We start from the raw sequence: 57671 nt of genomic DNA, 5'->3' as shown, positions 1-57671 counted from the left end.
CAACGATTCCTCAATCTATCACCTGTTCGTCGAGCAGGCCATAAAGTTAGAGCCGCGTTACATTAGCATGGTCATTCCATCTCGCTGGATGGCGGGCGGGCGGGGTATGGATGAATTCCGTAAGACCATGCTTGGGAATCGGCACTTGAGCAGCCTAGTCGATTATCCGAACTCGGCGCAGGTGTTTCCCGGTGTGGATCTAAAAAGTGGCGTTTGCTACTTCTTGTGGGATCGCGAACACGACGGGGACTGTGCAGTTACGCTAGTCCGCAATCAGGATGTGGTCGGTCCGAGTACCCGTACGCTGAACGAGTACGATGTTTTCATTAGAGATGAGCGTGCCGCGAGGATCCTCAAAAAGGTTCTTGAAAAGGACGAGCCAAGCTTCGAGAACCTCCTCACTGGTGACACGCCATTCGGGTTGGCCACGAACTTCAAGGCGTTCAGGGTTGGCGAGCCCGGTGAAGACGAAGTCAAAGTTTATGCAAGCTCGAATGCTGGCAGACGGAGCGGCGCAATCATGCGCTCACTCATAGCGAAGAATACGCATCTCATTGATGCGTGGAAAGTGCTGGCGCCACAGGCCGGTCCAGGGAACAGCGGCGGACATATTCTGCCCGACATGGTTCTAGGTAAGCCTAGCATTGCTGAGCCAAACACGGTCTGCACGCAGACCTGGATCGTAGCCGGGCCACTAGAATCTCAAACGCAGGCAGAAACCGTCGCACGCTATCTGCAGACCTCATTTGTTAGATTTCTGGTGTCTTTGCGGAAGATAAGCCAACATGCGATGAAGGGCGTCTATCGCTGGGTTCCGCAGCAAGACTGGAATCAAGCCTGCACTGATGAAGAGCTCTACAAAAGATACAGTCTGACGGAGGAAGAGATTGCGTTCATCAACACCATGATCCGCCCGATGGAGCCGGATGGTGAATAAACCCACCATCGAGGAAATTCTCACTCCGAAGCCGGAAGCGCGGCCGCGCATCTATGCCTATACCATTGCTGATACGGCGCACGAAGGGTTGCTCAAGGTCGGTCAGACGACGCGTGACGTGAGGCAGCGCGTGGCCGAACAGCTTAAAACCGCAGCGATTAGCAATTACACCATCGAGCTCGACGAGCCGGCCGAGCTTGAAAATGGCATCGTCATCACCGACCACGCCGTGCGCAATGCTCTTAAGCGTCGGGGTTTCGACAATCCAGTGCTCGAATGGGTGCGATGTACAGTTAATGACGTGAAAAGCGTGCTGACCGAGCTACGCACGGGTCAAGAATTGACGGGCACGCGTCACGAGACCTTTCCCCCGCGCGATGAACAAGCGGCGGCCGTGGAACAGACCTACACGTATTTTCAATCGCGGTGGGAGCAAGACGCGAAGGCCGTTCCGCGTTTTCTCTGGAACGCAAAGATGCGTTTCGGCAAGACTTTCACTACCTATCAGCTTGCCAAGAAGCTGAACTCGAAGCGGGTGCTGGTGCTGACTTTCAAACCCGCTGTAGAGGATGCTTGGCAGACCGACCTAGAATCACACGTTGACTTTGGCCACTGGCAATACCTTTCACGCAAGTCCGGGCGCGACCCGAGTGAGATAGAGCGCGACAAGCCGGTGGTGTTTTTCGGGTCGTTCCAAGACATGCTCGGCCGCGACAGAGCGGGCAACATCAAGGCCCGTCACGAATGGGTCCACACGACAGCTTGGGATTTGGTCGTGTTTGATGAGTATCATTTCGGAGCGTGGCGCGAGACGGCGAAGGAGCTTTTCGAAGGCGAGGATGCCGACGTCGCCAGGAAAGAGGCTAGCATCGAATATGCTACCGACCTCATGGACGTCAATGAGGACTTGGGAATTCTATCTGAAAGCGAGGCGGGGTTTCTGCCCATCACCACACGAGCCTATCTTTATCTGTCCGGCACCCCCTTCAAAGCGCTCGCCGCGGGGGAGTTCATCGAGGAGCAGATATTCAATTGGACCTACACCGACGAACAGCGAGCTAAGGCTGAGTTTCCGTTAAAGAATCCCGGCAAGCGCAATCCTTATAGGGCGCTGCCGCAAATGCGGCTTCTCACCTACCAGATGCCGCCGGAAATTACTCATATCGCGAGCGGCGGGGAGTTCGACGAGTTTGATCTCAACGAATTCTTCGCAGCCAACGGGACAGGCGTGTTCGCGCAGTTCAAGCACAAGGATGAGGTCCAGAAGTGGCTAAATGTAATTCGCAATTCGCCCGACGCGCCACGATCACTCGACAGCCTCAAGGCGGGTATCATCCCGCCTTGGCCATACTCAGATACGCGACTCCTGCCCCACTTGCAGCACAGTTTCTGGTTCCTGCCTAACGTCGCCGCCTGCCACGCGATGGCGAACTTGCTGGCGGAGCGCCACAATACTTTCTGGCACGATTACAAGGTGATCGTTGCTGCCGGAGCATCGGCCGGGATCGGATTGGACGCCTTGCCTCCGGTTCGCCAGGCCGTCGGCAGTGGCTTCGATACCAAGACGATCACACTCTCCTGCGGAAAGCTGACCACGGGCGTAACAGTGGCGCAGTGGTCCTCGATTCTGATGTTGCGCAATCTGAAATCTCCGGAGACTTACTTCCAGGCAGCGTTCCGAGTGCAGTCGCCCTGGTCAATCAAGAACCCTAACGGCGACGACCCAAATGACGAGGAAATCCTCAAGCCCGTCTGCTTCGTGTTCGACTTCGCGCCTATGCGCGCACTGCGGCAGTTGTCGGAATATGGCATAGGTCTCTCTCCGGGTGAATCGAACCCGGAAAATGCCGTTCGGGAACTTGTCTCCTTCCTGCCCGTGCTAGCCTATGACGGCGCGAACATGATGCAGGTCGACGCCGGCGGAATTCTCGACATTGCGATGGCAGGCACCTCCGCCACACTGCTTGCCCGCAAATGGGAATCGGCATTGCTGGTGAATGTGGACAACGCAACTCTTGGTCGCGTTCTTAAGGATCCCGATGCGATGGACGCCGTCAAGCGTATTGAGGGATGGCGAGCGCTTGGTGACAACATCATCGAAACCATCATAAACAAGAGCGACAAGGTCAAGGAGCTCAAGCATAAGGCAAAGGAAGGCGAACTGACCGCGAAAGAGCAAAAGGAATTAAGCGACGACGAGAAGGAGTATAAATCCAAGCGCAAGCTCGTGCAGGAGAAACTTATCAAGTTCGCAACGCGAATTCCGGCCTTCATGTATCTGACGGATTTCCGCGAGAACACTCTTCAGGACGTGATCACCAAAATCGAGCCGGACTTGTTCCTGACCGTGACCGGTTTGACGGTCACCGACTTTCACCTTTTGGTTAGTCTTAGAGTCTTCAACACCGAGCGAATGAACGAGGCTGTCTTCGCTTTTCGTAGATATGAAGATGCTTCGTTGCGCTACACCGGCATAGAGAGCCATCAAGAATTGAGGCATTACGGTCTCTACGACACTGTCGTAGCTATCGACCGAGGCGCAACGCTTGAGGAAATTGAGGAGGAGTATCGAAGAAGCTGGGGTGAGCTCTCGGTCGGCCCAGTATGTCTTGATATCATCAGCTTTCTGAAAACCCAGCCGGTTCACCAATCTCAGTTCTTCAGCTTCAAATCTCTATCTCGTGCAGCAGGTAGAGATGCCGTCGACATGGATGTCCTTGCTGCTTTGAACCTGCTAACCGGATCCAGACGCCCATTGCTGCAAGTGCATGCGATGTTGATCGACGAAGACGGTACCGAGCATGAGTTATCGTTAGAGGAGCTCGCGGGGGCGCGACGGACCGGAACGCTCTATCATCCCGTGACCAGGGAACCAATTTCAGATTTCGAATCCCGTGTGGTTCCACTCTTCTCACCAACTGAGGTTTTGCAACGTGAGCTCGCAGATGGCTGATCTCGAGGACTCTATAGCATCCATCAAGGCCTCGCAAAGCCATTCGACACCCGTTCAGATAATGCTCGACATGATACTGGCGACCTCCCATGATCAGCGGGCGGCACAGGTCGAGCGGGCCGTGGATTGGGTTTCTCAGGAGTTCGTGAAGACCAGTCACATACGGCAGACGATGGGGGAGGACTTACTGACTATCGAAATAATTACGTCAATGAAGGCGATGGGCTTCGATGCGGCGCACGACACGCAGTACGGAGGCCACTGCGACATCGTTGTCGAGGCCCGAGACGATTTCCTTTGGATCGCCGAGGCGAAGATTCACAAGGGCTACGACTGGCTGCTCGCTGGGTTCGAGCAGCTAGACCGCAGATACAGCACCGGTCTCGCAGGTCAAGATACGGGGGAGATGATCATCTACTGCTTCGTAGAGAGGGCCGATCTTGTACTGTCCGAATACCAGTCACGACTCACTGGATCGCGTGAAGATGTCAAGTTCGACCAGGATATAACACAGGGGTTGTTCCGGCGATCGGTCCACACGCACGTCAACACGGGACGAGACTTCCGGGTTCGGCACTCCATCGTGCCGCTCTACTTCAGTCCTGTGAGGTGAAATGGCATCGATTGCCGCTCGCTCGGACGGCTTTGAGCGCCATTGCACAAGTGGACCAAGTTCGTCCGCCTCACTCGACGGTCAGGTCACTACACGCTGGGGGAGCGTGGAGATGCGATCGAGGAGAGGGCGCAATGCCATTGCCTTGCCTTGAAGCATATTTCATCGTCGGTGCTTTCGAAAGTATGACGCGATCGTCAGCGTGCCTTCAACCTCGACTCAAGTTCTGCGATCTTGCGCAGCGCTACGTTTAGCTCCCTAGCGGCTCCGTCCAGATCCTTGTCTGCCGCTTCCAACAGTTCCTTTAGTTCGCCGATTTTTGCCTGCTCCGAAGATTTTCGAGGTAATCTTTGCTGAGGACCTTTTTTTATTTCGATTAGTTTGCCGCGCAGGATTTTCTTGTGCCCTCGCCTCAGAATCCCGCCAACTCGCTCGATCTGTTTTTGAAGATCTTTCAGCAAGTCGGAATTTGCAGGAAGCTGCAGCGTGCTGTTGCCGATCTTGTTTCGGCGTCGAAAGCCATCGATCGAAAACTCAACCCCGCGTTCAAGCGCATGTGAAACCGCCACGACCGTCGTGACAGATTTCAGCTCCAGAAGTCCAAATTCGAACGTCGCCCGAGGCGATTTCTCAGACGGTGCAGTGGCCTGGACCGCAGGTCGTTTTTTAACCAGACGTAACATCGATTACCTCACCCACATCCGCCTGGCCAACGTCGCTGCAGCCTCGGCCGCTTCGGCAAGCTGCCGTGGGGCCCTCGGCTTAGCGGCCACGCGTTCGTGGCGTTCGACAGCATGCTCCCAGAACCCTGCGAATTTCTCATCCGTCCAAAAACAAGCACAGCCCTGGCACTCCTCAGGCGTCTTCCACGTATCCGGCCGGCTGACGTGGGCTCCGCGAGCGGCGCCGCGAGCGCATCTCGCCTTCAGTCCTGCGGCGACGTCCCAGATACAATAGCCCCATGGCATGCCATGGACCTCCGCACCCTTGTGATCAATCCTTCTATCGAAGAACATATCAATGTCCTCTTCAGACTGGGTTCTGATCGACATCCTCTCGAGTACTCGCACCAGGCGATGTCCCGCCGCACCTCTAACGTCTTCGAGACCTTTGAAAACCGCCGACTTTAGAACTTTATGGGTCAGACGCCTCTGTTCAGTGAGAAACGCTTTGCCGGATGTCGCTGACCTTCCATATCGGATGGTGGTGCCTATCCAGGCGTGGCCAAGTAATCGGCGGCAGGACTCATATTGGCCGCCGTACTCAAAGTAGTGATTCCACATGGTGACAAAGAACCGCCGGAGTTGATGAGGAGCGATCTCCCAACTGCCACCATCGACTATAGCAGCCACTCCCGTCCGCTCGCTGAAGTCCTTCATTCTTTTCAGGAACGTGTGATACGTCGGAACGCGATACTTGCCGCGGTATTGTGAGAAGAAAAGCTTTTTTGACCCGTGCTTCTCGCGCGCTTCCCGTCCCATGCCGATTGCTAGGTTGATCGCGCTTACGACAACCGGCGGGCACGGCTTCAGGTGTACCGATCCCCCTTCCGGGTCGTTTTCCTTAAACAATCTTGTTCTGAGATAAAATCCGTCCGCTCCCTCTACCAAACAATCGACGTCAGTTGCGAGGATTTCGTCTATTCTGCCCGCATCAAAAGCAGCAATCAAGATTATGATTGCAGTAAGCAGATCGTGTTCGGCGGCCTCGATTGTGTAAGAACCACCTTTCGTGTGCGCGACGTGGGTGATCGGCCAGGGCGCATACCCCGCGCCGGGCTGCCCGCTATATGGCAGACCAAGTTCGGCTTGCACCACGTGTGTCTTCCTATATTTCGCGGGGGCGGCTGCCTGCTTGGTTGCGGCGAGCTGTAGAGTCGTTCTTGCCTCTACCTTCTCTTCGGGATCGTCCGAGAGCAGAAATCGGTTTGCGTGTTTACATAGGATCGGGTCGAGACTGCAGGGCCGGAGGTTGAGTTCTCTACCGATCCTAGAGAAGTTGACGTTGCCTCGGAAAAGCTCGTATCCGCTATTTCCGTCTATGATGGAGAGCAGGTGTGCCGCGAGCTGCCGTTTACGTTCGCCTTGACCGGCCTTTGCATAGACGCGGGGAGCATTCGCGATAGCCTTCGCTTGCGCGCTTAGAGCAATGATTCCCTTCGCATGGATCGCAATATATTCGATCGCCGCATCAATATGCGCGAAGGCTACCTCGGGCGGGATGTCCGCCGTCAACCCGGTTTCCGTTCCCTTGCTGACCATTGTTGCCGCTTCGGTTTCGGTGAAAAGCGGAAACGGAAATCCGTCATTCAATCCTATGTACCCATCGTCGCCAGGTGTGACGAATAGTTCGTGGAGCTCCCTCCATGATTTGAGTATCTCCCTAATTCGATTACTCGATATTGGCGTGCTACGCCTGTCGTCAAAACCGAAGGGAACCCTCGCCTTGATCTTCGCGAATTCGGCCGGCCCGAACTCTTCGAGCGCATCGCAACCCGTCGACATGACCACGTCGGCTATTGCTAAAACAATTCCAACGCGGTCTGTAATCGAATTGAAAGCAAGTCGTTGACTGGAACGTGAATATCCGTCTCGCAGCAAGACAAAATAGCGCTGCGCCATTTCCAAGAGCTTCGAGTTTCTTGGATGCAGCAATGGAAACCCATTCGCCATCATACGTGTCCAGCCGATACTATGACGACCGTTCGCTCGTGCCGACGGAAACGACCACCGGCCGGGCGTCGAAATGGCCAGAAGATCATCAGGTTCGCGAAAGGGCCGTAAGGACGGCGTTGCCGAAGTGGACGTCAGCAATGCTGTGTTTAAGATCATCTGTTGAACCCCTTGTATTCCAGTTCATATTCGGCAGCCAACTTCGACCCCTTATTTCGGGTGTCAGCTCTCATTTCGCCGAGTGCGGCGTTCATCAGCAGGATCATTGGCGCCCAGGTCCCGCTCCAATCTTTGGTCTCTCTCAAAACATGGGCGTTATCGACTAGGTGATTTCGAAATGCGTAGAGCTCCGCGGCGACCTCGACTGTTTCGATGAACACCTTTTCCCCGTTGATCAGCCAACGTTCGAACTCGGAAAGCCGATCCTGTTCGCAGTCGAGGTCCCAATCCATGAAACCCAAAGAGGCGGCACTTACGGTAAGGCGCTTTGCCACCGCGGCATCCAAACCAAGTTCCTGATGAAGTTGCTGTCTTGTTGGCGTGGCCTTCATCAGCAGGAAGTCCTGTACCTGACGCGCATCTCTCGCTGCGACGAATTCACTTGTGTTCAAGTTGACGTAGATCTGGCTCGTCTCCAACCAAGCGTGGCGCGCCAGCTTGTGGACCTCGATCACGTCACCGCCGGTTTGTAAAAATTTATGATAGAGGTGGCTGGACCTTAGGTGCATCGGAAGAATTTTGTAGACGCAAAGAAACGGGTGGCTATCCAGAGAGCGTCTCCAGCCCTTTATCAGTGCGTCGTCTGAAATCACGCCTATCGTTTCTCGGGTGCTCGAAAGAGTCTTCACGAGAAACAGCGATTTTCTTTCTTCCTCGACTGCATATGGTCTCAAGGGGGCGCTCATCGCCAGCAAGCACGATTGTGCTTGCGGGACCGTCATTTCGCCGTTTGCCCCTTCAATGTAGCAGTGCTCGGAAAACGTCTCGCCGCTCCGTCCCTTGTCCCAGTAGACGGTTTGAAGACCGGGAGCGTCTGTGCTCGCAGATGAATCTTCGGTCATCGTCTTAGCGGAGCTTGGATTCAACGCCAGCTCGTCTGCATTCAGGATAAGACCGTAGAAAGGTACAATGGAATCGACGGTCGAATGAAGAATGGGGCTGATCCGTCTCACGGCGCCGATCTCGCGGATGTAGTCGCCCAACTGCAACCCTTCTTCACCGCGTGCGGGGATGATCCCACCGTATCGGCGTTTCAACAGTTTGATTAGCAGCGCGTCCGATGAAAGTTGATCCCTCCAGGATCCGTGGAACGAAACCCCGCCATCAGGTGAATATTCAGCCAGGAAGCGGTCGACATCAAAGTTTGCAGCGTTATCTGCCAAGCGGTTTCCGTCGACAAACTTGGTCCAGACCGCTCGTGCTTGCTCCGTCCAATGTTCTCGCAGGATGTCCCGCATCCTGCTGATTTTTTCCTGCATTTTTATTGGGTCACGGACGTCTGCGAGAGACTCCAATTCGTTGACTGCCGACCTCGCGGCTAGCGAAAGGAGCTCAAGCCTTTTACTGTCGACCGGAAGGTGAGAGATCGGTGGGACTTTCCCTGCGTTTGTCACTTTCACAGGTTCGCTGAATTCGAATGGTGGTAGCACGCCTGCGTCCTGCAGGTGCTTCAGAAAAGCAGCGGCGCCGCAGCAAAGGTCCTTCTTCGACCTGTCCTTGATATTTCGACGCCTTACAATTCGAGAAAATTGTTGTTCAAGCGCTTTCCAGCGATCCGCTTCCCAGGTCGAGATCTTGCCGACGTCCGGTTGGACCAGCACAGTTTCTCGCAGGAATGCCTGTAGCTGCGCAAACCGGGCCCGGCCGCCACCTAACTTGAGAGGCTCTGTAAAATTGAGGAATTCTTTAGCGAACACATTTGCGAGTTCGCCCATAGGTTCAGCAAAGGTAAAGTCGTAGTAGACGTGCTTCCTAACGGTACTGTGATGAGGCGACAAGACACGCAACGGAAAGCCGGATTTGGGGGCGATCTCGTATGCGATAGGAGTATCCGTGTAGAGATCGACAGCTTTCGAACGCCTCGCCATCATGAACGCTTCCGACGCTCAAAGCGATCTGCCTGTAACGCGGCAAGTCGCGCGCCTGATCGGCGCTCAAGATCCTTCTCGGCGCCCTTCCACTCCTTCGACCTTTTCCGAACGTCTGCTTCCGCGAGGTGCATATAGTGCCTCGCCATACCGAGGCTGCTGACGGCGGCCTGATCCATGACTGTAAGCATCGCCTGATCAGCCGTCATGCCCTCTGCGAGCAGGCCGGCTGCAAAGTCGGTGATCGCACGGTGCCTAAGATGGTGCGGGTGCGCGAGGCGAATGGCATCTGCGAGTTCTGGATTCTGGTCCGCAGCTCTGTGAGCGGCGGACTTGTAAGCATTGGTTATCGTTCCTGGGCACAACGCACGGCCGCCGCGATTGTAGGCGCAGAAAAGGATTCCCTCATCTTTCCCGCTGGAGCCCAGGAGCTTCGGCCGGTCGAATTCGATGAAGTCGCGGATCGCGACGAGCGTCGAGACCGGGAAATCCACATAACGCTCTCCTGCGCCTTTCGCGCGCATGACGACAAGTGATTTGACCACGGCGCCGCCCGCTGCGAGCCGTGAAAGTTCACCCCTTGTGGGGATTGTGTCGACACGAAGGGCTGCAACCTCCGACCGGCGAAATGTGAGTATTCGGCAGCAGGTCATCGCCAAGTGGTTACGTCTTACAAGCGCCGGCTTGACTACGCCCTCGGCCAAGCTGGCCTCTACTAGATCGAGCACCTCATTCGGTGGAAGTCGTGTCTTCTTTTTGCGTCGCCTGCCTTTCATGAGCTGGTGCCAAACGTTACCCTTGACGAGCCTGATAGAGATAGCAAACCGCCTCTCGCCCCTACCTGGCTGGACCCCGACATGATGTTTGGACCACCCATTTTCCTGAGCCCACAGCAGGAACCTGAGATAAATTTTTAGACGCCTAACGAAAACCGTCTTGCTGATCTTGCGCCTCGTAATACATTCAAGGTGCCATCGGCTGAGGAAGTCGTCATCGGTTTGAGTCCAGGATAGTCCTGCTCCCTGTTTTGCTACGGCGAGAAGACGGAAAGGCTCGAGCAGCATGGAGCCGTATTCCAGGATCGTGGTGCTCTCCAGAGTTTCGGACAGCTCATCAAGAAATAGGGTTGGCGCGATTATTCTGGTGCGGTCAGCGTTGCAGATCACGACCCGACCATCCGGACGCTTGCGCAGGAAAGGAAGCATTGTTGTCTTTAACCTCGTTAGGTGCATTTCAGACGGAGGTTCGATGGCCGCACGAAGCCACGAGCCCACAACGTTGTGTGGGACCTTCGGTCCTCATCAGGAATGGTAGGAGCAGTAGCTAGTTTTTACTGGTGTCTGCTGTGGCAGTTCGGCTCGTCTCGAGCGGACCGCAGCCTGAGCGGACTTGTCGGGGGTCTTTCGGTGCCGCTCCGCCGCCGTAGTCCCCTCGCGGGCCCTAGAACGCGTGTGACAATTTCAGGTCGATTTTGGCGGTCCAGTGGGTCTGCCGAGTTGCAATTGCCTGCGACGGGTTCCCGTAAACTGGAATCGAGTTGCGGTGAGGTACAGGCTTGGACATGGAACACATTGGGTGGGATCATCTCTTTCCTCATCCTCACTTACTGTCGCGAGGCGAGGGTGCATGAAGTAGCCGAATGCCGCTGAGATCATCATTTCCTGTCCTCAGTTCACGAGAAGTAGACGAAGGGTTGACGATGATATTTCGCAAAGTCAACCGTATTTTCGGACGCATCACGGGATTTTATTAGCCGGCTTATATTTAGCTATTCCGTTGTAATTGTTGACAATTGTTAGAACTTGTAACGAGGAAAAACTCGGAAACTTGCTTCTTGGGTATCAAGGCGCCCGCGATCCTCGAATCCTTGCCCAACGTTGAAATCACGGCTCTTTTGTATGAAGGACGATGTCACCTGATCACGTGAATCCTTGGTCGCCCTCAGGCGTTCAGAGAACGGCCAGAGCGGCAAAATCGGCAGATCTCGCAGAAAGAAACGCGGAGGCTTAACGGGGCGGATTGATGAGAAATGGTCGCGAAAAATAGACGCACCCAAGTCCCGGATGCGCTTGTTTCAATCGAAGAGCTTGATAGTTCGTTGCAGGCAGAAGTCTGATTCGCAGATAAGTCGCTCAGCAAGCTTGTTGCAGATCGCAACAATGCATTGCGATGGACTGCCCTTCCAGGACGGCGCGGAACACGCTCAGTGTTCGCTGGTGGCTAGGCCTTCAAACAAGGTCGGCGAAAAGCCCGCCGAAATCAAATTTATGATCTTTCGCATTGGCGTGGATCGAGTGAGAAATGTTGACCTAGATAGTGTGCTGAGAAAAAAACGGTTGACCACCAAGCTAAGACTGCCATTATAAACTGCAAGATATCAGTAAGTTAAGCGCGCCTTCACGCGCCACCGGTCGACCTGCAATATTCCAAAATCAACGACAGCAAGGGACACGCCGCCGGCGACGCGCTGCTTTGCCAGGTGTCGGAGCGGCTGCGTCAACTGGCGGAGGAGGGTGATCTTGTCGCCCGTCTTGGCGGCGACGAATTCGCCGTCGTGCTGGAGCTCGACGAGCCGGAGCGGGCCGTGCGTTTTGCGCAGCGGCTGCTCAAGGCGCTGAGCCGTGCCTTCGATCTCGACGGCGTCCGGGAGCACGTCACCTGCAGTATCGGCATCGCCTTGGCGCCCGATCATGCCGGCGACGCGGATGTGCTGATGCGGCACGCGGATCTTGCACTCTATGCCGCCAAGGAGAGCGGACGCTCGACCTATCGTTTCTACGAGACGGAAATGCGGCTTGCCGCCGAGCGCCGGCACGTGATGACCGCCGAGCTGTGGGAAGCGCTGGAGAAGCGCCAGTTCGAGCTGCACTACCAGCCGATCGTGCGGCTCGACAATGACGGCATCGGCGGCTTCGAGGCGCTGATCCGCTGGCGCCACCCCAAGCGCGGGCTGGTGGCGCCGATGGAATTCATTCCGCTTGCCGAGGAGACCGGCCTCATCGTGCCGATCGGCGACTGGGTGATCGGGGAAGCCTGCCGCGCGGCTGCCGGTTGGCCCGTTCATCTGAGGATCGCCGTCAATCTCTCCGTCAGCCAGTTTCGGCATGCGAGCCTGCTTTCGACCGTGGTGGCGGCGCTCGACGAGACGGGCCTCAATGCCGACCGGCTTGAAATCGAGATCACCGAGTCCGTATTCCTGACCGATGCCGACCAAAGCCTGCCGCTGCTGCGGGCATTGAAGGCGCTCGGCGTCCGCATCGCCATCGACGATTTCGGCACCGGCTATTCGTCGCTGAGCTATCTGAGGTCCTTCCCCTTCGACAAGATCAAGCTAGACCGCAGCTTCGTTTCGGGTATCGAGACGGATGCGGGCAATCTCGCCATCGTGCGCGCCGTCGTCGGCATCGGCTCCGGCTTCAATGCGACGACCCTGGCCGAAGGGATCGAGACGGAGGAGCAGTTGCAGAAGCTGCGCGCCGAAGGTTTCAGCGAGGTGCAGGGCTATCTGCTCGGCCGGCCTATGCCGCAGCACGAGGCGGAGGCGCTGATCCACGGCGGCGCTCTCAAGGCCGCTTCGTCACGCAGATAGAAGCGCTTGCTCTGTAGCGGGGATCAGCCGTCCGGCGCATGCCCCCTGGCGCTATCAAGCATTCGTCATTTTGAGAAAGGCGGCAGAAGCGGCATAATTGTCGTGGGCTGGAAAGGAGGATGTCTATGAAACGCTATTCATTCTCGATGATCGGACTGGCGCTCGTGACCGCCATTATCGCCAATCCGGGCATCGCATTCGCCTGCAACAAGCTGATCGGCACTTGAGCCGCACCCCCGCTTCCAAGGCGCGGCTTCGGCTGCGCCTTTCTTTGTACGGGAATGCGAAACGCTCAGGCGCCGAACGCCGCCCCTTGCGTCCAGGGACAATCCTTTCTATATCGGTGCCTCATCGAGAGACGGCGGCCGATCCCGCCGGAGATCAGCAATCCGCCGCAATTGCAGCGCAATGGCGGATCGTGACCCAAGCAGAATGGCACCATCGTTGAACACACTGGATTTTGACAAGAAGCCGGAAGAGACCCGTGTCGTCGTCGCCATGTCGGGCGGCGTCGATTCATCCGTCGTCGCCGGCCTTCTCAAACAGCAGGGTTACGATGTACTCGGCATTACGCTGCAGCTTTACGATCATGGCGCCGCCGTTCACCGCGCCGGTTCCTGCTGCGCCGGCCAGGATATCGACGATGCGCGCCGCGTCTGTGAAACGCTCGGCATCCCGCATTATGTGCTCGATTACGAAAAGCGCTTCCGCGAGACGGTGATCAATCCCTTCGCCGAGAGCTATGTGGCGGGCGAAACGCCGATCCCTTGCGTTTCCTGCAACCAGACCGTCAAATTCGCCGATCTGCTGGCGACCGCCAAGGAGCTTGGCGCCGATGCGCTGGCGACCGGTCACTATATCCGCTCGGGACTGAACCCTTCGCCAGACAATCCCGGCCGCCGCGCGCTTTTCCGCCCGGCCGATGCCGACCGCGACCAAAGCTATTTCCTCTTCGCCACGACGCAGGAACAGATCGATTATCTCCGCTTTCCCCTGGGCGGTCTGCCGAAGGCCGAGACCCGCAGGCTTGCTGAAGAGATGGGCCTCGTCGTTGCCAAGAAGGCCGACAGCCAGGACATCTGTTTCGTGCCGCAGGGCAAATATTCCGACGTCATCACCAAGCTGAAGCCGAATGCGGCGCTCGCCGGCGATATCGTCCATCTCGATGGCCGCGTGCTCGGTAGCCATGAGGGTATCCTGCATTTCACGATCGGCCAGCGCCGCGGCATCGGCATCGCTACCGGCGAACCGCTCTACGTCGTCTTTCTCGACGCCCGTTCGCGCCGGGTCATCGTCGGACCGAAGGAGGCGCTGGAAACGCACCGCGTCTACCTGCGCGATATCAACTGGCTGGGCGACGAGACACTTCAGGAAGCCGCGTCCGGCAAGGGCTTTGCCTGTTACGCCAAGGTCCGCTCGACACGGGCGCCGGCGCCCGCCGTGCTGCATGTCGATGCAACAGGCACCTATGTCGACCTGACGGTCGGCGAGGCGGGCATCGCACCCGGCCAGGCCTGCGCGCTTTATTCGGCCCCCGGCGACAACGCCCGCGTCTTCGGCGGCGGTTTCATCGAGCGCTCCGAGCGCGAGCCTTCGGCGGAAGCCTGCCTGAAGGCGCTTTTGGCCAGCCCCGTCGCCGCCTGAAACCCATCGGAAACGGGAGGCGGCAAAGCCCACCGTTTTTCTCGATCATGCGCTTGACACCAAGCCGAAGCGCACCTTATAAGCCGCTCATCCCACGAACCGGCATCGCTTCGCGAGCGGGTATCGTTGACCAGTGGCGGAGTAGCTCAGTAGGTCAGAGCAGAGGAATCATAATCCTTGTGTCGGGGGTTCAAATCCCTCCTCCGCTACCATCTCCTCATCGCAGAATTAGCGGTTTTTTGCAGCTCGATTTTGGGCCAGCTCCGACGGCCGTGGTAGCATACTGGTCGCAGCGCCAAACGTGGTGGCGAGGGAACCAATCCCGTTGCGCCCTGAGCTGCAGCATTTCCGCCAACGCTGAGGACAGGCCTATTTGTAGAGCGTCAGAAGCAATAGAGGCATCTTTGTCGCCCAAAGGTGAGATGCGACAGCGATAATAATAGCCCATACGGCAAGCGAGAACATGACCGCCGCTAACCTGATCCCGACTGGCTGCATCATTTCCTCCATCCCAGCATAACGGTGCCTCCTCGCACGATCCTATGCTAGCAAGACGCAGGCCCGTCAGCTATCGCAAGATTTTGGTATCAGATAGCTACAGCGGCGCGCGCTTGGCGAAGGTGCAAAGATTCCGGCGATACGATGCCCTTTCCCCCTTCGTCAAACGATGAAATGAAAATTGTCGTATTGCGCGCCGTAATAATCCGGGCCGCTCGTTTCGGTGATGACGGGCTCGGTGTCGAGGATGAGATAGTCGATTTCGCCGTAGGCGCTGAGATCGATCACTTGCGGGTCATGAATGCTGTCGGCGGTGACGTTGACCGTAACCAAGAATACGGTATCGCCGTTTAGACGGCCTTCGATCGTCAGAACGTTGTCATAGTCCGATGTGCCGTTTGCGACACTGAATTGCTCGATCTGAAAGTGGCCGCCGTCGGCGGCTTGGATGGGTGTCCAGAACACGCCTCCTCCCAGATAGTGGTTGCCATCCGCTTCCTCCAGCACAGTCGCGTCGTCACCATCGTGCCAGGCACCCCAATCAAAGCCTTTGTAGCCCGTCGGGAAGTCGTGGTTGCCGACATCCTCGAAATTCACGAAGATGTTGCCGTGTTCCGGCAAGTCGACCGCGATATTGAGCAGGCCGAAGTCGGTGGCGCCTTTGCCATCCGAGATCTTGAAATTGAACTGGTCGACGAGTTGGTCTCCCGGGCCGAGCGCTGATACCACCGGGTTGGTATGATCGAGCTCGTATGTGTAATTGCCGTTGGAATAGACGGTCAGAGTGCCATATTTTCCCTCAACTGTGGTGGTCGTGGCAGGCCCGTTCGGATCGGCCGGTTGCGGAATTCGCTGTCCATTGACGAAGTTGAGACGCACCTGGTCTCCGTCGGCATCCGTGGAACTGGTATTGTCCAGAATGTTGCCGTCGATCGGGTTGTCGACGTTGAAAATAGGCTGGTATACGTCACCTGCGACCGGCTTGTGGTTTGCCATTTCTACCTCCCGTGTGATTTTCTGTTCGACTATGCAACCCTATCGGGTATCTGGCAACCGAAATAGATGGAGCGTCAGAGCAATTCCGCCCGTCAGCGCCACAAATTCCGGTCGATTACAGCTCAACTATTCAAGTAAAGGGAGCGGCATAAACTCGATCCTCTTTATGAACGAGGATTTACGCCTTGTCTTACGTTGATGCCGCTTGATCGATCATGGTGTTTCTCGCCCTTTCAGGCGATCCGTCAATTCGGCCAGCGGAAAACTTTCAGGCAGGATAATCATGACGGGTCAATCATGACGTCGTGATGACGATATACTGCATGGATTGCTCGGCGGGTTCAGCGCAATCTTGAAGGCGAAAGGGGGCAATCAGCAGAGCCGGAGCTTTTGCCGATCATTCCCATCAATGCAGGCCGCCGACCCCGAGCAGGCTCTCGACAGCCTCGTGATCCCTGGCGAGATTTTCCGGCGTTCCGGTCCATGCCAGTCTGCCGCGTTCGAGAATGACGACCTGATCGGCGAAATCGAGCGCGCTCTGGATGCGCTGCTCGACCAGCAGGATGGTCATGTCTCCCGCCTTGGCAAGGTCGGCGAAGGCCGCCATCAGTTCCTCGCAGATAACGGGCGCAAGGCCCTCCAGCGGTTCGTCAAGCAGCAGGACGGAGGGGCGACCGAGAATGGTGCGAGCCGTGGAGAGCATCTGCTGCTCGCCGCCAGAAAGCTGGCTGCCGAGGTTGCGGCGGCGCTCCTTCAGGCGCGGGAACATCGCATAGGCTTCCTCCAGCGCCCCTTTCGGCCGCGCCTTCAAGCCGACGAAAAGGTTTTCTTCGACTGTCAGCGTCGGGAAGACACAGCGCGCCTGGGGCACATATCCGAGGCCTTTGTGCGCGCGTGTAGCACTCGGTGCCGTCGTGACATCCAAATCGCCGAGACGGATGCTGCCCTCGTATCGCCTTGTCTGCCCTGCTAGCGTTGCCAAGAGCGTGGTCTTGCCCATGCCGTTGCGGCCGAGCACGGCAAGCCGGGCACCTGCCGGCACGGAGAAGGAAATGCCTTCGAGCACTCTCGTCGGCCCATATCCGGCCGACAGGTTGTCGACCTCAAGCGACAGGGCTGGCATTGGCATAGCTCCCGAGATAGGCCTCGCGCACGCGCGCATCCTTGGTGACGTCTTCCGGCAGGCCATCGAAGATGATCGCGCCTGATGCAAGCACGATGACGCGTCTGGCAAAACGGAAGACGAGATCCATGTCATGTTCGATCATCAGCACGGCGAGATCGGCGGGCAGATCGGCCAGCGCCTGCTCGATGCGGCCGGTATCGCTTTGCGGCACGCCGGCTGCGGGTTCGTCGAGCAACAGCACTTTCGGCTTCAGCGCCAGCGCCACGGCGATCTCGAGAAGCCGCTGCTGGCCATAGGCGATTTCGCTGACCTTGCGATGCATCAGGAAAGCCAGCCCGAGTTTTCCAAGGAGATCATCAACCTCGGCCATGACGTCGGGCATACGCAGGAAATTGCCGAACATGTGCCCGGTCTTTCCATCGCGTTGAAGGACGGCAAGTCCCACATGTTCGGCCGGCGTCATGTCCTGGAAGAGCCGCGTCACCTGAAAGGAGCGGACAAGACCGCGTCTGACCCTGCCGATTGCATCGAGCTTCGTCACCAACTCGCCACCCAGGCGAACCTCGCCGGAATCGGGAGAGAGATTACCGGTCACGAGGTTGACGAAGGTGGTCTTGCCGGCGCCGTTCGGGCCGATCAGCGCGATGCGATCGCCAGGTGACATCGTGATCGAGACATTATTGGTGACGGCAAGGCCGCCGAAGGCTTTCTTGAGATTGGCGACTTCGAAGACCGGGCTCATGAGCGTTGCTCCCTGCGGCGGCTAACGAAGGCTGCAGCCGTCCCGTAGAGACCTTTGGGCGCAAAGAGCACAACGGCGATCAGCAGCGCGCCGACCATGGTCAGCCAATGGAAGGGATTGGCGGCGGAGACATAGTCCTCGAAGAGCATGAAGATGACAGTGCCGGAAAGGGCCCCGAAGAGAGAACCGGTGCCGCCGAGCACCAGCATGACAAGCGCTTCGGCCGATTGCGTGAAAGACAGGCTGTCGAGACCGACGACCTGGGTCGAGATCGCATTCAAGGCGCCGCCGACACCGGCAACGGCGCCTGATATTGCGTACATCCTGATCAGAGCTGCCTTCGGCGAAGCGCCCATCGCGCGGATGCGTAGCGGATCCTGCTTGATGGCGCGACAGAGCATGCCGAAGGGCGAGCGAACCAGGACCCTCAGCAGCACGAAGACGATCAGCAGCAGCGCCATTCCGAAGAAGAAGGCGGTGTGACCGTAGAGATCGAATTCGAAGAGGCCGAAGACCGGGTCCGGCGCGATGCCGGAAAGTCCATCGCTGCCGCCTGTCCAGGACGAGGCCTTGTTGGCGAATTCATGGAAGAGGTTGATCAGCGCAATCGACAGCACCAGCTGCGGCAGCCCATGCGCACGCAGGATGATGGCCCCGCAGAGCAGCCCGGCAACCGCGCCGCCGGCAACGCCGGCAACCATCATCAGCAGCGGATCATTGATGCCGTAATGCGCCGACAGGATCCCGGCGGCATAGGCGCCAGAGCCGAAAAGTGCTGCATGGCCAAGAGTTGCGACGCCGCAATAACCGGTCACGAGATCGAGCGACAGGACGAGCAGCGCGATCGTGATCATCCGGGTCAGAAGGGCGAGATTATCGGGGAAGGCGAAATAGCCGATGGCGGCAATGGCTACGATGACCGCTATTCCGATAAGATCGCGGGTGATGAACCCGAGACGATGCTGAAGAGGCCCGTTTTCGTCATTCATGACAAGCGCCATCCTATTTCACCCTTCCGGCAAGGCCGCGGGGGAAGACGCAGATGATGGCGATCACGGCGAGATAGAAGAAGAATTCGCCGAATTCCGGCATCAGATACCGTCCTGTCGTATCGATCGCGCCCAGCAGCAGGCAGGCGATCAGGGCGCCCGGAATGGAACCCGCGCCGCCGACGGAGACGACGACCAGGAAGGTGACCATGTAACGCAGCGCATAATAGGGCTCGACGGGCAGGAGTTCGGCGCCGACCACGCCGCCGAAGGCCGCAAGCCCGACGGCGACGGCAAAGCTCACCGCGTAAATGATGTCGGTGCGCACGCCGAGTGCAGCAGCCATCGCCGCATCATCCACAGAGGCGCGCAGCTTGACGCCGAAGCTGGTCCTCTCGACCGCGAACCAGAGGGCGAGCGCCACGGCCAGGCCGCAGAGGATGACGAAAAGCCGGTGAACGGGAATGGTGCGAAAGCCGAGATCGGCCGATCCTTGCAGGTCAGCGGGCAGCGGTATGGTCTTCAGCGTCGGCCCCATCACATAATTGGCGATGCCGATGATGCAGAAGGTGAGGCCGATCGTCATCAGCACCTGGGTCAGTTCCGGCGCGCCATAGATCCGGCGGTAGAGAAAACGCTCGATCGGAACGGCGACGACGATCGTGATGACAACGGCAGCAATGACCGCTGCAGCATAACCGAGGCCGAGGTCGCGGGCGACATAGGAGGCGATGTAGCCGCCGATCATCGCGAAGGCGCCATGGGCGAGGTTGACGACACGCATCAGCCCCATGGTCACCGAAAGGCCGATCGATATCACGAAGAGCACCATGCCATAGGCAAAGGCGTCGACGGCTATGCTGAAGACTGTCTGCATTGACATACCTTGCTTCGATGCGGCGGGCTCGGCCTGATCGCAGGCCAAGCCCGTCACCTGTCTTGACGCTCGATGTTACTTGACGGCCGCCAGGCCCGGATCGCCCTGCTTCTCGAAGGTCCGGACCTCCTTGTTGATGTAGGTCCCGTCATCGGCCTTGACGACTTCGCGCAAATAGATGTTCTGCGTGATGTGGCGGCTTTCCGGATCGATCGAAACCGGGCCGCGCGGGCTCGTCCAGGCAAGACCCTTGACTGCATCGACGGCCTTCTCAGCATCCTGTTTGCCGCCTGTCGCCTCGATCATCTTGTAGATGACATACATGCCGTCATAGGCGCTGACTGAGGGGAAGGAGAGTTCGGCCTTGTTGCCGATTGCTTTGGTCGCCGCCTCGACGAAAGCCTTGTTCTCGGGAGAATCGTGCGACACTGCGTAGTGGAAGGTCGTCTGGATGCCGAGTGCCGCATCGCCGAGCGCCGGCAGATCGGATTCCTGGGTCAGATCGCCCGGCGCGAAGAACTTGGTGCCGGCAGCCTTCAGGCCATTGTCGTTATAAGCCTTGACGAAGCCGAGCGTCGTCGGGCCTGACGGCAGGAAGGCGAACACGCCCTCCGCGCCGGAATCCTTGATACGCTGCATGATCGGGCTGAAGTCGTTGGTCGCAAGCGGCATGCGGATCGCCTCCACCACCTGGCCGCCGGCCTTTTCGAAGCCGGTCTTGAAGGCGTTCTCGGCGTCGATGCCGGGGCCGTAATCGCTGACGACCGAAATCACCTTCTTGACGCCGGCGTCGAAGGCGACCTTGGCGATCGGCGTCGATGTCTGCCAGGTGGTAAACGAGGTGCGGACGACGAGCGGGCTTTTGGTCACGATCGCCGAAGTGGCGGCGTTCATGATGACCATCGGCACATTGCCCTGCTTCAGGATCGGCGTCACCGCCATGGCATCGGGCGTGAAATAGAAGCCAGTGAGATACTGGACCTTTTCCTTGACGATCAGTTCCTGCGCCAGCGCCTTGGATTGGGCGGGATCGGCCTGCGGCACGTCGCGATAGACGATCTCGACCGTATCGCTGCCGACCTTATTGCCGTTAACCGTCATATAGGCGTCGATGCCAGCCTTGAAGTTCTTGCCCTGCAGCGCGAACGGACCGGAGAACGGGCCGATGACGCCGACTTTAATGGTGTCGGCATAGGCGCTCGTGCCCACGACGACGGCCGCAATGGCGGCCAGAAATAGCTTCTTCATTCTCTCTCTCCCTTTTTTGGCGCACTCCAGCGCCGTATTCGTTAGCTGCGAGAAATTTAGCGCCAACCTGTCATGCGAAATGGTGATGTAAAATGAAATAAGTACCGTAATCCATAACTGTACAATTATGATTGTAGCTCGAAGAGCGGAACTATCGGCGGCCCGTTCTACGGTCGAATTTTGGTCCATGGCCCACCTCAGACACTTCTATCAGAATGGCAGCCCCACATAATTCTCCGCAAGCACCGTCGAGGCGGCGCGGGAATGGGTGAGATAGTCGAGCTCCGCCTCCTGGATCTTCTGGTCAAAATCCCCGGTATCCGGAAAGCGATGCATCATCGTCGTCATCCACCAGGAAAACCGCACGGCTTTCCACACGCGGGCGAGCGCCTTCTGCGAGTAAGCGTCGATGCCACTATTCGAGCCTTCGCGGTAATGCTCGATCAGCCCGGAGAAAAGATAATGAACGTCGCTGGCCGCAAGGTTCAGTCCCTTGGCGCCGGTCGGAGGGACGATATGGGCGGCGTCGCCGACCAGGAAAAGCCGGTCGAAACGCATCGGCTCGGCAACGAAGGAGCGTAGCGGCGCGATCGATTTCTCGAAGGACGACGCGGTCGCCAAAGCCTCGGCGTGATGCACCGGCAGACGCCGTCTCAGTTCGTCCCAGAAGCGATCGTCGCTCCAGTCCTCGATCTTCTCGTCGAGCGCGCATTGAATGTAGTAGCGGCTGCGGGTGGCCGAGCGCATCGAACAGAGCGCAAAGCCCCTTGGATGGTTGGCGTAGATCAACTCATGGCTGACAGGCGCCACGTCGGCAAGGACCCCCAGCCAGCCAAAGGGATAGACCTTCTCGAAACTCCTGATCGCCCGTTCAGGGATGGCCTTGCGGCTGGCGCCGTGAAAGCCGTCGCAGCCGGCGATGAAGTCACAATCGATGCGCTTGGCAACACCATCTTTCACATAGGTGACGAAGGGAGAATGGCCGTCGAAATCATGCGGGGCGACATCGACGGCATCGTAAATCGACAGGGAGCCGCTTTCTTCGCGCCGCGCCATGAGATCGCGCGTTACCTCAGTCTGTCCATAAACAGTAACGCGCCTGCCGCCGGTCAATTCGTGAAGGTCGATGCGATGGTCGCGGCCGTCGAAGGCCAGCGAGAAACCGTCATGCAGCAGGCCTTCGGCATGCAGCCTCGCGCCTGATTTGGCCTGATCCAGCAGCCCGACGGTGCCTTCCTCCAGAACGCCGGCACGAACCCGGCCGAGGATGTAATCCTTGTTCACGCGATCGAGAATGACATTCTCGATGCCGGCTTCGGTCAGAAGCTGGCCGAGCAGCAGGCCGGATGGTCCCGAACCGATGATGGCGACCTGAGTTCGCAAATGCTTCCTCCCTGCATTTTTGCGTTTTGCCAGATTCTGTCGTGTTGTCTCTGTCGCAGCAATGGACATTCCGGCCGAAAAATTGCACGAATCGAACATTAGTGCGGGAGCAGCCCTATGAGCAGACATGTCCCTACCTACGAACTCTACGGTGAGAATACCGGGCGAAAGCCCGATTTTTGGTTGCATTGCGAAACAATTCGCTCCCGCAGCAGCTTGCATCACTGGGAGATTCGACCGCACCGTCACGAGAGTTTCTTTCAGATATTGTACATCGAAGGCGGGTCAGGCGATGCGATCTTGGGCGAAAACAGCCATGCCATCCGTCCCCCGGCCATCATCACCGTGCCGCCCGGGCTCAACCATGGCTTTCGTTTTTCACGCGATATCGACGGCCTGGTGATCACCCTGTTGAGATCCCATCTCAGCCATCCGCCCGGCGACCGGAGCCATCTCGGCGAATGGCTGGCGGCGCCGCACCTGACGCCGCTCGATCCCGATCATGCCGAGGCTGCCTATGTCATGCAGACGTTGAAGCGGCTGGGCGACGAATTCGAGAACCGCCGCAGCGGCCGCAACGAGGCATTGGCCGCCTATGTCGCCTTGGCGCTGCGGCTGACGGCGAGGATTTCCCATGAGGGGAATACGCAGGAGCTTCCGCCAAACGAGAACGAGCGGCGGATGGAAATGCTGAGCGAACTCATTCAGCAACATTTTCGGTCACACAAGCCCGCGTCCTTCTACGCCAGGGAGCTTGGGCTTTCCCCGACGCATCTCACCCGTATCGTCCGGTCGATGACCGGCAATACTCCTCATGAATTGATCGCCGGCAAACTCGTCGAAGAGGCGAAACGCCAGCTGGTTTTCACGCTGGGCAGCGTTCAGGAAATCGGATTTCGGCTCGGCTTTGCCGACCCCGCCTATTTCTCGCGATTCTTCGTTAAATACACCGGAGAAACGCCGCGGGTCTGGCGCATGAAGGAGAAGGTTCGGCTTGAAGGTGTATAGGCCACCCGCAATGGTTGCGGCGCGCAACTGCCCTACCAGGCTTTGACGCCCTCTTCCGTGTTGCGGGCGCGTTCGCCGCCGCGGGTCTCGTATGCGTCTCGTTCCTCAGCTGACTTGACGGCATCGTCTGAGCCATCGCGCTGGGCTTCGGGCGTCATGTAGAAGGCGAGCACCTCTTCCAGCCGGGCGGCGGTAAGCGTGGCAGCGAAACTTTTCATGTCGTTTCCTCGGTCGACGGCCTTGAAGCTTGCCTCAGATGCATAGCTTACGATGCGGCCTTCAAGGAACAGTGCGCCGATGGTTTTCACCAACTTTAGACTTTGCTTGACGATTGCTCCCGCCGGATGATCTCTGCCGACCAGTTCCGCGCGATTCCCTCTGGTTTTCGTTTCACGCCGCCGGCCAGGTCCAGTTCCGCACCTCCGGCATGTCCTCACCATATTCACGGACATAGTCGTGATGCTCCGCAAGCTTGCCGCGGAAGGCTGCGAGCGCTTCGCCTGCCTTTTCCTTCAGGCCCGGCACACGCTCGATCGCTTCGATGGCGAGGTGGAAGCGGTCGAGTTCATTGAGGACGGTCATGTCGAAGGGGGTCGTCGTCGTACCTTCCTCGATGAAGCCGCGGACGTGGATGTTGCGGTGGTTGGTGCGTTTATAGGTCAGACGGTGGATGAGATAGGGATAGCCGTGATAGGCGAAAATGACAGGTTTGTCTGATGTGAAGATCGCATCAAATGCCTCATCGGTCAGGCCGTGCGGATGCTGATCCCTGGATTGCAGTGCCAGGAGATCGACGACGTTGACAGTGCGGATCTTCAGTTCCGGAATGGCGTTGCGCAGAAGATCGACGGCGGCAAGCGTCTCCATGGTCGGCACATCGCCGGCGCAGGCCATGACGAGATCGGGCAGGATCGTGTCGTCCTCGTTGCTCGCCCAGTGCCAGATGCCGATGCCGGCCTCGCAATGTTTCACCGCCTCGTCTATCGACAGCCATTGCGGCTCCGGCTGCTTGCCGGCGACAATGACGTTGATGCGGTCATAGGTGCGCAGGCAATGGTCGCCGACCCAGAGCAGGGTGTTGGCATCCGGCGGCAGGTAGATGCGGACGATATCGGCCTTCTTGTTGGCGACGAGGTCGACGAAGCCGGGATCTTGATGGCTGAAGCCGTTGTGGTCCTGACGCCAGACATGCGAGGTCAGCAGGTAGTTCAGCGACGAGATCGGCTTTCTCCACTCGAGTTCCCGCGTCACCTTCAGCCATTTGGCGTGCTGGTTGAACATGGAATCGATGATGTGGATGAAGGCCTCGTAGCAGGAAAACAGGCCGTGCCGGCCAGTCAATAGATAGCCTTCCAGCCAGCCCTGGCAGAGATGTTCGCTCAGCACCTCCATGACACGTCCATCCCGAGACAAGTGGACGTCGTAGGGCTCGATACCCTCCATCCAGACACGGTCGGTGACTTCGAAGACGCTGCCGAGACGGTTCGACTCTGTCTCGTCGGGGCCGAAGATACGGAAATTGGCAGCCTTCGCGTTGCGCTTCATCGTGTCGCGCAGGTAATGGCCGAGGATTTCCGTCGACTGCACCATGGCGCTGCCGTGCTTGCCGATATCGACCGCGTAGTCGCGTATACTTGGAACGTCGAGCTCTTTGCGCAGCAAACCGCCATTGGCGTTCGGATTGGCGCCCATGCGGCGCTCGCCGACAGGGGCGAGCGCCCGCAGCTCGGGTTTCAGCCGGCCGTCGCTGCCGAACAGGTCCTGCGGATCATAGCTGCGCATCCAGTCCTCGAGGATCTTGCGATGCCCTTCGTTCTCGCGGCAGTTGGAGACCGGCACCTGGTGGGAGCGCCAGAAGCCTTCGACCTTCTTGCCGTCGACTTCCTTCGGTCCTGTCCAGCCCTTCGGGCTGCGCAGCACGATCATCGGCCAGCGCGGGCTGATATCGGGCGCTTTGCCATTGCGGGCTTCCTCCTGGATTTCGCGAATGCGGTCGAAGACCCTGTCGAAGGTCGCGGCCATCTGCTGGTGCATATCGCGCGGCTCGTGACCCTCAACGAAGAAGGGCTCATAGCCGTAGCCTTCAAAGAGGCTCCGCAAATCCTCGTGACTGGCGCGGCCAAGAATGGTCGGATTGGCGATCTTGTAGCCGTTCAGATGCAGGATCGGCAGCACGACGCCGTCGCGGGCAGGGTTCAGAAATTTGTTGGAGTGCCAGCTTGCTGCGAGCGGCCCGGTTTCGGCCTCGCCGTCGCCGACGACGCAGGCAACGATCAGATCGGGATTGTCGAAGGCGGCGCCATAGGCATGGACGAGGGCGTAACCGAGTTCGCCACCCTCGTGGATCGAGCCCGGTGTTTCGGGTGCCGCGTGGCTCGGAATGCCGCCGGGGAAGGAGAACTGCCGGAAGAGCTTGCGCATGCCCTCCGCATCCTCGGAAATATCGGGATAGATCTCGCTGTAGATGCCTTCGAGATAGGTGTTGGCGACCATGCCAGGCCCGCCATGGCCGGGGCCGCACATGTAGATGATGTCGAGGTCGCGAGCGCGGATGAGGCGGTTCAGATGCGCGTAGATGAAGTTGAGGCCGGGTGTCGTGCCCCAGTGGCCGAGCAGCCGGGGCTTGATGTGCTCCGGTTTCAGCGGCTCGCGCAGCAGCGGATTGGCCAGCAGATAGATCTGGCCGATGGAGAGATAGTTGGCGGCGCGCCAATAGCGGTCGATGAGCGTAAGTTCGGCATCGGTAAGGGCAGCGGTCGAGACATGCTTATCCATGGGTTTCTCCCGTTTGAAAACGTCTTCAACGTCAATTCTACCGGCTGATGCCGGCAAGCTGTTGATCTGGATCAGCCACTGCCAAGAACGGTCAACGCCTCGTCGGCGATGATTTGTTCCTCATCGGTGGCGATGACGTGAGCGGCGATGCGGCTTTCCCGCGCGCTAATGGTGAAACCATTGGCGGCATTGGCCTTTTCGTTGATCGTAAGGCCAAGCCAGACCAGCCGCCTGGCCACGCCTGCGCGGATCTCCGGTTGATGTTCGCCGATGCCTGCGGTGAAAACGATAGCGTCAAGGCCATTCAACGTCGCCGCCATGCGGCCGATTTCACCAGCAATGCGCAGCGTGAAGAGGTCGATCGCCTGGTGTGCCTGCGGCCGTCCGTCCTTCAACAGGTCGCGCGTATCGGCGCTGATCCCGGAGACGCCGAGCAGGCCGGCGTTGTGATAGAGCAGATCCTCGATCTCTGCGAAGGACTGTTTCCTCTCTCCGGCCAGATGCAGGATGACGCCGGGATCGAGCCAGCCCGGACGCGTCGCCATCGGGATGCCGTCGAGCGTCGAAAAGCCCATGCTGCAATCGCGGCTGACGCCGTCCTCCAGCGCACAGAGGCTGGCGCCGCTGCCGAGATGGGCGACGACCACTTTTGCCGCGGGCGGCCCCTTGCGGCGAAACTCGCTGGCGATGAATTTATAGGACAGGCCGTGGAAGCCGTAACGCTTGATGCCCTCGTCATGCAGCATCCGAGGAATGGCGAAGCGGCGAACGAGATCGTCCTGGGTGGCGTGGAAGGCCGTGTCGAAGGAGGCCGTCTGGGCAAGATGCGGTTTCAGATGCCGGAGCGCACGGATGAAACGTAGCGCCTGCGGCTGGTGCAGGGGCGCAAGCGAGGTCAGCGCGTCGACCGCATCGATCGCGGCGTCATTAAGGGCGACGGCGCTGGTGAAGCGCTCGCCGCCATGGACGACGCGGTGGCCGGCTGCGCGCACGGCGGCGATATCGAAATGCCCGGCGAGAAGGGAAAAGGTCTCGTCGATGACGCCATGCAGGTCTTCCGTCGTCTCCGCCTTCAGCGGCATCTCGATTGTCTGTGGCCCCGCTGTCAGGCTGAGAGACAGCGGCTCGGCGCGGAAATCGATCACACCCTTGCCGATGCGCCGCGCCGCATCGCCGTCGATCGCGAAGATGCCGATCTTCACCGTCGAGGAACCGGCGTTGAAAGTGAGGAGCAGGTCGGTCGATGGCATGTCTCAAAGACTCCGCACGGTTGTGGTCACGACCAAACTTAGCGTCGAGGCTTCCGGCGGAAAGAAGTTATTCGCCCGCTGCTCGTTTTTTGTCGAAGCGCTCACGACCGTCTTGGGCGGCCGTGATCGACATACGGCATGTTTCACGAATGTGCCGGGACGAGCATGTGACGGTTAATATCGCGCAGTGTCAGTGTCTTACGGGCGGATCAGCCAGGGCGTCATGAGAGCTTCACGCGGCGGAATTATTAACAAAAGGCAAATTTGCAAACGGAATAAGGAACTATGCCATGGCCGATATTGCCCCCAGCCAGGTTCATAGCGACGCTTCCCATCCGCTCCACAGTTCGAATTCGGCCGGCAAATGGTTCTTGCCGCTGTTCGCACTCGTTCTGGTTTGCGGCCTTGGATATGTCGCCTATGCACTCGCCCGCGACCTGACGACCGCAGTTGCCGTTCCCTGGATTCTCCTCGGCCTTGCGCTGCTCATCGCGCTCGGCTTCGAGTTCGTCAACGGTTTCCATGATACGGCCAATGCCGTCGCCACCGTGATCTACACCCGTTCCATGCCGGCGGAATTTGCCGTCATCTGGTCCGGCTTCTTCAACTTCCTCGGCGTGCTGACTTCGAGCGGTGCCGTCGCCTTCGGCATCCTGGCGCTGCTGCCGGTGGAATTGATCCTGCAGGTCGGTTCCGGCTCCGGCCTTGCCATGGTCTTCGCGCTGCTGATCGCCGCGATCGTCTGGAACCTTGGCACCTGGTATCTCGGCCTGCCGTCATCGAGTTCGCACACGCTTGTGGGATCGATCATCGGCGTCGGCCTTGCCAACCAGGTCCTGGCGCCGGCAGGCACGGCGACCAGCGGCGTGGACTGGTCGCAGGCGACCAATATCGGCCTCTCGCTTTTGATCTCGCCGCTGATCGGCTTTGGCCTTTCCGCTGTTCTCCTGCTGGTCATGAAGGTTCTGGTGCGCAACAAGGCGCTTTATGCCGAACCGAAGGGCAGCCAGCCGCCGCCGCTCTGGATCCGCGCGATCCTGATCTTTACCTGCACCGGCGTCAGCTTCGCTCACGGCTCCAACGACGGCCAGAAGGGCATGGGCCTCATCATGCTCATCCTTATCGGCCTGGTGCCGACGGCTTTCGCGCTGAACCGCACGCCCGATGTCAACTATCTCGAAGCCTACAAGTCGGCATCTGTCCAGGTGGAAGCCGCGCTCGGCAAATATGTGAAGCCTGGGGTGACCGTTGCGGACTACAAGGCCGAAGTCAGCAACGCCGTCAAGAACAAGACCTGGACGGATGCGACGACGCCGGCCCTGCAGCAATATATCCACCAGACCAGTGCCGAGGTCGCCGCCTTCCCGACGCTCGAAGCGGTGCCGACCAATCTCGTCGGCAACGTCCGCAACGACATCTATCTGATCGGCGAGGCGCTGAAGCTGATCGACAAGCAAAAGCTGCTGCCGATGGACGCCGGCGACCTCAGCGCGGTCACGAACTACCACAAGGCAGTCGACAACGCGACCAAGTTCATCCCGCTCTGGGTGAAAGTGGCGGTCGCAATCGCGCTTGGCCTCGGCACCATGGTGGGCTGGAAGCGCATCGTCGTCACCGTCGGCGAAAAGATCGGCAAGACGCATCTGACCTATGGTCAGGGTGCGGCAGCCGAAGTCGTGGCGATGGTCACCATCGCTTCGGCCGACCATCTCGGCCTGCCGGTCTCGACCACCCATGTCCTGTCGTCAGGCGTTGCCGGCACCATGGCGGCGAACGGTTCCGGCCTGCAATGGTCGACGGTGCGCAACATGCTGATGGCCTGGGTGCTGACGCTGCCGGCCTCGATCGCGATCGCCTTCGTGCTGTTCGTGATCATGCGTCAGATTTTTTAGGCGTCCCGTCAGGCCGTGGAGGCCAGGCTGGCATTACGATCGCCGATGAAGATGCCCGCTTCGGCGGCGGGCATCGCCTTGCCGAAAAGGTAACCTTGGCCGATATCGCAGCCGAGCTGCAGCAGGAAGGCGAGCTGGCCGTGCTCCTCGATGCCTTCGGCCGTCGTCTTGATGTTGAGGCTCCTGCCGAGACCGAGCATGGCGCGAACGATCTTTTCCTGGCGCTCGTCGTCGCGATAGGTGGCGATGAAGCTTTTGTCGATCTTGATCTTGTCGAAACGATAGCGGGCGAGCTGGGCGAGGCTCGAATAGCCCGTGCCGAAATCGTCGAGGGCGATCTGGATGCCGGCCGCATGCAGCTCGTCAAGAATGAGGGCGGCGACGGCGGGATCCTGGATCAGCGCGTTTTCGGTGATCTCCACTTCCAGGCGCTGCGGCGGCAGCCGGCTTGCCGAAAGCACCTTGAGAATGCGCGACGTCAGCAACCTGTCTTCCATCTGCACCGGCGAGACGTTGAAGGACAACATCACATGCTCCGGCCAGGTGAGGGCGTCGCTGCAGGCCTGGGCGAGAAGATCCTCGAACAATGCCGTGATCATGCCGGTTTCCTCGGCGATATCGATAAAGACCGGCGGGGGAATATTGACACCGTCGTCGCTGATCCAGCGCGCCAGCGCCTCGAATCCGCAGAGCTGACCGGTCTTCAGGTCGATCAGCGGCTGATAGAAGGGCTTGATCGCCTTGTTGGAAATTGCGGCACGCAGCCTGGTTTCCAGAGCGGCACGTTCCGTTACCTTGTCCTGCATCGAAGGTTCGAAAACCAAATAATGGTTAGGCCCGCGAGATTTTGCCTCGTACATGGCGAGGTCGGCACGGTGGGCGGCATCTTCCAGCGGCTCGGCTCCCTCGGCCCAGCGGTCGTAGCCGACGCTGGCGCCGACTTCGACGGCAAAGCCATCGATATGGATGGGCCGGGTGACGGCCTGAATCAGCAGCTTGGCAAAACGCTCCTCGCGTTGCGCCGTCAGGGCGAAGGCGACGATGATGAATTCGTCGCCGCCGAAGCGATAGACGCAGTCGGCATTGCCGAGCGCGCAGATGCGTCTGGCAACCTCGATCAACAGGATGTCGCCGCCCTTGTGGCCGACAAGGTCGTTGACCTTCTTGAAGCCGTCGAGGTCGACGGAGAAGATGGTGACGTTGCGGTCCCACTCCTCGATCTCGGCCTCGTCGTCTTTGATCGGCCGTGAGAGGATCTTGCGCTCGAAGGCGTAGCGGTTGGGCAGCTTGGTGAGATGGTCGTGGGTCGCGGTCCAATCGGCTTTTGCCTGGGCGGCCGCGCGCAGTTCCATTTCCTTACGCAGGTCGGCGATGCGCAGCACCGAATAGATGAAGCTCATGGCGCCGGCGATGCCGAGCGCCAGAACGACCTTGTCGGCGCCATACTCGCCGAATCCGATCAGGAAGGCGACCAGGCTGTCGTCGAGCTGTAGCAGCGTGCCGAGAAGCCAGAGGGTCACTCCAGACACCACGATCGACACGCATTGCCGTCCGGCCCTGCTTTGGAAAAACACCGGCATCATGCCTTCTCCATCTCCACCTTCGCGGAAATATCACGAAAGTCTGAAATGTTTGTTGAAACCAGAAGGCGAATTATCAGAGGCAGCAGCCTGTTGCGTGCCGCAGAGAGACCCGAGAGGCTTGTGGGGAATCAGGGCGTCGTTATCAGCGCGATGCCCTTAATGGTTCAGAAGACTGGCTCATGCGGGAAAGAACGAAGGCGAGCGTGCTAATGCATCGCTCGCCCTTTCCAGTGCTTCAGGCGGTGACGATCAGCAGCGGAACGCTGACAATGAGACCGACCAGAACCGTGACTGTGGCGACACGCATGAAACGCAGGCGTCGTGTGCGCTCGCCACTCCAATCATATGTCATTCTTCCATCTCCTTGGGACAAGGAAGTAGTTCCCGCAAAGCCGGGTTCAACAGAGATGACGCGATTTGCTTGTGCAAAGCTGGATAAGATCAGCAGTCTCTAATGCTGGAAGCGCAGAGACCAGCGCTGTCCGTTGCTGGTCATGCGGATAACGGAAAGCGGCTCGACGTCGCTCAGCCAGAAGGAGGAGAGTGGCGCCTGAAGCACATGCACGATCGCTGCCCGGATGACGGCCGCATGGCTGATTGCAATGATGTGGCCGTCGAGAACAGTCTGTCCATCCATCCAGCCGGCGATGCGCTTGCGCAGATCAACAAGGCTCTCGCCGCCATGCGGAGCCGCTTCCGGATCGCTCATCCACCCCATGAGGTTTTCCGGCTCTTCGGTCCCGATCGCCGCGATTGACCTGCCGGCCCAGCGGCCATGGTCGCAGTCGCAAAGCGCCTGATCTATCCGGGCTTCGAGGCGCAGCGCATCAGCAGTTTGACGGGCGCGCAAGGCGGGGCTCGTGACAATACAATCGGCGCGGGGCGGGGCGATCATCCTGCCGGCCTCCTTCACTGCCTTGTCCTCCAGCGGTTCGTCGAGCGGGAACAGGGCCTTGCGGCTTGCTGCCGTCGCGCCGTGGCAGATCCAGGTGAGGCGCGTGTTCACAGTCGTTCTTGTCTCCCGGAATGCGGCGACAGCGTCCTTCGCCGGCTTGTGAAGTTTCGTTGACAGTCTCTTCGGCGTGCAGATATAACCGTGCTGTTGCGGGTTTGGAAGCCGGTGTAAGTCCGGCGCGGTCGCGCCACTGTGACCAGCGTGAGCTCTTCGCGCTGGAAGTCAGACCCTACTGCACAAGCACTCTTTCGACTGAACGCGTCATTCCCGGAGGAATACATGTCTGACACCACTTTCGCGCCCGTTGCTGTACCGGCGCCGATCCCTGTAGGCGAGATCCTGCCCTGGGCGATCTTCGGCGGCCTGCTGATGCTCATTGTCCTCTATTTCGTCGGCACCGAGGAAGGCGCGATGGCGCTGTTAAACGGCATGTATGTGCACGAATTCGTGCATGACGGCCGCCATCTCCTTGGCTTTCCCTGCCACTAAAGCGCTTCGCGATCGGAGTTCCTGACATGGTTGGAAACCTTCTGCTTCGCGGCATGCTCGCGGGCCTGATGGCTGGCATCCTCGTTTTCGCTTTCGCCCATATGTTCGGCGAGCCGCTGGTCGATGCGGCGATCGCCTTCGAAGAGGCAAGCGCCCAGGCCGCCGGCGAGGCTGCCGAACCCGAAATCGTCAGCCGCGCCACACAGGCCGGTCTTGGCCTTTTCACCGGTGTCATGGCCTACAGCGTCGCCGTCGGCGGGCTCTTCGCGCTCGCCTTCGCTTTCGTGCAGGGCCGCTTCAGCAGCCTTTCGCCGCGCGGCACCTCGGCCGTCATCGCCATTGCCGCCTTCGTGGCGGTTGTCCTCGTTCCCGGTATCAAGTATCCGGCCAACCCGCCGGCGGTCGGCAATCCCGACACGATCGGTGCCAGGACCGAACTGTTCTTCCTGATGATCGTCGTCTCGCTTGCGGCGCTGGTTGCCGCAGTGGCGCTGTCGCGCCGCCTTTCCGAGCGCTTCGGTCTCTGGAACGGCGCGATTATCGCCGGCATCGCCTATCTCGTTTTCATCGGCCTCGTGCTCTATCTGCTGCCGCCGATCAATGAGGTGCCGGAGAACTTCTCGGCGATGGTGCTCTGGCGGTTCCGCACCACTTCGCTCGGCATGCACGCGATCCTCTGGGCAGCCTTGGGCTTGGCCTTCGGAGCGCTGGCGGAAAAGCGGCTTGCGGTCAGGGACGGACAACGCGGCCGGCCGGCAACGGCATTTCACTGAAGGAATCGAAGGGCGCCGCTTTGCCGGCACCCTTAACTTTTCGAGCAAGCATGAAAATCGGCAAAACCATACCACTCCTGTCGGCGGCATTTGCCGCGGCTGCCTTTTTTTGTGTGGTTGCCGGAAGCGCTTTTGCTCATAGCCGCAGCGATGGCGGCAGCCATGCGGGCCTGGATATCCCGGAAATTTCCCATGGCGAGATGGCAGTCATGTCTGACTATCGCAGTGGGATTATCGACCTTGCATCCCGTGCAGTCGATACGAACGAGCCGTTTCGCCGCATGCTGAACTATGCCGAGATCCAGTATTCCTACTGTCTGTGGGGCCGGATGCCGGGCAGCGTGGCGGATGAGGAAAGTCCGTTCAACGAATGCACCCATGCCTATCTGGCCGCGACCAAGGCCGTCTTGCTTTCAATGCGCGAGATGCCGCGGGAGGCCGCTGCTGCAGGCGAAATCATTTCCGCTGTCGATGCTGACATGGTGCGGCGCGGTCTCGCGCTCATCACCTGCCGGTTCAGCGGCGAGGCCTTCAACACAGCCGATATCGTCAAGCCGCGCTGGAGCGGGATCCCATTCCATGTCGCCAGCATGGCGTCTCTGACGGGGCTCGCCTCTTTGTTCGGCCTCGGTGTGTTTGTGCTTCGCCGCCTCTCGCAACCGAAGGCTCAATCGTTGGAATAGCGCTGCTCGCGCCACGGATCGCCATACATGTGGTAGCCGTTCTTTTCCCAGAAGCCTGCCTGGTCGGCTGATATCAACTCGATGCGGCGCAGCCATTTGGCGCTTTTCCAGAAATAGAGATGCGGCACGACGAGGCGCATCGGTCCGCCGTGCTCCGGCGTCAGCGGCAGGCTTTCCCAGGCCGTGGCGAGGATCGCATCCTCGGCTGCGAAATCGGCGAGCGGCAGGTTGGTGGTGTAGCCGTCATAACTCGTCAGCATGACGTAACCGGCTTCTGGCTTCGGCATGGCGAGGTCGAGCAGATCGCGCGTCGAAACGCCTTTCCATTTGTTGTCGTAGCGCGACCAAGTGGTGACGCAGTGGATATCGCTAACTTTGGTGCTCTGCTCGATCGCCTGGAAGGCGGCCCAGGTGAGGGTGAGCGTCGTTTCGACGAGGCCGCGCACGTCGAGCCGCCATGTATCGGTCGAAACGACAGGCTGCTGGCCGAGATCGAGCACCGGCCAGTTCTTGACAAGGTGCTGGCCGGGCGGCAGGCGCTCGGCTTCGGGCCGACTGATGCGGCCGGTGAGGAACTTACCTTCGGTCGCCCAACGGCGTTTGGAGGTAGTGAGCTTGCTGTCGGTGGGCGCCTGATCGTCGCTCATGAGTGGGTCTCCTGCGATGCAGCAATAGGACATCCGCCCTTGGCGGTGTCAAGTTTGGGCGACCCCTTGGAAATCCTTGCCGGGCTCACTAAACTCGGTGCCATGGGGCATGCCTCGCTGGGGAGTGGAGGCAGGAAGGGAGGAGCCGGTTCTGTCTTCGAGATATCGTGCGATAGCGGCGTTGCTGGTCGTGCCGCTGATCATCTTCGCTTTCTTCACCTATGGAAGCGCGATTGCGACGCGCGTCTATATGGGGGAGGCTTCGGCGCAGGCCGGAACGGCGCTGCGCCTTGCCGTTTCGGCACTCAGCGGCCATCTCAACCGCTACGAGGCGCTACCGGCGCTGATCGCCGATCACGACGATATCAAGGAGCTGGTGAGCGCGCCCGAGGATGAGGCGCTGCGCGATGCGGCCAATCTCTATCTCAAGGCGATCAACGGACTGCTGAAATCCTCCGACATCTATGTGGTCAAGCCGGATGGAGAGACGATCGCGGCCAGCAATTACGATAGGCCTGCAAGTTTCGTCGGACAGAATTTCAGCTACAGGCCCTATTTCCAGGATGCGATCGAGGGCCGGCAGGCGCGGTTCTACGCGCTCGGCACCACCTCGCTGAAGCGCGGCTATTATTTTGCCGCACCGATCCGGACCGGCGCGGATATTCGCGGCGTCATCGTCTTCAAGGTCGATATCGACATGATCGAATCCTCCTGGGGCGGCGGCGAATACAAGATCTTCGTCTCCGATCCCGAGGGCATCATCTTCATGTCGGGAAGCCCGGAATGGCTTTACGGCGCCATCCTGCCGCTGACGGCCGATCGCATCGCCCGCACCGAGGCGTCGCGGCGTTATGCCAATGCCAGGCTGACGGCGCTGCCAGTGACGCGACACCACTTCGACCAGCATGAGCTGATGACGCTGGCCGGCGAACGCGGCTCGAGCGAATATCTGGTGCTCTCGCATTACATGCCGGCCGAGGACTGGACGGTGAACGTGCTGATGGAAACGAGTTCCATCCGCACCCAGGCGCGCACGGCGCTTGCGGCCGTCTTTCTCATCCTGTGCATCGCCGGGCTTACGGTGGCGGTTCTGCGCCAGCGGCGGACGCGGCTTGCCGACCGCATGCAGATGCAGGCCGAGGCGCGCAACGAGCTGGAACGACGTGTCGAGGAGCGCACGGCCGATCTTGCCCGAGTCAACAGCCGTATCGAAGAGGAGATCGCCGAGCGGCGGCAGACCGAGCAGCAGCTCCGCCAAACGCAGGCCGACCTGATCCAGGCCGGAAAACTTGCCGGTCTCGGGCAGATGTCGGCTGCTCTTTCGCACGAGTTCAACCAGCCGCTCGCCGCGGCCAAGACCTATACGGACAGCGCCTCGGTGCTCATCGACCGTGGACGGACGGAAGAGGCGCGGGACAATATCCGGCGTATCGGCGGGCTGATCGACCGGATGGCGTCGATCAGCCGTCACCTGCGCAACTTCGCCCGCAAACCGAACGAGAAGCTCGGCCCCGTTTCCCTCGACGAGGCGATGCGCGACACGCTCGAGATCATCGCCTGGCGGCTGAAGGCGGCAGATGCCGAACTGCTGCTCGATCTCGGGCCGCGTCCGCCGGTGGTGCGCGCCGGTTCGGTGCGGCTGCAGCAGGTGCTGGTCAACGTGATCTCGAATGCGGCCGATGCGGTGGAAGGGCTTAATGACCGGCGCATCGAGATTTCGGCCTTCGATGAAGCCGGCAAGGTGGTGCTGACGGTGCGGGACCATGGACCGGGCGTGCCAGCCGCAATCGCCGAGCGCATCTTCGACCCGTTCTTCACGACGAAGGGTGTCGGTAAGGGGCTCGGCCTCGGGCTTTCGATCTCCTATAACATCATCAAGGATTTCGGTGGCAGCCTTACAGCTGCCAATCATCCCGAAGGGGGCGCGGTGTTCCGCATCGAGCTGCAATCGGCGGCAGGGCTGATGCCGGAGGCAGCGGAATGAACGATGCAAAGATCCTGCTGGTTGACGACGAGGAGGAACTGCGACGCTCGACGGCGCAGGCGCTGGAGCTCTCCGGCTTCAGTGTCGAGACCTATTCGAACGGCGACCACGTGCTGGAGCTGATCGGCTACAGCTTTCCCGGCGTCGTCGTCAGCGATATCCGCATGCCCGGCATGGACGGCATGACGCTGATGCAGAAGATCCGCGAGCTCGACCCGGAGGTGCCGGTCATTCTCGTCACCGGCCACGGCGACGTTCAGCTTGCGGTGAAGGCGATGCGCGAGGGCGCCTATGATTTCATCGAGAAGCCGTTCACGCCGGAGATGCTCGCCGGCGTCATCCGCCGGGCGATGGAGCGGCGCGGCCTCGTGCTCGAAAACCGGCTGCTGAAGGCGGTCGCCGGCAAGCGCGACGATATCGAGGCGCGGCTGCCGGGGCGCACGCAGGTGATGGTGGATTTGCGCTATCGCATCCGGGCGATCGGGGCGAGCGATGCCGATACGCTTATCGTCGGGGAAACGGGGGCCGGCAAGGAAGTGGTGGCGCGGGCGCTCCATGACATCAGCGCCCGGGCGAGCCGGCCGTTCATCGCGATCAATTGCGCCGCACTTCCGGCAAACCTGATCGAGAGCGAACTCTTCGGCCATGAGGTGGGAGCCTTTCCGGGCGCGGTAAGGCCGCGCTATGGAAAGTTCGAACATGGGCGCGGCGGCACGATCCTTCTCGACGAGATCGGCTCCATGCCCTTCGACCTGCAGGCGAAGTTCCTGCGGGTGCTGCAGGAGCGGGTGATCTCCAGGCTCGGATCGAACGAGATCGTACCGCTCGACGTGCGCTTCATCGCGACCAGCAAGGTGGATCTGGAAGCGGAAGTGGCGGCCGGCCGCTTTCGCGCCGATCTCCTCTACCGGCTGAACGTTGCGACGCTGCATGTGCCGTCGCTGTCGCAGCGGCGGTCGGACATTCCGCTGCTTTTCCTGCAACTGGTGCGGGAAGCGGCCGCCCGCTACGGCCGCGATGAGATGGCGGTGCCGCCGGACGTGATTTCCGACATCGCTCAGCGCGACTGGCCCGGCAACGTGCGCGAACTCCGGAATGCCGCCGACCGTCTGGTCCTCGGTCTCGATGATGGCGGGCCACAGGCAGAGGAAGCGACCGGGCTTGCGGAGCGTGTCGCCGAATTCGAACGGGGGGTCATTGCCAGCGCGCTGGTGGCTCATGGCGGCAGCCTCAGGCCGGTCTATGAGTCGCTCGGTATTTCCCGGAAAACACTCTACGAAAAGATGCAGAAATACGGTCTCGACAAGCGAATGCTGACAACCGAAAGTCAGCGCCCCTTTTAACGGCGCATGTATACCAGCCACATTTTACGACTTGCCATGCAACCATTTGGTTGCCTATAAGGAAGAAAAATAGGCAACCAAATGGTTCCGTATAAAGACATTGATGATGACGCAGTTTTCCGGGCTCTGGCAGATGCGAGCCGGCGGCAGTTGCTAGATCGGCTGTATGCGAGGAACGGCCAGACTCTGGCTGAGCTCTGCGAGGGGCTTGCGATGACGCGCCAGGCCGTGGCCAAACATATTGCGATCCTGGAGGAGGCGAGCCTCGTTTCGTCCAAGCGCCAGGGCCGGCAGAAACTGCACTTCATCAATCCCGTGCCGATCAACGAGATCGCGCAACGATGGATCAACAAATTCGAGCGGCAGCAGCTGAATGCGCTCGCCGATCTGAAGCAGACCCTCGAAGGCAAGGGCGGCCACTAGATCCGCGGCCTGGCCATCGGGAGCATCTTGTCCTCGCCAAAAAGGAGTATCATCATGGCTGGCAGCACATATAACTATGTCACCTTTATTCGCACGACGCCGGAGCAGCTTTGGGCGGCGCTGACGACGGCCGAGTTCATGAAGAAATTCTGGCTCGGCGCCCACTTCGAGACCGAGTGGCGAGCGGGCGCCGCCTGGAAGCTTCTGTTCGAGGACGGATCGGTCGCCGACACCGGCGAGATCCTGGAATGCGATCCGCCGAAACGGCTCGTGCTGAAATGGCGGAACGAGTTCATGCCGGAGCTGAAGGCCGAGGGCTATTCGCAATGCGTGATGGAGATCGAGGCGGTCAACGATACGGCTACCAAGCTGACGGTGACCCATTCCATTGCGGTCGAGAATTCCAAGCTTATCAACGCCGTTTCCGGCGGCTGGCCACGCATTCTCTCGAACCTCAAGTCGCTGATCGAAACCGGCGAAGTGGTGCTGCCTCCCAAAAAATGAAGGCAGACGTCATAGTGCGATGGGTGGATTTCCACCCATCGCACCGGCCGTTTGTTTCCAAATCGACCCATGCTGCATCGCACTGTCGCAAAATCGTCTTTCGAAAGCGGCTGCAATGATTGCGGGTCGATTTTTCCCGGCGGCAAATAGGTCATCCCCGGCGCGGAGGATGTGTCGGGCTCGCTTATTTCATCAGGGAGGAAACGATGAAAATTCTGAAGGCCATGCTCGGCCTGACCGCGGCTGCCGCGGTCTCTCTTCTCGTCGGCGTCGCTTCGGCGCAGACCTATCCCGAGCGCACCATCACCATGGTCGTGCCCTTTGCGGCCGGCGGCCCCACCGACACCGTCGCGCGCCTGGTCGCCGAATCCATGTCGAAGGATCTCGGCCAGCAGATCGTCGTCGAAAATGTCGGCGGCGCCGGCGGCACGCTCGGCGCGGGCCGCGTGGCGAGTTCCGATCCCGACGGTTACACCATCCTGCTGCACCATATCGGCATGGCGACCAGCGCTACGCTCTACCGCAAGCTCGCCTACGACACGCTCGGCGCCTTCGACTATGTCGGCCTCGTCACAGAGGTGCCGATGACGATCGTTGCCCGTAAGGACATGGAGCCTGCCGACCTCAAGGGATTGATCGATTATATCAAGGCCAACAAGGACAAGGTGACGGTCGCCAATGCCGGCATCGGCGCGGCCTCGCATCTCTGCGGCATGATGTTCATGAGCGCCATCCAGACACCGCTCACGACCGTTCCCTACAAGGGCACCGGCCCTGCCATGACCGATCTGCTCGGCGGTCAGGTTGATGTCATGTGCGATCAGACGACCAACACGACGAAGCAGATTCAGGGCGGCACGATCAAGGCCTATGCCGTGACCTCGCCCAAGCGGCTCGACGTGATGAAGGACATTCCGACGGCCGTCGAAGCCGGGCTGCCGGGTTTTGAAGTCGGCATCTGGCACGGCATCTATACGCCGAAGGGCACGCCGGCTGAGATCAACGAACGTCTGTCGAAGTCGCTGCAAGTCGCGCTGAAGGATCCGAATGTCGGCGCCCGCTTCGCCGAGCTCGGCACGGCGCCATCCTCCGACGCCGATGCGACGCCGGCTGCGCTGAAGGCCAAGCTCGAAAGCGAGATCGCCCGCTGGAAGCCGATCATAGAGGCCGCCGGCGAGTATGCCGACTGAGAGTATACCCGCATCCTGGGCGTGCTGGCCAAGCCCCTCACCCTAACCCTCTCCCCGCGTGCGGGGAGAGGGGACCTGCCTAACACAACGGTGGGAAAGGGCGAGAGGTCTGCGGCGTATCCCCTTCTCCCCGCGCGCGGGGAGAAGGTGCCGGCAGGCGGATGAGGGGCTACTATCTTTGTGACCGCGTCACATCAATCATCTCCAACCCCAGGAGACACCATGAAGTCCATCAGTTTCGATACCACCAATGCGATCTGCGGTGCGCTTTTCGTCGCGACCGGTGCTTTCTTCGCCATCCAGTCGCTGGGGCTCGACCTCGGCACGGCAGTGCGCATGGGGCCTGGCTATTTTCCGTTGGTGCTTGCCGGTGTGCTCGTGCTTCTCGGCGCGATCATCTTCATTCAGGCACTCCGCGTCGAGGGCGAGCCTATCGACCCCTTTGCCTGGCGCGGCATGCTCTTCATCCTGCCGGCACCGGTGTTCTTCGGGCTGACGGTGCGCGGTCTCGGATTTGCACCGTCACTGTTCCTCACCGCCTTCATCGCCTGCTTCGCATCGCAAAAGATGAACGTGTTCTTCGCGATCATCCTCTCGCTGCTGCTGACGATCTTTTCGGTGGCGGTCTTCAGCTACGGGCTCGGCCTGCCGTTCGAGCGCTTCGGCCCCTGGGTCCGGTTCTAGGAGGCGATGATGGATCTTCTCAGCAATCTCGCGCTCGGCTTTGCAACAGCCGGCACTCCGGAAAACCTACTCTTCTGCCTGATCGGCGTGCTGCTCGGCACGCTGATTGGCGTGCTGCCCGGCATCGGCGCCACGGCGACGATCGCCATGCTCCTGCCGATCACCTTCCAGCTCGAACCAGTCTCCTCGCTGATCATGCTCGCCGGCATCTATTACGGCGCACAGTATGGCGGCTCGACGACGGCGATCCTGATCAACATGCCGGGCGAATCTTCCTCGGCGGTGACCGCGATCGATGGCTACCAGATGGCCCGCAAGGGCAGGGCGGGGGCAGCACTTGCGATCGCGGCGCTCGGCTCGTTCTTCGCTGGCACCGTGTCGACCTTCCTCGTCGCGATCTTCGCGCCGCCGCTCACCGCAATCGCGCTGCAATTCGGCTCGGCGGAATATTTCTCGCTGATGATCGTCGGTCTCGTTTCCTCGATCGCTCTTGCGCACGGGTCTGTCGTCAAGGCGCTGGCCATGGTGGCGCTCGGGCTGCTACTTGGCCTGGTCGGCACCGACATCTATACCGGCACGCCGCGCTTCACGCTCGGCATCCGCGAATATGCCGACGGTCTGAACTTCGTGGCGCTTGCCGTCGGCGTATTCGGGGTTGCCGAAATCCTGCGCAACCTCGAGGGCGAGTCGACACGTACGGTGCTGATGGCAAAGGTCACCGGCCTCTTGCCGTCCCGCCAGGAATTCAAGGAGATGATCGCACCGATCATTCGCGGCACGGCGATCGGTTCGGCGCTCGGCATCCTGCCAGGCGGTGGCGCCATCCTTGCCTCCTTCGCCTCCTATACGGTGGAAAAGCGGATGTCGAAGACGCCGGGGGAATTCGGCAAGGGTGCGGTTGCCGGCGTCGCGGGACCGGAATCGGCCAACAATGCCGGCGCCCAGACCTCGTTCATTCCGCTGTTGACGCTCGGCATTCCGGCCAACCCCGTCATGGCGCTGATGATCGGTGCGATGATCATCCAGGGCATCGTGCCGGGGCCGAATGTCGCCATCGAACAGCCGGCGCTGTTCTGGGGCATCATCGCCTCAATGTGGATCGGCAACCTGATGCTGGTCATCCTCAATCTGCCGCTGATCGGGCTCTGGGTGAAACTGCTGACCGTGCCCTACTACGTGCTCTTCCCTGTCATCATGGCCTTCTGCTCGATCGGGGTCTACAGCGTCAACGCCAATGTTTACGATCTCTATGCCGTCGCCTTCTTCGGGCTCATCGGCTATGTGCTGGCGAAGCTTCGTTGCGAGCCGGCGCCGCTCCTGCTCGGCTTCGTGCTGGGGCCGCTGCTCGAGGAGAACCTGCGTCGCGCCATGATCCTGTCGCGCGGCGATCCCACGACCTTCGTAACGCGACCGATCAGCGCCATTCTCCTGGCGATTGCGGCCGCCGTCCTCATCGTCGTCTTCCTGCCGAGCATCAAGAAGAAGCGCGAGGAGGTGTTCGTCGAGGAAGCCTGAAGGGTTGAACTTGTGGGCCGTTTGATGAACAACGGATGGTCTGACGCGGGCGCCGGTTGGGCGCCCGTCTCGCTTGACAGGATATCCAGGCCCATGAGCATTGCCCGATGAGCATTCCCGCCCGGATGAATGACGAGTTGCCGTTTCTGACCTCCCTGCGCCGCGACCTGCACGCCCATCCCGAACTCGGTTTCGAGGAGGAGCGTACCGCCGGCATTGTCGCGAGGCTTCTCGAAGAGGCCGGCATCACCGTGCATCGCGGACTCGGCGGTACCGGCGTGGTCGGTACGCTGCAGCTCGGCAACGGCACGCGCAGGATCGGGCTCCGCGCCGACATGGATGCGCTTGCCATGTCTGAGATGGCGGAGCGGCCTTATAAATCGACAGTATCAGGTAAGATGCATGCTTGCGGCCATGACGGACATACCGCAATGCTCATCGGCGCCGCCCGGCATCTGGCGGCGACACGGAATTTTTCCGGTACAGTGCATTTCATCTTCCAGCCGGCCGAAGAGGGGCGCGGCGGAGCGAAACGCATGGTCGAGGAGGGGCTGTTTCAACTTTTTCCCTGCGATGCCGTCTATGGGCTGCACAACATGCCTGGGCTTGCGGTCGATGAGATCGCCGTGGTCGAGGGACCGCAGCTTGCCTCCTCCGACAGTTGGCGGATTACCTTCCGCGGGACCGGCACGCATGGCGCCAAGCCGCATCTCGGCCGCGATCCGATCACGGCCGCCGGCACCTTCCTGTCATCGCTGCAGACGATTGTCGGACGGGTGATCGATCCGCTGCAACCGGCGGTCGTCAGCGCCTGTTTCCTGCAGGCGGGCGACTCGAAGGCGCTGAACGTCATTCCTGATATCGTCGAGATTGGCGGAACGGCGCGGGCCTATTCGCCTGAGGTGCGCGATCAGCTGGAGACCGAGATCGGCCGGTTAGCGCAAGGTACCGCGGCCATGTACGGAATCGCAGTGGACTATGCATTCGAGCGGCGAATTCCGCCTGTCGTCAATGATGCGGATGCGACGGCGGGGGCGCTTGGTGCGGCCGGTGCGGTCTTTAATGAGAAGGTGCGGACAAGCTTTCCGCCATCGACCGCGGGAGATGATTTCGCCTTCTTCGCGCAGAATGCACCGGGCTGCTATGTCTGGCTCGGCAACGGTCCGGCGATGGACGGGGCGCTGCACCATAATACGGCTTATGATTTCAACGATGCCGCGCTTGGCTATGGAGCGGCTTATTGGGTGGCGTTGGTGGAGCGGGAGTTGCAAGGGTAAGCTCCGGCGTTTGCCGCCCCTCATTCGCCCTACGGGCACCTTCTCCCCATGGGGAGAAGGGGAATCGATACGTTGCGGCGAGTCTCTTCTTCCCAGCAGGAAGAAGGAGGCGGCAGACGGATGGGGCCACACGGCACGCCATCGTCATATCATATGTGCGTTTTGGCTTACAGAACCTCTAGCACCGGGCTCTCCGTCACTGTCCCCATTACCACATCGGCAATGCCGCGATCGGTCTGATGCGGGCCGGCATTGCAGGCGAGCGTTGCGCCGAAGCAGGCCTTGAAGACCCGATAGGGTGGTTTCCAGTCGACGATCTTTTCCATTGCACTGCGTATGCGGACGAAGGCCAAGGCGGTGTCCTTCAGTGATGCCTCCGTCACCAGACCGGAGAGCGGTAGCGGCAGCATCGCTTCGATCCGCCCATCCTTGGCGACCGCCATGCCGCCGCCGGCTGATATGACGGCGTTGGCGGCGAGCGCCATGTCGCCCGCATTGCCACCGAAGACGGTGAGGTTGTGGCTGTCATGCGAAACCGTGGTGCAGAAGGCGCCGCGCCATTCACCCCAGCCGGTGAGGAAGCCGATGCGCGGGATGCTGTCGGTCTTGCCGTGGCGATGGACGACGGAGATCATGGCGCTGCCGACCGGCGGCACGACGAAACCGTCCCTCACTTCGGTTTCGGCCTCGCCCCATTGCGTGAAGCGCGGGCGGTCGATGGTGGCGACGCGGACGCGCTCGCCCTGGGCCGGAATGCGGAAATCATTCTCGGTCAGCGGCGGCAGCTTCGTCGAATTGACAAGCGGCGCCGTATCAATCTGCTGGACGGCCACCTGCATGCGGCCGTTGCGGGCGACGATACGGCCGCCTGATATGACCAGCCGCGCGCGGAATTCCGTGAGGTCGTCAAAGAGCACCATGTCGGCGCGGCGGCCGGCGGCGAGGAGGCCGAGATCGGGACGCTGCAGACGTTGTGCGGCATTGAAGGTCGCTGCACGGATGGCCCATTCCGGCTTCATGCCGTAGCGCACCAGGCGCCTGATGACGTCGTCGAGGCCGCCGTCTTCCTGGAGTTCGTCGGGAAAGACGTCGTCGGTGCAGAGCGTGACGGCCGGGGGCAGGTGGCCGAGACCGTTCAGCACCTCGACGAACTCCTTCAGCAGATGGTCGTGAGAGCCGCGCAGCTCGATCGTCAGGCCGGCGGAAAGCTTGGCAAGGAGATCGGCGCCGGAGGTAAGTTCGTGGTCGGAGGTGATGCCCGATGCCATGAAGGCGTTGAGATCGGTGCCTTCGAGGCCGCGGGCATGGCCGCAGACGAGCTTGCCGGCGGCAAGGCCGGCATTGACGATGGCGGTCATGCGCGGATCGCCGTCAATGACGCCGCGCATGTTCATCACTTCGGCGACGCCACCGACGGCGGAGGAGCGCAGCATCTCGGCGACGACGGCAGCATCGAAATCGGCGCCGGCAATTTCCAGGCCTGGCGCGGAAGGCACACAGGAGGGCGCGAGCAGGATCACGCGCAGTGGCAGGCCGCGCGCCGCCTCGATCGCCCAGCGCACGCCGTCGAGCCCATGGACGTTGCCGAATTCGTGCGGATCCCAGACGATCGTCGTCACGCCGCGCGGCAAGACGGCGTTCGCATATTCGGCCGGCGTCACCATCGAACTTTCGACATGCATGTGCGTGTCGATCAGGCCGGGCGTCAGGATGCGGCCCGAAGCATCGATGGTCTCGATGGCATCCGTTCGGCTTGCCGGGGCATGGACGCTTGATATCAGCGCGCCGACGAGGCCGACATCGGCTTCCCGGATCAGGCCCGTTACCGCATCGAGCAGCCTGCCGCCGGTGATCAGCACGTCGAAAGGAGCGTCGCCGCGCGCTGCAGTGACGGCGCGGGCGCGCAAGGCGGGATCATTGAGATCGGCGGGTTCCTGACGAGGGGTGGCGTTCATTTGCGGGCCTCGTTGACCAAAGCGGCGAGAATGATGACACGCGCCGTGCCGGCATCGATGTCGGCGGCGAATTGGGCATTGAAGGTCGCATGCGTGGCGCGGGTCTCGACGATGGTGCGGCCACGGGTGAGGGCACCCTGCAGCTCGACGTCGATGCGGGCGGGACGGAAGCTCACGACATCAGGGGCTACGAAGGCGACGGCCGCAGAGGGGTCGTAGATTGCCATCGCCGGGCGGCCGCGGCTGGTGCCGATGCGGATATAGGCCGAGAACATATCGGTGATCAGCTCTGCATTGGCGCCGCCGGCATTGCGCATGGGTTCGGTGTCCTCAGGCCTTGCCAGCACCTTGCGGCAGAGGTCGAGATCGACCATGCGCAGCGGAAGGCCATGGGCGATGACGATCGAGAGGGCCTCGGGATCGGCGAGCGCGTTGAATTCGGCGGAGGCCGTATGGTTGCCGCTGGTGACGCCGCCGCCCATCCAGACGAGTTCGGTGATACGGGCGGCAAGATCGGGCCGGGCAAGAGCCACGGCGGCGATGTTGGTGAGGGGCCCGAGCGCCAGGATACGGTGCTGGCCCTGGCGCTCCAGCCAACGGCAGAGTGCTGCGAAGGCATCGCTGTCGGCAAGGGCCGCCACCTTCGGCAGGCTCTTGCCTGATGTCGGGATGCCGGTTTCGCCGAGGATCGCCTGCGCGGTTTCGAGCTTGCCGAGCACGGGCATGGCGCGGCCGGTGTGGATGGGAAACTTCCAGCCGAAGGCACTGGCGGCGCCGGCGGCGTTCACCTTTACCTGCGCCAGAGGCGTATTGCCGAAGACCAGCGATACGCCGTCGATCTCGAATTCCGACTGCACCACCACCAGAATGGCGGCGATATCGTCGAAGCCCATATCGGTGTCGATCCAGACGCCCATGATTTCACCCGAAACGTTTGAGGTTTGCAGCACCTGCAACCGGCAGATCGAAGGTGAGTGCACTGCCGGTCTCGTGCGACGGCAGGCATGCATCGATCTCCGCTTTGATCGGGCCGAGCGCGGTGTCGAGGAGGAGTGCTGCCGAGGCAATGAAAGCTTTTTTCATCTCACATTTTCTCCATCTCTGAGGTTTTTGGTGCCGGCTTCGCAGGCCGGGATGATTGGCGGACGATCAGCTGCATGGCGACGCGTTCGATCTCCGCGGTAACGAGCACGCCCTTGCGGATGGTGCTTGTTTTTATAGTATCCACCAGCGCCGATACGGCAATTTCGGCAATCCTATCCATGTCCATCCGGACCGTCGTCAGCGACGGCGTGACAACAGGCGACCAGATGAGGTCGTCGAAACCGGTGACGCTGACGTCAGTGGGAATGTTGATGCCAGCCTGCTGCAACTCCGTCAGCGCCCGCAACGCCTGCAGGTCGGAGAGGGCTGCGAAGGCGGTGAAACCCTGTCTGACTTTTTCGGCGAGGCCGAGCGGGCAGCCACTGCCGTTCTCCCGCTCCAGCCGGTCGATCCACAGGGTTTCCGAATGCATGCCCGGGCGCATGCCGGAGCGGATGCCGCCGGCGCGGTCGTTCTGGACGTTGGATTCCTGATTGTTGCCGATGATGAGGATACGGCGATGGCCGAGGCCCGCCAGATGAACGGCGATTTCGTGGCCGCCCTGCCAATGGTCGGCGGCAACGGTGTTTCCAGGCGTCGAGGGAGTATCGATGATGGCGACCGGACAGGCCGCTGCCGAAATGCGGGTGGCGCGGCGGGGAATGATGACCATGCCGTCGACGCCGCGCTCGGCAAGCCGGTTGATCGCCTCGGTCTGGGCGGCGACATCGCCGCGGGAATCGGCGATCAGCACGCCGTAACCTGCGGCGGACGCAGCAAATTCGATCGCCTGCGCGATCTTCGGGAACAGCGGATTGGCGATATCGGGCAGCACTAGACCGAGAACGCCGCTGCGGCCGGTCCGTAGCGCCCGGCCGGCCTGGCTCGGGACGTAACCGAGTTCGGCCGCATGCTCGCGAATTCTTTCGACCAATTGGCCGGAGACCCGGCCTTTGCCGGAAAGGGCATTGGAGACCGTCGCGACGGAGACGCCGAGCGACGTTGCTATCCTGCTGAGGTTCGGTCCCGGGCGCGGTGCTGCCATGATCGACGATCACTTTGATTAATCGTTTAATCAGAGTGATAGCTCAGCTTTTTCTGCATGTCGAATCCAAATGCATCTTATCGCAATTATTCGATTGCGGCACGCCGCAGGCAAGAAAAAGCCCCGCGAGGCAATCGCGAGGCTTTGTACTTATCAAGTCGATTGCGGCAGCTGTCAGCCCTTGACAGCCACAACCTTCGCCGCCGGTGCGGTCGTCTTGCCGTCGGGGGCGAAGCCACCACCAACCGCGATGTTCAGCGAGACATAGTCCTTGGCCATCTGTTGGACGGATGCGGCAAGGCTTGCCTGGGCCAGCGAAACCTGGCGCTGCGCGTCGAGAACGTCGAGCAGCGAGGAGGCGCCGTCCTTGTAGGATGCAGTCGAAAGTTCCAGCGTTTCCTGCGTGGTCTTCACCTGGGCCTGAAGCGCCGCGACCGTTTGCGCGTCACGCCGGACGGCCGAGAGCGCATTCTCGACCTGCTCGACCGCGGTCAGCACCGTCGATTTCCAGTTGAGATAGGCAGTGGCGGCGTCGGACTGTGCCGACTTGACGTTGGCGCGAAGGCGGCCACCATCGAAGATCGGCAGGTTGAGCGTCGGGCCGAAGGACCATGGCGTCAGGCCGCCATGGATGCCACGCTGGTTGATGTAAGACGGCGAGATCGAGCCGCTAAGCGAGATGCTCGGATAAAGCTGCGCCTGGGCAACGCCGATATTGGCCGTTGCGGCGGCAAGATCACGTTCCGCGACGCGGATGTCCGGACGATTGCGGATCAGGTCGGCCGGGATGCCGGAGGTGATGCCGCCGCGGAATACCGGCTGGCCGGAGCCCTTCAGCAATTCATCGACAAGAGCCGAAGCCGGCAGGCCGAGCAGCGTGGCGATGTGATGGGCCGATACGCGGATATTGGTTTCGAGGCCGGGAATTTCGGCGAGCGTCGACTGCACCAGGCCTTCGGCCTGAACGACGTCAAGACGCGAGGCGGCGCCGGCTTCCAGCTGGAACTTGGTCAGCTCGTAGGTTTCCTGACGGGACTTCAGATTGGTCTTCGAAAGCGCTAGACGCTGCTGGAAGTAGCGAACGTCGATATAGCTCGAGACAAGGTCCTGTATGAGGGTCAGCCTGGCAACGTCAGCCGATGCGTAAGCGGAATCGAGCGAGGCAAGCGCGCTCTCCGTATTGCGCTTGTAGAGCCCGAAGAGATCGAGTAGCCAGCTCAGCTGGACGTCGCCGGCACTGGTATTGCGCGTGTCGAACTGCGTGCGCAGCTCGCCCTTCTGGCCGCTGACCGTCTGCGAGGCGCCGACATTCAAATTCGGCAGGCCGCCGGCGCCGGCAGTGGTCACGTTTGCGGAAGCTGCATTGATTCTTTCGATCGCCTGTTGAACTGTCAGGTTCTGATCGAGGCCGGCCTTGACGTAGCCGTTCAGTCTTGGATCCTTGAAGGCGGTCCACCATGCTGCAGTAGCAACATCGCCATCACTCTTGGTCCCACCCTCTCCGAATTTGGCGGGCAGCGGCATCTCAGGAGGAACATGATCCGGGCCTACAACGCAGCCCGACAACAATAACAATAATGCCGGTGTGGCAAAACGAAGAGATACCATTCATTTCATCCTGTACTCGAGCAAGTCAATTCTTGTCCGAAGCTTCATGCTTCACTATCGGCCGCCGCGCCTCGTTCTACCAAAAACACCATTCCGAAGCAGTCGGGCGCAATGTAGCAACGGGAACAGCAATATCACAGTGCATTTATATCACAGTCCTGCCGCATTTTTGCCGCGTGTGGCAAAGATGCGTCGAATGACGACGAAAAACGACGGCACGAAGAAAATTCCGAGCATCGTCGCCGCCAGCATGCCGCCGAGAACGCCGATACCAATGGCATTCTGTGCCGCCGAGCCCGCGCCTGTCGCGATCGCCAGCGGCACGACGCCGAGAATGAAGGCAAGCGAAGTCATGATGATCGGCCGCAGGCGCAATCTCGCTGCTTCCAATGTCGCCTCGTAGAGCCCCATGCCGCTTTCCATGCGATCCTTGGCGAATTCGACAATCAGGATGGCGTTTTTTGCCGCCAGCCCGATAGTGGTGAGCAGGCCAACCTTGAAATAGACGTCGTTCGCCTGGCCGAAAAGGGTTGCCGCCGTCAACGCTCCGAGGATGCCGACGGGCACCGCCATGATCACCGAGAAGGGGATCGACCAGCTTTCGTAAAGCGCTGCCAGGCAGAGGAAGACGACGAGAACCGAGATCGCATAGAGCATCGGCGCCTGCGAACCGGAAAGGCGCTCCTGATAGGAGATGCCCTGCCAGGCGACCGTATAACCGCCGCCGAGCTCACTGGTCAGGGCTTCCATTTCGTTCATCGCATCGCCGGAGGAAACTCCGGGTGCGGAAGCGCCGTCAAGCGGAATGGCGCTGACGGCATTGAAGCGGGCAAGCGAGGGCGCGCCCTTCACCCACTCGGTGCGGGTAAAGGCGGAGAATGGCACCATTTCGCCGTCATTGTTGCGGGCGTACCAGTGGTTGAGATCGTCCGGCTGCATGCGGAAGGGCGCATCGCCCTCGACATAGACCGGCTTGATCTCGCCGTTCAACGTGAAGTCGTTGACGTCGCGGCCGGTGAAGATGATCGACAGCATCGAATTGACCGAGGCGATGTCGACGCCCATGGCGCCGATCTTTTCCTGATCGAGCACGATGCGCATCTGCGGCTCGACTTCCTTGTTGCTGCTGCGCAGCGCCACGACTTTACCCGAGCTGTTGCCCATCTGGATTAGCCGCTTGGAGGCTGCCGTCAGAGCGTCGTTGCCGTGGCCGCCGGTATCGACGAGATACATCGAGAAGCCGCTCGACACGCCGAGGCCCTGGATTGCCGGCGGCAGGAGCGCGAAGACCTGTGCCTCGCGCATCGCAAAGAAGCTGCGAAGCGCCCGGCTGACAACCGACTGAGCACTCAGATTTGGATCAGTGCGCAGCGAAAAATCCTTGAGCTTGGTGAAAACGATGGCGCTGTTCTGGCCGGAGCCGTTGAATCCAAAGCCGAGGGCGCCGAAGACCGATTCGACGGCATCCTTCTCACTCTGGCGATAATAGTTTTCCACCTTCTCAACGACGGCCTGGGTCTGCTGCGTGGTCGAGCCAGGCGGCGTGGTGACGATGGTCAGCAGCACGCCCTGATCTTCCTGCGGCAGGAAAGAGCTCGGCAGCCGGGTGAATAGATAGGCACAGCCGGTGCCGACGAGAAGAAAGACCAGCATGACGCGGATCGGCCGCTTCAGGAGATAGCCGATGGTCCTGACATAGCCGTTGGTCGAGCGCGTGAAGTTGCGGTTGAACCAGTCGCCGACCCGGTGTTTCCGGTGTTCGCTGACCGGCTTCAGCATCGTGGCGCAGAGCGCCGGCGTTAGCACGATCGCAACGAGTGCCGACAGCAGCATGGCCGATACGATGGTGATCGAGAACTGGCGATAGATGATGCCTGTCGAGCCGCCGAAGAAGGCCATCGGAATGAAGACGGCGGTCAGCACGAGCGCAATGCCGACAATGGCGCCGGTGATCTCGCCCATCGATTTCTCCGTCGCTTCGAGCGGCGAAAGCTTCTCTTCCGACATGATGCGTTCGACGTTTTCGACGACGACGATCGCATCGTCGACCAAAAGGCCGATCGCAAGCACCATGGCGAACATCGTCAAGGTATTGATCGAGTAGCCGGTGACCGCCAGCACCCCGAAGGTGCCGAGCAGCACCACGGGAACGGCGATGGTCGGGATCAGCGTGGCGCGCAGATTTTGCAGGAAGACGAGCAGCACCACGAAGACGAGCACGATTGCCTCGATCAGCGTATGCACGACCTTCTCGATCGACAGTTCGACGAAGGGTGTCGTGTCATAGGGATAGGTGATCTTTACGCCTTCCGGCAGAGTGCGGCCGATGACATCGAGTGCGGACCGCACGCGGGCGGCGGTATCGATCGCGTTGGCGCCGATTGCGAGGTTGACGGCAAAGCCGCTCGAAGGCATGCCGTTGTAGCGCGAACTCCCCCCATAGCTCTCCTGACCGATCTCGATGCGCGAGACGTCGCTCAAGCGCACCGTCGCGCCGTCCTTTTCGACCTTCAGGATAATGTGCTCGAAATCGGCGACGGTGGTCAGCTGGCTTTGGGCGGTGATGGTGACGTTGATCTGCTGGCCGGGGATCGTCGGCTGGGCGCCGAGCGAGCCAACGGAGACCTGGGTGTTCTGGGCCTGGATGGCAGACGTCACATCGCTCGGCGTCAACTGGTATTTCAAGAGCTTGAACGGATCGAGCCAGACGCGCATGGCGTATCCCGAACCGAAGACATTGATGCTGCCGACGCCTTCCAGGCGCTGGATCTGATCCTCGATCGAGGTCGACATGATATTGCCGAGGTCGACGGAGTTGCGTTTGCCATCGGTCGAAACAAGCGAGCCGACGAGAAGGATGCTCGAGGTCGAGCGCGTCACGCTGATGCCGGCATCGATGACGTCGCCCGGAAGCTGCGACTGGACCAGCTGCAGCTTGTTCTGCACTTGCACCTGGGCGATGTCAGGATCGATGCTGGTTCCGAAAGTGAGCTGGATGTTGGCCGACCCGGTCGACGAGGTCGAGGTCATATAGGTGAGGTCGTCGAGGCCGGTCATGCCGTCTTCGATGATCGTCGTCACCGATTTCTCGACCGTCTCGGCGCTGGCGCCGCGATAGGTGGCGTTGATGCGAACCGTCGTCGGGGCGATGTCGGGGTATTGAGAGATCGACAGGGTGAAAATCGCCAGCAGGCCGGCGAGCATGATGGTGATCGCAATGACCCAGGCGAAAATTGGACGTCGGATGAAAAACTTGGCCATCGGTTGTTCCTGTGCGGCTGGGACGGTGACGATGCGGGCCTGCAGCGATTATTTCGCTGCAGCCTTCTCAGCGTCACCGGCCGCAGGCTGTTCGGCAGGCACGACCACGCCGTTGTCATTGATTTTCATCGGGACCGGTTTCACCGGCATGCCCACCGTGACGGACTGGAGGCCGGTGACGATCAGCTGATCGCCGTCCTTGATGCCTTCGGTCACGAGCCAGGAATTGTTGGAGGGCGAACTGTTCTCGAAGGCGCGGGTTTCGACCTTGCCGTCGGCGGAAACGAATTGTGCCGTCAGCCGGCCGTTGGCGTCACGGCTTGTCGCCAGCTGCGGCAGCGCATAACCGGCCTCGGCGCCGAGCTCGACGGTTGCGCGGACATACATGCCGGGCAGCACGATGCGGTCGGGATTGGGAAAGAGCACACGAATGATGAAGGTGCCAGTGGTCTCGCTGACGACCTGCTTCGACATGTCGAGCTTGCCTTGCTGATTGTATTCCTTGCCGTCTTCGAGGATCAGGTGGAAGGCGACGTTCTCCGCACCCTCGATGTTGCCGGCGGCCATCGCATCGCGCAACCTCAGCAGGTTGGTGCTCGATTCCGTCAGCGAGATATAGATCGGATCGAGTTGGCGGATGGTCGTCAGCGCCGTCGTCTGGTTGGCAGAGACGACGTTGCCGACATTAACGGCCGTCTGGTCGATGATGCCATCAAAAGGGGCGACGATCCTGGTATGGTCGAGGTCGATCTGTGCGGCGGAAAGCGCGGCCTTCGCCGACTCGACTTCGGCCTTGGCCTGGAGCAGCGTCGTCTTAGCCGTTTCGAATTCGATCTGGGTGGCACCGCTGCCGACGAGGCGCTGGTAGCGGTCGAGATTGCTTTCAGCGCTCGGTACGCTGGCTTGCGCCTTGGAGATTGCCGCCTTGGCCTGCTCGACGGCGGCTATGTAGGGTGCATCCTCGATCTGGTAGAGAAGGTCGCCCTTCTTGATCTCGCCGCCTTCCTTAAAGGCGACCTCGCGGATCAGGCCGCTCACCTGCGGCCGGATATCGGCGGTCTGAAATGTCTCGGCACGGCCAGGCAGGATGGTGGTGATCGGGAACGTGCCCTTCGTCAACGCGATCACGCCGACCGGGGCAGCCTGCTGTGCCGCGCCTGCGCCCGCATTGCCCGCAGGCTTGGAGCCACTGTCGCTGCAGGCGGCGAGAAGGGCTGCGAATGCCAGGGCCGAGGGAACGAGGAGGGCACGCCGTATCATGCTGAATTCCTGTGCGGTAGCATTCGCCATTCAATCTATGCGCTCGATCCAGCGCTCGGCTGGGCCGAGCACAGGCTTGTACAAGCATCAGGATTGGTTTCAAATGCCGTTATCCGAATTTAACAAAAGCCTTACGAAGTGACGTAATTCAACAATCATCACTTAGCAAGCGCTATTTTGCAGTGCGGCATCGACGAAACACACGATTTTTTCGGCGCGGTGAACAAGGGTCTCCTTGTCGTCGCGAGCGATCAGGACAGGGTGCAGCACGCAGGCCAGGACGTCTGCAACGGTACGCGCCGCGCTCTCGGGATGGCGGCAATGATAACGTCCCTCCGCCATGCCTTCACGGATGATCTCGCCGAGCTTCGCTTCGATGCGGGCGCGGTAACGATTGCCGGCCTCGAGTTTGGCTTCGATCGTCGAGAGTACCATTTCGAAGATATAAGGGTTCTTCTGGATGTCCTGGAGGTGGCTTTCCAGCAGGCGCAGGATGAAGCGGAGCAGTTGTTCCTTTGGCGGCAGCTTCTCATCGCAGGCGGCGAAGCGCTCGGCGGCATCGTCGAGATGGCGTCCGGCGATCGCATCGACCAGCGCGACCTTGGAGCGGAAATGCTTGAAGACATTGGCGGGCGACATGTGGAGCGCGCCGGCGATATCGGCGATCGACACCGCGACGAAGCCCCGCTCGCGAAACAGCATCTCCGCCATGGAGAGAATGTCTTCCCGCGTTTCCTCGGCCTTGCGTCTTGGCCTTCTTGCCATTTGTTCCCCGCCGGGCTGAGCCCGATACCCCTTTTTTTGATGCTAGCGCATAACCCCGAAAATCGGAATCGATTTTCGGGAAGGATTATGCGCCAATTCAAAGTGATAGAGCGTCCTCTCGGACGCGCGGCGCTCTAGCGCCATGGGTGAAACGTCGCAAGCCGGTGAACGGCTTGGCGGCCTTCGCGTTCGTCTTTTCAAGGGAAATAGCGGGCGAGGTTGGCTCGGACACGAGCAAGCGGCGTCTCGCCGCTGTTGTCTGGAACAAAACGCTCACCGGTGATCGCCTCGTAGGCTTTGATGTAGACGGCCGAGGTCTGCTCGATCAGTTCGGCGGGGATTTCCGGGATCTCGTCCTTATAGGGATCGCAACGCTCCGCCACCCAGGCGCGGACGAAATCCTTGTCGAAGCTTTCCGGGCGTTTCCCGGCGGCAAAGCTTGCCGGATAGCTTTCGGCAAGCCAGTAGCGGCTGCTGTCCGGCGTGTGGATCTCGTCAGCGAGGATAATGTTGCCGTCACCATCAGTGCCGAACTCGTATTTGGTATCGACCAGAATCAGGCCGCTTTTCGCCGCCATCTCCTGGCCGCGGGCAAAGAGGGCGAGCGCATATGTCGACAGCGTCTGCCATTGCTCTTTCGTGAGAAGGCCACGCGTGACGATTTCGGCCGGCGTCAGCGGTTCATCGTGACCGCCGTCGAATTCCTTGCTGGTCGGCGTGATGACGGGTTCGGGCAGGACCTGGTTGTCGCGCATACCGTCGGGCAGACGCATGCCGTACATCTCGCGCTCGCCCTTTTTATAAAGCGTCAGGATCGAGGTGCCGGTGGTGCCGGCGAGATAACCGCGCACGACGATCTCGACCGGGAGGATGTCAAGCCGCTTGCCGATAACGACATTCGCATCGGGATAGTCGAGAACGTGGTTCGGGCAGATGTCTTTCGTCGCCTCGAACCAGTAGCGCGCCGTCTGCGTCAGCACTTGGCCTTTATAGGGGATGCTGGTGAGGATGCGGTCGAAAGCGCTCAACCGGTCGGTGCTTATAATGATGCGGCGTCCGTCCGGAAGATCGTAATTCTCGCGCACCTTACCGCGGTAATAGTTGGGCAATTCCGGGAAATGGGCTTCGGAGAGAATTCGCACGGCGCTCGACTGTCCTTCATTATTGGGTGAAGACTTCCTGCTCTAGTTTCATTGCTGGGGAAGTCAAGTCGATCGGGTATCGCCCGCAGGCCGACATAGGCGAAATCGAAGAAGCGAAAGCCGGTTCCGGTCGCCTTGGCGAGCGCATCGAACGACATGGGCGGGTCCGTTGTTTCATCGATCAGGGGGACTGTAATCGTTCCTCATGCGCTGTACAGAGGCGCTTTCAGGCAGAGATTGAACAATCCACATATCTCGCGTTAAGCTGGTGGTGCCTGCCACCGACCCATGGCGTTCCGCTCCAGAATGGGGGTTGCGAAGACGCCGACGGTGCGCGCGTTCCATTGCGGCCCAGCGGCTGCGAGGCTGTCGCGCCAGCGCTCCGATTGCAGCATGGCGGCACCGATAACGACGGGTTCGATACCGCAGCCCGTCAGCAGATGAAGACCGGCGACGATCGAGGCGCCGCTGGAAATGACGTCATCGATGAGTGCGACGCGCCGTCTCTCAAGCAGCGGCAACATGCGCGGATCGATATAGAGGCGTTTCTGCTGTGTCGGCGTGGTGATTGAAGACAGGGCAACGGAGAGCTCATCGCGATAGCAAAATTTACGCGAGGTGCCGAGCGGAACGTAGCGGCTATGGCCGAGCTTCTGCGCCACGGCGGCGGCCAGCGTCAGGCCGAGCGTTGGCATGCCGGCGACGACATCGATGCGCATGGGTCTGATCTTTTCGGCAAGGCTTTCGGCGAGCGCATCGAGCACGGCGAAGCTTGCCTGGTTGACGATCAGCGAGGCGAGGGCGTGATCGCCATCCGCCAGCACGCGGATCGGCAGGCGAAGCTGACGGCCGTCTTCGAGCACGGCGACATAGAAGGAGGTAAATTCCCCATTGCCGGCAAAGGTGCCGGGCGGGTGAAGCTCCTGCCAGAAATCGTGCGGCGCCATTTCCGTCGCAGCAGTCAATTGCGTCTCGTCCTTTCCATGCCGGTTCTCCGGCGCAGCGCCTGCAATTCCGCTTCGCTCAGCGCACGCACGGCGCCTTTTGGCAGTTCGCCGAGTTCGAGCCCGCCGATTGCGACGCGCACAAGGCGCAGGCATTCGGTTCCCAGCGCCTCCAGCATCCGGCGGATCTGGCGGTTGCGGCCCTCGTCGAGCTCGACCTCGATCCATGAATTCCTGTCGCCCTGGCGCAGGCGCTGCGCGGCGGTGGCCGTCAGCAACTCGCCGTCGTGGCGGATGCCCGATGTCATGGCGGCAATGTCCTCATCGTCCATGATGCGGTCGATCTGGACATGATAGGTCTTCGTCACATGCGTGGCCGGATCGAGCAGTATCTGGGCGAATTCGGTGTCGTTGGTGAAAAGCAGCAGGCCCTCGCTCGCCTTGTCGAGCCGGCCGACCGGAGAGAGATGCGGGATGTCGAAGTCCCTGAGGCAATCATAGACCGTCGGCCTGCCTTCGGGATCGTGGCGGGTGGTGACGAGCCCGCGGGGCTTGTTGAGCATCAGATAGATTTTCGCTTCGGCAGCGATGACGAGGCCGTCGATGCTGATCCTTGCCGTGGCAAGATCGACCCATGCGGAGATATCGCTGACGGTGCGGCCGTCGACCGCAACGCGATTTTCGGCAATCAGACGTTCGGCCTGCGTGCGGGAGCAATAACCGAGCTTGGAAAGGGCGCGGGGAAGGGTAACCCGCTTAGCCGCGGCGTTGTCGGCGGGTTTTGTCCGCTCACGCGTTTTGTGCGGTGGGCGCCGCTCCCTCATCTGCCATCCTTGCATAATTCAAAGTGCTACAGTGTCGTCTGCGTGTCTGAAAAGACGCGCGGCGCTGCTTTTGCTGCCGCTTTCTTGGCATGAACGGTGCAAGGATGCCAGCAAGGCAAATTAAAAACGAGGGGGGAAGAACAGGCGCCGCAAAAGAGGCTCAGCGCTTTGGCATAAAGCGCCGTCACGGCTTGATAGGGTGGTGCTGCCTCAGCGGCAAGCCATGAAGCCGGCCAGTTCCTTACGGCTGACGACGATACCGGCGGCGGCCTTGACCGGATCCGGATGGGTGTAGGACAGACTAGGCATTTCCGGCAGATCGAGTGCTTGGCGCATATTCATGATGCCGACCGCATAGCGGCCATTGGCGCTGTCGACGCTGACTTCGATAATGCAGTTAGCCCTCTTGTTTTCCATGGTAGTCCTCCCTTCGTTTTTATGTTTCCATAGCTCAC

45 protein-coding genes, 1 tRNA gene, 2 pseudogenes and 1 riboswitch (1 of these 49 only partly in view) are annotated in these 57671 nt (G+C 60.3%); of the genes and pseudogenes, 19 read left to right on the top strand and 29 right to left on the bottom strand.

The features are described 5' to 3' along the window. The 3 genes in view from N2600_RS18160 to N2600_RS18150 are tightly spaced (each overlapping or abutting the next) and all read left to right on the top strand, a layout consistent with a single transcriptional unit that may run on beyond the window. A protein-coding gene (locus N2600_RS18160) for an Eco57I restriction-modification methylase domain-containing protein (RefSeq protein WP_260297006.1) crosses the window boundary here: on the top strand, positions 1-937 show its 3' portion. 656 nt of this gene lie to the left of the window's left edge; the window shows 937 of its 1593 coding nt (coding positions 657-1593); the start codon falls outside the window, past its left edge; the stop codon is at positions 935-937. Continuing rightward, positions 930-3890 carry a DEAD/DEAH box helicase family protein gene (locus tag N2600_RS18155; protein WP_260297005.1) on the top strand — a complete coding sequence of 987 codons (2961 nt, stop codon included), beginning with the start codon at positions 930-932 and terminating at the stop codon, positions 3888-3890. The genes N2600_RS18160 and N2600_RS18155 overlap by 8 nt, the downstream gene beginning before the upstream one ends. Beyond that, positions 3883-4503, top strand: coding sequence for a hypothetical protein (locus tag N2600_RS18150; protein WP_260297002.1), 621 nt, complete (start codon positions 3883-3885; stop codon positions 4501-4503). The genes N2600_RS18155 and N2600_RS18150 overlap by 8 nt, the downstream gene beginning before the upstream one ends. A 197-nt stretch (positions 4504-4700) precedes the next feature. On the opposite strand, the gene N2600_RS18145 is transcribed toward N2600_RS18150, so the two are convergent. The 4 genes from N2600_RS18145 to N2600_RS18130 all read right to left on the bottom strand — a co-directional run bounded on the left by N2600_RS18145 (position 4701) and on the right by N2600_RS18130 (position 10467). Next, positions 4701-5186: a hypothetical protein gene (locus tag N2600_RS18145; protein ID WP_260297001.1), complete on the bottom strand. Its 486-nt coding sequence runs from the start codon at positions 5184-5186 to the stop codon at positions 4701-4703. A 3-nt stretch (positions 5187-5189) separates the two neighbouring features. Beyond that, a complete protein-coding gene (locus N2600_RS18140; RefSeq protein WP_260297000.1) occupies positions 5190-7007 on the bottom strand; it encodes a site-specific integrase in 1818 nt (605 codons plus the stop codon). 323 nt (positions 7008-7330) lie between these two features. Next, positions 7331-9265 carry a hypothetical protein gene (locus N2600_RS18135; RefSeq protein ID WP_260296998.1) on the bottom strand — a complete coding sequence of 645 codons (1935 nt, stop codon included), beginning with the start codon at positions 9263-9265 and terminating at the stop codon, positions 7331-7333. After that, on the bottom strand, positions 9262-10467 hold the full coding sequence (locus N2600_RS18130) for a tyrosine-type recombinase/integrase (protein WP_260296997.1): 1206 nt from the start codon (positions 10465-10467) through the stop codon (positions 9262-9264). Before N2600_RS18130 ends, N2600_RS18135 begins: the two co-directional genes overlap by 4 nt. Before the next feature lie 1223 nt (positions 10468-11690). Here N2600_RS18130 and N2600_RS18125 point away from each other — a divergent pair. From N2600_RS18125 to N2600_RS18115, 3 genes and pseudogenes are all read left to right on the top strand, one after another. Next, a pseudogene (locus tag N2600_RS18125) lies at positions 11691-12851 on the top strand (putative bifunctional diguanylate cyclase/phosphodiesterase); the annotation flags it as partial. A 444-nt stretch (positions 12852-13295) separates the two neighbouring features. Continuing rightward, positions 13296-14495, top strand: coding sequence for a tRNA 2-thiouridine(34) synthase MnmA (gene mnmA, locus N2600_RS18120; protein ID WP_170279765.1), 1200 nt, complete (start codon positions 13296-13298; stop codon positions 14493-14495). 135 nt (positions 14496-14630) lie between these two features. Next, a tRNA-Met gene (locus tag N2600_RS18115) sits at positions 14631-14707 on the top strand. Positions 14708-15155: 448 nt separating this feature from the next. On the opposite strand, the gene N2600_RS18110 is transcribed toward N2600_RS18115, so the two are convergent. From N2600_RS18110 to pobA, 7 genes are all read right to left on the bottom strand, one after another. Further along, a complete protein-coding gene (locus N2600_RS18110; protein ID WP_170279764.1) occupies positions 15156-15989 on the bottom strand; it encodes a VCBS domain-containing protein in 834 nt (277 codons plus the stop codon). 406 nt (positions 15990-16395) lie between these two features. Next, positions 16396-17112, bottom strand: a complete 717-nt coding sequence (locus N2600_RS18105) for an ABC transporter ATP-binding protein (protein ID WP_222384630.1) — start codon at positions 17110-17112, stop codon at positions 16396-16398. Next, positions 17093-17857: an ABC transporter ATP-binding protein gene (locus tag N2600_RS18100; protein ID WP_260296996.1), complete on the bottom strand. Its 765-nt coding sequence runs from the start codon at positions 17855-17857 to the stop codon at positions 17093-17095. Before N2600_RS18100 ends, N2600_RS18105 begins: the two co-directional genes overlap by 20 nt. Beyond that, on the bottom strand, positions 17854-18858 hold the full coding sequence (locus N2600_RS18095) for a branched-chain amino acid ABC transporter permease (protein ID WP_170279761.1): 1005 nt from the start codon (positions 18856-18858) through the stop codon (positions 17854-17856). Before N2600_RS18095 ends, N2600_RS18100 begins: the two co-directional genes overlap by 4 nt. A 1-nt stretch (position 18859) precedes the next feature. Next, positions 18860-19723: a branched-chain amino acid ABC transporter permease gene (locus N2600_RS18090; RefSeq protein WP_170279760.1), complete on the bottom strand. Its 864-nt coding sequence runs from the start codon at positions 19721-19723 to the stop codon at positions 18860-18862. A 75-nt stretch (positions 19724-19798) separates the two neighbouring features. Further along, positions 19799-20971, bottom strand: coding sequence for an ABC transporter substrate-binding protein (locus tag N2600_RS18085; RefSeq protein WP_170279759.1), 1173 nt, complete (start codon positions 20969-20971; stop codon positions 19799-19801). A 210-nt stretch (positions 20972-21181) separates the two neighbouring features. After that, positions 21182-22354, bottom strand: a complete 1173-nt coding sequence (gene pobA, locus N2600_RS18080) for a 4-hydroxybenzoate 3-monooxygenase (RefSeq protein WP_170279758.1) — start codon at positions 22352-22354, stop codon at positions 21182-21184. A 117-nt stretch (positions 22355-22471) separates the two neighbouring features. Between pobA and N2600_RS18075 the strand changes: the two genes are divergently transcribed. After that, positions 22472-23362: a helix-turn-helix domain-containing protein gene (locus N2600_RS18075; protein ID WP_170279757.1), complete on the top strand. Its 891-nt coding sequence runs from the start codon at positions 22472-22474 to the stop codon at positions 23360-23362. Between the two features lie 32 nt (positions 23363-23394). Here N2600_RS18075 and N2600_RS18070 read toward each other — a convergent pair whose 3' ends face one another. The 3 genes from N2600_RS18070 to N2600_RS18060 form a co-directional block, all read right to left on the bottom strand. After that, a complete protein-coding gene (locus tag N2600_RS18070; RefSeq protein ID WP_311319293.1) occupies positions 23395-23673 on the bottom strand; it encodes a hypothetical protein in 279 nt (92 codons plus the stop codon). Positions 23674-23752: 79 nt separating this feature from the next. Beyond that, positions 23753-26137: a phosphoketolase family protein gene (locus tag N2600_RS18065; protein WP_260296989.1), complete on the bottom strand. Its 2385-nt coding sequence runs from the start codon at positions 26135-26137 to the stop codon at positions 23753-23755. Positions 26138-26208: 71 nt separating this feature from the next. Next, complete coding sequence (locus N2600_RS18060; RefSeq protein WP_260296988.1) at positions 26209-27387, bottom strand: acetate/propionate family kinase; 1179 nt, start codon at positions 27385-27387, stop codon at positions 26209-26211. 290 nt (positions 27388-27677) lie between these two features. Between N2600_RS18060 and N2600_RS18055 the strand changes: the two genes are divergently transcribed. Beyond that, complete coding sequence (locus N2600_RS18055; protein WP_260109360.1) at positions 27678-29279, top strand: inorganic phosphate transporter; 1602 nt, start codon at positions 27678-27680, stop codon at positions 29277-29279. An 8-nt stretch (positions 29280-29287) separates the two neighbouring features. Here N2600_RS18055 and N2600_RS18050 read toward each other — a convergent pair whose 3' ends face one another. Both N2600_RS18050 and N2600_RS18045 read right to left on the bottom strand, forming a co-directional pair. Then, the gene (locus tag N2600_RS18050; protein WP_260296983.1) at positions 29288-30859 is read right to left on the bottom strand and encodes a putative bifunctional diguanylate cyclase/phosphodiesterase; all 1572 of its coding nucleotides are present in this window, start codon (positions 30857-30859) and stop codon (positions 29288-29290) included. Positions 30860-31313: 454 nt separating this feature from the next. After that, entirely contained in the window at positions 31314-31868 is a 555-nt protein-coding gene (locus N2600_RS18045; protein ID WP_260296982.1) for a histidine phosphatase family protein, read from the bottom strand. Between the two features lie 77 nt (positions 31869-31945). Beyond that, positions 31946-32083, top strand: a riboswitch (adenosylcobalamin (AdoCbl) riboswitch). Positions 32084-32096: 13 nt separating this feature from the next. On the opposite strand from N2600_RS18045, the gene N2600_RS18040 reads away from it, so the two are divergent. Genes N2600_RS18040 through N2600_RS18030 form a run of 3 tightly spaced genes read left to right on the top strand, consistent with a single transcriptional unit; the run spans position 32097 to position 33762 of the window. After that, positions 32097-32306, top strand: a complete 210-nt coding sequence (locus N2600_RS18040) for a CbtB domain-containing protein (RefSeq protein WP_260296980.1) — start codon at positions 32097-32099, stop codon at positions 32304-32306. A gap of 26 nt (positions 32307-32332) precedes the next feature. Next, positions 32333-33079, top strand: a complete 747-nt coding sequence (locus N2600_RS18035) for a CbtA family protein (protein WP_260296979.1) — start codon at positions 32333-32335, stop codon at positions 33077-33079. Between the two features lie 50 nt (positions 33080-33129). Next, positions 33130-33762, top strand: a complete 633-nt coding sequence (locus N2600_RS18030) for a hypothetical protein (protein WP_260296978.1) — start codon at positions 33130-33132, stop codon at positions 33760-33762. Here the strand turns inward: N2600_RS18030 and N2600_RS18025 are convergent. Continuing rightward, complete coding sequence (locus N2600_RS18025) at positions 33747-34409, bottom strand: sulfite oxidase-like oxidoreductase (RefSeq protein WP_162118820.1); 663 nt, start codon at positions 34407-34409, stop codon at positions 33747-33749. The two genes, N2600_RS18030 and N2600_RS18025, sit on opposite strands and share 16 nt — an antisense overlap. Before the next feature lie 109 nt (positions 34410-34518). Between N2600_RS18025 and N2600_RS18020 the strand changes: the two genes are divergently transcribed. From N2600_RS18020 to N2600_RS17985, 8 genes are all read left to right on the top strand, one after another. Further along, complete coding sequence (locus N2600_RS18020) at positions 34519-36393, top strand: sensor histidine kinase (RefSeq protein ID WP_260109355.1); 1875 nt, start codon at positions 34519-34521, stop codon at positions 36391-36393. After that, positions 36390-37736: a sigma-54-dependent transcriptional regulator gene (locus tag N2600_RS18015; RefSeq protein ID WP_162118819.1), complete on the top strand. Its 1347-nt coding sequence runs from the start codon at positions 36390-36392 to the stop codon at positions 37734-37736. The genes N2600_RS18020 and N2600_RS18015 overlap by 4 nt, the downstream gene beginning before the upstream one ends. A 99-nt stretch (positions 37737-37835) precedes the next feature. Beyond that, positions 37836-38159: an ArsR/SmtB family transcription factor gene (locus tag N2600_RS18010; protein WP_222384642.1), complete on the top strand. Its 324-nt coding sequence runs from the start codon at positions 37836-37838 to the stop codon at positions 38157-38159. Between the two features lie 54 nt (positions 38160-38213). Continuing rightward, positions 38214-38663, top strand: a complete 450-nt coding sequence (locus tag N2600_RS18005; RefSeq protein ID WP_018068960.1) for an SRPBCC family protein — start codon at positions 38214-38216, stop codon at positions 38661-38663. Positions 38664-38869: 206 nt separating this feature from the next. Next, positions 38870-39853: a tripartite tricarboxylate transporter substrate-binding protein gene (locus tag N2600_RS18000; protein ID WP_017968059.1), complete on the top strand. Its 984-nt coding sequence runs from the start codon at positions 38870-38872 to the stop codon at positions 39851-39853. A gap of 222 nt (positions 39854-40075) precedes the next feature. Next, entirely contained in the window at positions 40076-40537 is a 462-nt protein-coding gene (locus N2600_RS17995; protein WP_017968058.1) for a tripartite tricarboxylate transporter TctB family protein, read from the top strand. Positions 40538-40546: 9 nt separating this feature from the next. After that, a complete protein-coding gene (locus N2600_RS17990) occupies positions 40547-42052 on the top strand; it encodes a tripartite tricarboxylate transporter permease (protein WP_260296975.1) in 1506 nt (501 codons plus the stop codon). A 107-nt stretch (positions 42053-42159) separates the two neighbouring features. Beyond that, on the top strand, positions 42160-43329 hold the full coding sequence (locus N2600_RS17985) for a M20 aminoacylase family protein (RefSeq protein WP_260296974.1): 1170 nt from the start codon (positions 42160-42162) through the stop codon (positions 43327-43329). Between the two features lie 167 nt (positions 43330-43496). Here the strand turns inward: N2600_RS17985 and N2600_RS17980 are convergent, their stop codons facing one another. The 12 genes and pseudogenes from N2600_RS17980 to N2600_RS17925 form a co-directional block, all read right to left on the bottom strand. Then, positions 43497-45284 carry an adenine deaminase gene (locus N2600_RS17980; protein WP_222384645.1) on the bottom strand — a complete coding sequence of 596 codons (1788 nt, stop codon included), beginning with the start codon at positions 45282-45284 and terminating at the stop codon, positions 43497-43499. After that, positions 45281-46201, bottom strand: a complete 921-nt coding sequence (locus tag N2600_RS17975) for a nucleoside hydrolase (protein ID WP_222384646.1) — start codon at positions 46199-46201, stop codon at positions 45281-45283. The genes N2600_RS17980 and N2600_RS17975 overlap by 4 nt, the downstream gene beginning before the upstream one ends. 4 nt (positions 46202-46205) lie before the next feature. After that, positions 46206-46334, bottom strand: a pseudogene (locus N2600_RS17970) (ABC transporter ATP-binding protein); the annotation flags it as partial. Between the two features lie 34 nt (positions 46335-46368). Further along, positions 46369-47412 carry a LacI family DNA-binding transcriptional regulator gene (locus N2600_RS17965; RefSeq protein WP_162118811.1) on the bottom strand — a complete coding sequence of 348 codons (1044 nt, stop codon included), beginning with the start codon at positions 47410-47412 and terminating at the stop codon, positions 46369-46371. Positions 47413-47586: 174 nt separating this feature from the next. Next, on the bottom strand, positions 47587-49020 hold the full coding sequence (locus N2600_RS17960; protein WP_260296972.1) for an efflux transporter outer membrane subunit: 1434 nt from the start codon (positions 49018-49020) through the stop codon (positions 47587-47589). Positions 49021-49170: 150 nt separating this feature from the next. Further along, positions 49171-52281: an efflux RND transporter permease subunit gene (locus tag N2600_RS17955; RefSeq protein ID WP_260296970.1), complete on the bottom strand. Its 3111-nt coding sequence runs from the start codon at positions 52279-52281 to the stop codon at positions 49171-49173. A 48-nt stretch (positions 52282-52329) separates the two neighbouring features. Further along, on the bottom strand, positions 52330-53541 hold the full coding sequence (locus N2600_RS17950) for an efflux RND transporter periplasmic adaptor subunit (RefSeq protein WP_020486253.1): 1212 nt from the start codon (positions 53539-53541) through the stop codon (positions 52330-52332). Between the two features lie 162 nt (positions 53542-53703). Next, positions 53704-54306, bottom strand: coding sequence for a TetR family transcriptional regulator (locus N2600_RS17945; protein WP_017968048.1), 603 nt, complete (start codon positions 54304-54306; stop codon positions 53704-53706). A gap of 197 nt (positions 54307-54503) precedes the next feature. Continuing rightward, positions 54504-55448, bottom strand: a complete 945-nt coding sequence (locus N2600_RS17940; protein WP_170279742.1) for a phosphoribosylaminoimidazolesuccinocarboxamide synthase — start codon at positions 55446-55448, stop codon at positions 54504-54506. 260 nt (positions 55449-55708) lie between these two features. Next, positions 55709-56395, bottom strand: a complete 687-nt coding sequence (locus tag N2600_RS17935) for a phosphoribosyltransferase (RefSeq protein WP_260298845.1) — start codon at positions 56393-56395, stop codon at positions 55709-55711. A 14-nt stretch (positions 56396-56409) separates the two neighbouring features. Next, on the bottom strand, positions 56410-57216 hold the full coding sequence (locus N2600_RS17930; RefSeq protein WP_260296967.1) for a pseudouridine synthase: 807 nt from the start codon (positions 57214-57216) through the stop codon (positions 56410-56412). A 210-nt stretch (positions 57217-57426) separates the two neighbouring features. Beyond that, positions 57427-57633 carry a hypothetical protein gene (locus N2600_RS17925; RefSeq protein WP_003542611.1) on the bottom strand — a complete coding sequence of 69 codons (207 nt, stop codon included), beginning with the start codon at positions 57631-57633 and terminating at the stop codon, positions 57427-57429. Positions 57634-57671: the final 38 nt, after the last annotated feature.

It is taken from the genome of Rhizobium sp. WSM1274 (assembly GCF_025200775.1).
Classification (GTDB): domain Bacteria; phylum Pseudomonadota; class Alphaproteobacteria; order Rhizobiales; family Rhizobiaceae; genus Rhizobium; species Rhizobium leguminosarum_I.
This window is presented reverse-complemented; position numbering and strand designations above follow the sequence as displayed.

Bases quoted from the DNA above. Each gene is read 5' to 3' on its own strand.
- N2600_RS18150 (WP_260297002.1), top strand. From the start codon at position 3,883: ATGGCTGATCTCGAGGACTCTATAGCATCCATCAAGGCCTCGCAAAGC.
- N2600_RS18145 (WP_260297001.1), bottom strand. From the start codon at position 5,186: ATGTTACGTCTGGTTAAAAAACGACCTGCGGTCCAGGCCACTGCACCG.
- N2600_RS18140 (WP_260297000.1), bottom strand. From the start codon at position 7,007: ATGTCGACGGGTTGCGATGCGCTCGAAGAGTTCGGGCCGGCCGAATTC.
- N2600_RS18135 (WP_260296998.1), bottom strand. From the start codon at position 9,265: ATGATGGCGAGGCGTTCGAAAGCTGTCGATCTCTACACGGATACTCCT.
- N2600_RS18130 (WP_260296997.1), bottom strand. From the start codon at position 10,467: ATGCTTCCTTTCCTGCGCAAGCGTCCGGATGGTCGGGTCGTGATCTGC.
- N2600_RS18110 (WP_170279764.1), bottom strand. From the start codon at position 15,989: ATGGCAAACCACAAGCCGGTCGCAGGTGACGTATACCAGCCTATTTTC.
- N2600_RS18105 (WP_222384630.1), bottom strand. From the start codon at position 17,112: ATGCCAGCCCTGTCGCTTGAGGTCGACAACCTGTCGGCCGGATATGGG.
- N2600_RS18100 (WP_260296996.1), bottom strand. From the start codon at position 17,857: ATGAGCCCGGTCTTCGAAGTCGCCAATCTCAAGAAAGCCTTCGGCGGC.
- N2600_RS18095 (WP_170279761.1), bottom strand. From the start codon at position 18,858: ATGGCGCTTGTCATGAATGACGAAAACGGGCCTCTTCAGCATCGTCTC.
- N2600_RS18090 (WP_170279760.1), bottom strand. From the start codon at position 19,723: ATGCAGACAGTCTTCAGCATAGCCGTCGACGCCTTTGCCTATGGCATG.
- N2600_RS18085 (WP_170279759.1), bottom strand. From the start codon at position 20,971: ATGAAGAAGCTATTTCTGGCCGCCATTGCGGCCGTCGTCGTGGGCACG.
- N2600_RS18075 (WP_170279757.1), top strand. From the start codon at position 22,472: ATGAGCAGACATGTCCCTACCTACGAACTCTACGGTGAGAATACCGGG.
- N2600_RS18065 (WP_260296989.1), bottom strand. From the start codon at position 26,137: ATGGATAAGCATGTCTCGACCGCTGCCCTTACCGATGCCGAACTTACG.
- N2600_RS18060 (WP_260296988.1), bottom strand. From the start codon at position 27,387: ATGCCATCGACCGACCTGCTCCTCACTTTCAACGCCGGTTCCTCGACG.
- N2600_RS18055 (WP_260109360.1), top strand. From the start codon at position 27,678: ATGGCCGATATTGCCCCCAGCCAGGTTCATAGCGACGCTTCCCATCCG.
- N2600_RS18050 (WP_260296983.1), bottom strand. From the start codon at position 30,859: ATGCCGGTGTTTTTCCAAAGCAGGGCCGGACGGCAATGCGTGTCGATC.
- N2600_RS18040 (WP_260296980.1), top strand. From the start codon at position 32,097: ATGTCTGACACCACTTTCGCGCCCGTTGCTGTACCGGCGCCGATCCCT.
- N2600_RS18035 (WP_260296979.1), top strand. From the start codon at position 32,333: ATGGTTGGAAACCTTCTGCTTCGCGGCATGCTCGCGGGCCTGATGGCT.
- N2600_RS18030 (WP_260296978.1), top strand. From the start codon at position 33,130: ATGAAAATCGGCAAAACCATACCACTCCTGTCGGCGGCATTTGCCGCG.
- N2600_RS18025 (WP_162118820.1), bottom strand. From the start codon at position 34,409: ATGAGCGACGATCAGGCGCCCACCGACAGCAAGCTCACTACCTCCAAA.
- N2600_RS18020 (WP_260109355.1), top strand. From the start codon at position 34,519: ATGCCTCGCTGGGGAGTGGAGGCAGGAAGGGAGGAGCCGGTTCTGTCT.
- N2600_RS18015 (WP_162118819.1), top strand. From the start codon at position 36,390: ATGAACGATGCAAAGATCCTGCTGGTTGACGACGAGGAGGAACTGCGA.
- N2600_RS18005 (WP_018068960.1), top strand. From the start codon at position 38,214: ATGGCTGGCAGCACATATAACTATGTCACCTTTATTCGCACGACGCCG.
- N2600_RS18000 (WP_017968059.1), top strand. From the start codon at position 38,870: ATGAAAATTCTGAAGGCCATGCTCGGCCTGACCGCGGCTGCCGCGGTC.
- N2600_RS17995 (WP_017968058.1), top strand. From the start codon at position 40,076: ATGAAGTCCATCAGTTTCGATACCACCAATGCGATCTGCGGTGCGCTT.
- N2600_RS17990 (WP_260296975.1), top strand. From the start codon at position 40,547: ATGGATCTTCTCAGCAATCTCGCGCTCGGCTTTGCAACAGCCGGCACT.
- N2600_RS17985 (WP_260296974.1), top strand. From the start codon at position 42,160: ATGAGCATTCCCGCCCGGATGAATGACGAGTTGCCGTTTCTGACCTCC.
- N2600_RS17980 (WP_222384645.1), bottom strand. From the start codon at position 45,284: ATGAACGCCACCCCTCGTCAGGAACCCGCCGATCTCAATGATCCCGCC.
- N2600_RS17975 (WP_222384646.1), bottom strand. From the start codon at position 46,201: ATGGGCGTCTGGATCGACACCGATATGGGCTTCGACGATATCGCCGCC.
- N2600_RS17965 (WP_162118811.1), bottom strand. From the start codon at position 47,412: ATGGCAGCACCGCGCCCGGGACCGAACCTCAGCAGGATAGCAACGTCG.
- N2600_RS17960 (WP_260296972.1), bottom strand. From the start codon at position 49,020: ATGGTATCTCTTCGTTTTGCCACACCGGCATTATTGTTATTGTTGTCG.
- N2600_RS17955 (WP_260296970.1), bottom strand. From the start codon at position 52,281: ATGGCCAAGTTTTTCATCCGACGTCCAATTTTCGCCTGGGTCATTGCG.
- N2600_RS17950 (WP_020486253.1), bottom strand. From the start codon at position 53,541: ATGATACGGCGTGCCCTCCTCGTTCCCTCGGCCCTGGCATTCGCAGCC.
- N2600_RS17945 (WP_017968048.1), bottom strand. From the start codon at position 54,306: ATGGCAAGAAGGCCAAGACGCAAGGCCGAGGAAACGCGGGAAGACATT.
- N2600_RS17935 (WP_260298845.1), bottom strand. From the start codon at position 56,395: ATGGCGCCGCACGATTTCTGGCAGGAGCTTCACCCGCCCGGCACCTTT.
- N2600_RS17930 (WP_260296967.1), bottom strand. From the start codon at position 57,216: ATGAGGGAGCGGCGCCCACCGCACAAAACGCGTGAGCGGACAAAACCC.
- N2600_RS17925 (WP_003542611.1), bottom strand. From the start codon at position 57,633: ATGGAAAACAAGAGGGCTAACTGCATTATCGAAGTCAGCGTCGACAGC.